This window comes from Streptohalobacillus salinus, from assembly GCF_003201605.1.
Lineage (GTDB): Bacteria > Bacillota > Bacilli > Bacillales > Amphibacillaceae > Streptohalobacillus > Streptohalobacillus salinus.
In genome coordinates, this window is the sequence record NZ_QJJR01000006.1 from 1 (window position 1) to 57,671 (window position 57,671).

A 57,671-nucleotide genomic window follows, 5' to 3' on the forward strand; every position below is an offset into this window, starting at 1 on the left:
GTTTTCTATATTTAAACAGAAAAAATGGTGCCAGTGAATATATTTTAATGGGTCATAACTGACGCATCAAAATCCCTTCACCAACACCAAATATTATACAGCCACAAAACAACGATTAACTCAGCTCAAACATCCCTGCTGAAAGTTGATAATATTTTCCGCGTTGTTCAATTAATTGGTCATGATCTCCGCGCTCAATAATTTCACCCTGCTCCAACACCATAATCGCATTTGCTGAACGTACAGTCGACAGACGGTGCGCAATAATAAAGGATGTTTTTCCCTCCATTAATCGGTCCATCCCTTTTTGGATCAACCCTTCTGTTCGTGTATCGATTGAAGATGTTGCTTCATCAAGAATCAACACAGGTGTTTCCGCAACAGCCGCCCGGGCAATCGCAAGTAATTGCCGTTGGCCTTGAGAAAGGTTATTACCATCTGATTTTAATTCAGTTTGATAACCCTCTGTTAAATGTCCGATGAATGTATCTGCATTGGCAAGTTTTGCTGCTGCAATCACTTCTTCATCGGTCGCATCTAACCGGCCATAACGAATATTTTCCATAACTGTCCCTGTAAACAAGTGTGTATCTTGCAGAACCATCGACAGCGCTCGACGTAAGTCTGGCTTTTTAATGCGATTGATTTCAATCCCATCAACAGTCACTGCTCCACTTGGGATATCATAGAATCGGTTGATAAGATTCGTAATGGTCGTCTTCCCTGCCCCCGTAGAGCCAACAAAAGCAATTTTCTGACCCGGCTTTGCATAGAGTGATATGTCATTTAAAACCGTTTTATCCTTTTCATAACCAAAAGTTACATGATCAAACACGACACTACCGCGTACGTGCACTAACTTACCGTTATCTTTCCAGGCATACTCACCGGTACGCTCATTCACTTCAACCCATGTATCTTCTGCTTTTTTAACAGATACCATTGTAACCGTACCTTCATCAAACTCCGGTTTTTCATCAATCACCTTAAAAATCCGTTCTGCACCCGCGAGTCCTGTTAGAACCGCATTAATCTGTTGGGAAATTTGCATAATTGGTTGTGTAAATGTTCGGGTGAATTGTAGAAAGGCAATGACCGTACCTAATGTTAAGATACTATTGATTGCTAACAGCCCTCCAACCATAGCGGTAATCGAATATAAAATATACGATAAGTTACCCATAATCGGCATGAGTATATTCGCAAAAGTATTTGCACTTGTCGCACTCTGACGTAACCCTTCATTCAATACCTCAAACTCTTCAAGGACTTTCTCTTGACGCGAGAAAACTTTAATGACTTTTTGGCCTTCAATCATTTCTTCAATGTAGCCATTCACACCGCCAAGTTCTTGCTGTTGTTTCACGAAGAAAGCAGCACTTTTACCACCAATTACTTTCACGCTATATAACATAATCGCTAACATGACGACAACAATTAGGGTTAATTCCCAACTAAAGAAAATCATCATACTGAATACACCAACAACAGTCACAAGCGAATTCACAAAGTTAGTCACGCTGTTTGATAGCACTTGTCTTAGCGTATCAATATCGTTCGTAAACAGACTCATTGAATCCCCGTGCGTATGTGTATCATAGTATTTAAGAGGTAATGCTTCTAATTTTTTAAATAAATCAACCCTTATTTTGTAGAGGGTTCTTGTTGATACACCGACCATTAAACGGTTAAACACATACGTCGAAGCTGCACCGACTAAGTAAATAATTGCGACAACACCAATCACCGAAATGAAACCACGCATGAGCGCATCATTTGCATTTTCAGTTAACGGTGCAATGTAATCATCAATGATTGTTTGTAGGAATGAGATACCAATAACATTCGCAAGGGCACTAATTACTATCGTGATAAAGACAGCAAGCAGTATCCACTTATCTTCTTTCATATAAGCGGCAATGCGACCAACCGTTTCTTTTATGCTTGATGGTTTTCCCATCCCTTTTGGACCACCTGCGGGTCCGGTCATCGGTTTTGTTCGTTTAGCCATTGGTATTCACTCCCTTGCTTTGTGATTGATAAATTTCTTTATAGATTGCGTTATTGACAAGTAAGTTCTCGTGAGTATCAAAACCGTTGATGCGACCATCATCTAGCACGATAATCTTATCGGCATCAGAAACAGAGGTGACCCGTTGTGCAATAATCAATGTTGTTACATTTTCTAATTTCTCTTTAAAGACTGTCCGAATTGCTGCATCTGTTGCCGTATCAACTGCACTAGTAGAATCATCTAAGATAACCACTTTCGGTTGCTTTAATAAGGCGCGTGCAATCGTTAACCGTTGTTTTTGTCCACCTGAAACGTTCACGCCACCTTGACCTAGGTCCGTATCATAACCCTTAGGAAATGACATAATAAAGTCATGGGCTTGTGCTTGCTTTGCCGCTTCAATCACTTGCTCATCTGTCGCATCTTCATTTCCCCAGCGCAAGTTATCTTTGATGGTGCCTGAGAATAAAACATTATTTTGAAGTACCATCGCAACATCGTCACGTAATGTTTTTAGTCGGTATCGCTTCACATCATGACCACCGACACGCACTTCCCCATTTAAGACGTCATAAAGTCTTGGGATTAATTGAACCAAGGTTGTTTTAGACGAACCGGTTCCACCAATAATCCCGATGGTTTCGCCCGACTCAATTGTTAAATTAATATCCGATAAGACTAAATTGTCAGCATCATCTGTGTAGCTAAAGTCCACATGATTAAAAACAATCTGTCCATCATTTAAGGTTAATGACGGATCACTTCCCTCATCACTAAGGACCGGTTCTTCATCTAACCCTTCAATGATTCGAGAATAAGATGCGCGTGAAATAATAATCATAATGAAAATCATTGAAATCATCATTAAAGAGATTAAGACTTGCATAATATACATAATAAAACTCGACATTTCACCAATATTAAACGTGCCGCTGATGACCATATTCCCGCCAAACCAAAGAATCGCAACCACACTTGTGTAAATGGTTAACTGCATGATCGGCATATTTAAAATTACGAGTTTTTCTGCGCTTAACTGCGCATCGCGTACGCGCTTTGCATTTTCAACAAAACGTTCCTCTTCATGTTTCTCCCGAACAAATGCTTTAACGACACGAATATTGACGATAAAATCTTGAACTTTTTCATTCAAGCCGTCATATTTTTCTAACATATCTAAGAAACGAGGGAAGGCGTTTTTCCCAATTAAATAGAGTGTTAGTGATAACACAGGAATTGAAATCAAGAATATTAATGACAGACGCGGGTTAATAGAAATTGCCATGATTGTCGCACCAAGCAACATAATTGGTGCCCGAATTGCCATCCGGATAATCATCATAAATGCATTTTGTGTGTTTGTCACATCTGTGGTAAGTCGAGTAACCAATGAGGCTGTCGTGAACTTATCGACATTCGCAAACGAATAGGTTTGAATTTTTTCAAACAATCCGGAACGAATATTTTTAGCAAAGCCCATCCCCGCTATCGCGGCATACTTTCCGCTTAGTGCCCCAAAAATAAGCGCAACAATAGCCATTAAAATCATTAATAGACCCATGCGCACGGTATAACTCATCCCACCTTCACCTTGGATGCCATAATCGACAATTCGCGCCATCAAAAATGGAATCATTAATTCCAAAATCACTTCAAAAATTACCATTATTGGTGTAAGAATGGTCGCCTTTTTATACTCACCTAAAAAGGGTAACAACTTTTTAATCATTTTCTTTCCCCCACTCTACTTTTTACAGACGTCATGATCTTGGTTTAAATTAGCTAAAATCTCTTTGAGATAACCAAGCACAACTTCTTTCTTTTCTTCAGACATTCCTCTAAATAATTTCTTTTCCATTTCTTGTTTGTGTTCAAAGAATTTCTTTAACACATTAAAACTTTGATCAGTTAGATGAATGATTTTATTTCTTGCATCAGTTTCACTTTTTACTCGCTCGATAAATCCTTTTTCTTCTAAACGTTTCAAAAGCCCTGTGACCGTTGGGTTGGTCAAATGAAAATGTTCTTCGATATTTTTTTGGTTTAAGGCATTTTGATGGTGATGCGCATGGCCCAGAAACAAAAGGATATCACCTTGAGAAGCTGTTAAGTTATGTGTTTCAAACAAACTCTTTTTCTCACGTTCGAGTGCAAAGTGCACAAATCGTATGTATAAAATGATATCATCTGGCACTAAGATTCCTCCTTCAAAATAATAGATAGCATGCTATCTATTTACATAGCATGCTATCTATTATTGCCTATACCCAATAACTTGTCAATATATTTCCTCAAGGACTGCCAAGTTTTCTTAGCTTTTTTTTCAGACAGACTTTTCACTTTTTAATGCCACCGTCATCTTCTTAAACCTTACGCTGTTTTAAAAATTTAAACCCTAGATACATTCAATTTTTCATTTGTTTCTTCACCTTTTTCTCACCAGTAATTAGGTGAGGATCAAATCATGTAGTTAGCAATTATACAATACAGGGCACATAGTCATCGTTTATCAAAATAAAGAGTTATGCATAAAAAACGCACAACTCTTCGTTATTGATGAAACATTTGTTATAGTTTTTCTAAATTGTAAATGTGACCGCCTCACCAAGTGCAACAATCTTACTTTCGGCGTGATGGCCAACATCAAATGTACGGCTTAGTGGTGTGTTTATTTCTTGTAGATAAGGGGCAATTAATTGCTCAACCGCTTTCGGGTTGACTTGATCAAGTTCTGAGAATCGTCCTAATATTAACCCATTGATCTCTTGATAGGCACCAAGTTGATTTAATTGTTCGAAAAAAGTCGCAATCCGATTTTCATCGCCACTATTGGACTCAAGTAATAAGACTTTGTTATGTAACGACGGAAAATAAGGTGTTCCTGCTAATTTTAATAGGCAGCGAATATTTCCGCCAACTAGCTCCCCACTTACTTGGTCGAGCGCTTTAGAATGATAGTCAAGCGGAACGAGGCCTTTACCAAACAGCTGCTCTTTAATGCACTCGCGTTCTGTCTCAGTTAACTCTGCCAGCATCAAAATTTGAAATAAGAAAACTGGATGCGCCATCCGTTCCCGGGCTGGGTTCAAAAACACGGTCACATCACTGTAGCCAAAGAAAGGCTTTCGGTACTGTGCACACGTTTCGAAATCAAAATAGGGTAAAACCTGATTGGCTAAATCGCCACCTGACACATCAAAAATCGCTTTAATTTCTTCATCTTGATAGACGTCTTCTAAATGTTTAGCACGTACTTTAGCCGGTGCCGTTTGGCCATTTGCTAAAAAAATATGCGGCGACATTTTGACCGTTAATCCAAAATCTTCAAGGTTGGCAACCACCTTAGCCACCTTCCCGCGTTCTGATTCTTTTCTACCGTTTGAAAGTCCGACAAATGCAACTGTGTCGCCTCTATTCAGCATGTTTAATCGCCCTTTCATCAATAAGTGTCTGCAAGTAATCTAATAAATGCACTTCCATCTTTGCTTGACCAGGGAGGGGAAAGCAATGTTCAACTTGTCTGGCAGCCTCGATGTATTTACGCGCTGCCGGAATATCGTCTTGCCAATACGCGACATATGCTTGTACACGTCGTCCATTTAAATCTTGATCTTTGGATACCTTCTTTTTCACTTCATCGATATAGAGATTGATTGTTCGAAGATCATTCGTCAAAATACCAAAGGTCACCACTTCATAGTAAATAGCTATTTTAAATACTTCTGGGTATTGATTAATGTTTGTGAGGATTTTATCAATACCTTCCTTCATTGCCTCAACATCTAATTGATCCAGCGCTTGATAATAGGAATAAATCATTAAAGTAGGGTTCTCGATTTCTCCCTCAACTTGTAAAGACAATTCACGCGGTCGTACACCCCCGCGTAAAGCTACTGCAAATTTAGTTGTCGCAAAAATTGCTTTTGTCTCTCGATTCGGTCGCAATAATCCAAACATATACGCGCCATCTGTAATCAATTGTTGTTTCGTTTTAAAAGGAAATAAGTTAACAAGCGCGACAATCACACTTAGCGCAATGAATAGAACAAAAAATAATTGCAAATAACCGTCACTAGACAAAGCAAATGGAACTGCGATTAAACCACTAAGAAGATTAAAAAGAATCCCTCCGCCGTAATACCAAATATGACGCTTAGCTACTGGATTGGCTTCTTGATCTGGCAGCATTGCACATAGCCCGCTGTAGCCCTTATTTCTCTCGATATGAAACCGCATTTTCCCGTTTTCTTTTTTAAAAGCTAAAAAGCTAACTCGATACATTAAAAGTTCATAGTTTAACATTTTACCCATCACATAGTGTCCAAATTCATGGACAGTGACCAACAAGAAATAAACGATAACAAAAAGGACGACCGTGACTATGATATCGACGAATGACCAAGTAAAACGGAAGACACCGGATAAAGTGTCACCCATTGTAAAGCCTAATACACCACCAATGATGGCAAAGAATAAATAAAATAAGACCCACCGTTTTTTACTCATCTGTTGTTCTCCTTAGTTATATTGATGTACTTTAGTCTCAGCTAACCACGCTTTCAAGCGCTCACTTTCACGCTTTCCTGCCATAAAGCCAGCATCGTGCAAATCATTCAAACGCTCCGGATCTTTTTCAGTTCGCTTGACTTGTTCATGCCCTTTCGGTCGAATGACAAATACTTTTCTTTCTTTTTCCAATTGATCAATGCGATCAAGCTGTTGGTTATAAACAATGTGACGGTTAATTAGCGCTTCAACAAGTTTGGGGTATTTGCGGTAAACAAATTTTGACGTATATTTTAAACGAAATGGTTTTTTTCGATACCCTTTTGGACGTGTTAGCACGATAACATGACGCTTATAGCCATCCGCAATCGCTTTATCAATCGGGATCGGATCAATAATCCCTCCGTCAAGCAATGTCATTCCATCAATTTCAATGGGAACGCCTACTAATGGCAAGCTACTTGAAGCCTTAACCGCTTCAATGATACGATCCGTTTGATTATGGTTGTTTTCAAAATAAACCGGTTGGCCCGTTTCACAGTCCGTCGTTGGGACGACGAATGTTTCTTTCGCTTGTCCGAATCGCTGAAAATCAAAAGGAACGAGTTCGTTAGCAATATCCTTAAAAAGAAACTCCATGTTAAACATTCCTTTGCCGTTTATCAAATGTTTGACATGCAAATATCTCGGATCATTGGCAAAGTTAACGTTTATGTAACGGCTTCTATCTGGTTGCCTAGAAAGGTAGCTTAACGCATTACATGCCCCAGCAGATACACCAATCACATATGGGAAAAATAAATCGTTCATCATCATTTGGTCAAGCACACCAGAGGTGTATACCCCGCGCATGCCTCCACCTTCGAGTACTAAACTAACATCATCCATCAAACTCCTCCTTAGAAATACTAGTCTTTACCAATTATAGCAAACTCGACAGCGTTTAACCAATAAGCACATTTTTTATTTTTACGCCATTATCATGGTTGCTTTTTATACATTCAAGCTATAAAGAATGCCATTAGAAAAGACACTTCCAATTGTCAGAAGTGTCTTTTCTAAAGTTTACACTACCCTCTATGACCTTATTGTCGTCCAGAACGTTACATCGCCCTTTACGGTTGCATGGCACCGAACAGGACAAGCCAAGCGAGAATTGACTTCGCGACGAGACTTAAAATAATGTAGACTCGCTCCCCGTAGAGGTAATCCTTCCACTTGCCCACTTTCTTATATTGCAAAATCATGTTAACTGGAAACGAATTAAACGCAATAAAGTAAGTAACTAGAATCGCCCAGACAAACCAAGGAACTTGATCAAAATTACCGGTTCCAAACATATAAATAAAAATTGCAATCCAAGGCGCAATGCCGGCAATTGATCCCCAAACAAATGGTCCCCATTGAACATTATCTTTTCCTCTATTGACATTGAGTTGCTCCATAACAAGACCAAATAAGTTCATCGTTGCATTTACAATGAAAATAAGTATTAAGGATGCAATATCGTAAATACCGAATAATGTAGCAATTAACACAATCATGATTGATGAACTAAGGGCGTACTCAAACCAACGAAACTTATTTATGCCTTTTTCCAAATCACGATTATATATCGCATTAGTCTTCTTAGGAATAGCAATGATTGCATGAGCTACGGCTGATATTAATAAAAACATACTTACCATTATCCCAAATGGAAGTTCAAATAGAACATCTGAGGTTACCTCGAGCGAAGCGGTTTCAGGGTTAAACATTAAATAAAATTGCGTGATTTCTGGGGTGAATTCTGAGATAGTCTGTATGACCGTTGTTGCAAGAAACAACATCACAAGCGCCTGGATTAAGTGAAAGCCACCCATAATTAAATTAAAACGACGGAGCTTGTTGTAGCGATTACTTTTCATAATTTTTCCCTCCTTATGTGAATGAATAGTTAGTAATTCCCTACCTCTCATCATATAAACATACATTAACGATTAATTGACAAGCGGTTAACTACTTGATTAATCATATCATTTTTTTCGTTCTCTTCCCGTTCATGAATCACTTCCATTGCACCGTATAAAGCCCAGCTAAGCATCGTTGCTTCGATTCGTACCACCTTTTCTGACTCGTTCTTCGCTCGAAGAACGTCAACAAACGCATCTGTCAATCTCGCCTTTATCGCTTGTTCAATTTGGTCATAAAAAGTCTGCTCATTCTCTGCACAACGATCTGACAAATAACTTTTGACGGAAAGCAGGGTATGTAATACATGTTTCAAAGCTCTTTGATCAACAGTTTCCATTGTCTCAAATGGTTTTAAGACATGCGTCATTAACTGATCTTCTAGTGCAAAAGTAAGTAAAGCGTCCTTATCTCTAAAGTGATAATAAAAGGTTGCACGATTAATTTGTGCCTTCTCTGCGATATCTTTCACACTCATCTTATCGATTGATTTCTCAGCTAATAAATCAAAAAAAGCTTGAATGATCATGCGACGCGTTCTTAAAATGCGGGGATCTAATTTATCGGGCATAGCAATGGTCTCCATTTCATAACACTGTATTTTTAAAAAAGTTAAAATTTCCAAGTCGTTTTATTTGTCTTGAATTAAAGATAATACTATACTATTCATTGTATCGCATAACGGCTTTTTTTAAAAACTTTATGCATAACAATATTTTATCTAAATGGAGGATTTAATTTTATGAATTTATTAGTTGTTAAAGCAAACAACCGCCCATCTACACAAGCTACATCACCAAAAATGTACGATGCATTCATCGAGGAAGTAAACAAAAACGACCAAGTGAACGTTACCGTCTATGATGTTTACGAAGAAAAAATGCCCTACTTAGGCCAAGAAATCTTTGATGCATACGTTAAATTAGAAGGCCACGAACAATTAACTGAAGCGGAAAATCACTTATTTACTGAACAATCAAAAGTTCGTGAATTATTTGAAGCAGCTGATGCCGTTGCCTTTGTTTTTCCGTTATGGAACTTAACAATCCCAGCCAAATTACAAACATTTGTTGATTATGTGTTCTCAGCTGGTTTCACATTTAAATATGATACTGAAGGTAACATGATTCAGCTTATGCCAGAAAAGAAAATCATTCTCCTAAACGCACGTGGTGGTGTATATTCAACACCAGAGATGCAACCAATGGAAATGGCTGTTAACTACATGCGCACGTCATTTGGTGGCGTTATGGGTATGGAAATCATTAATGAAGTTATTATTGAAGGACATAACCAAGATCCGTCTAAAGCAGAAGAAATTATTGCTGAGGGACTAGAAAAAGTAAGAGAAGCAGCTAGAAACTTAAAATAATATTTATAAAGATATTAAACAACCCACACATTGCTACCAATGTGTGGGTTGTTTGATATCTTCAGCCCCATTTTCAACAAAGACGTTCCATTAAACGAGATACTGCTTCCAATTACCCTCCGGCGTTGTGTATTGAATCACACTTTTACCGGTAGCTAAATCGACATCAAGAATCGCCTCAGACTTGGAATGTTTCCAAGCTAAAGAAATGGCATGATCTTCCGTTTCATTAACCGTAAATACACCGTCAAATGCCTCGTGTTCATTGCGAAACTCAATTAATTTCATCAGACGGCTTACAACCGGTTTCTTTAGTGCTGAATTAACGTCCTCAACCGTAAAATTCTCACGATTTATTTCACGTCCATCACCTGTTTCTTTCATCTTTTCTTCATTATTTTTACCAGCTAGTAAACCGACATAATACACTTGTGGAATACCAGGTGTAAAAAATTGAAGCGCGCGTGATGATAAATAGCGCTCATCATCTTCATTCAGTACTGAATAATAAGTACAACGAATTTGGTGAACATCAAAACCGTCTACATCTTTATGGTCGTCTGATTTAATCAAGCTTAAATTCGAACCGCGTGCAATCGTTTCATCAATGAGTGATCTTGCTTCTTTTGTATCAATTAATCCATCCAAATCTGGTTTAACGGGAATACCATCATGACAGTCCAGCATCGTAAATTGCCGTTCTGGTCTTACTTTAAGATATGCTTTAAGTGCTGTTGATTGTTTATTAATCATTGCTTCTAATATGCGGTAAGGTAAAATAAAATCATAAATCCAGAATCCATGTTCACTTAATTTAGTTTGAATGGAATGGTGGGCATGCACTTCAGGAAGTAATTCAATGTCCATCTCATCAGCCAGCGCTTTTATCCAATCTAAAAATTCATAGATATCCGGTTCTACAAAGAAACAGCTTGTGCCTAATTTTTTAATGATATAGCCAACCGCATCTAATCGAACAATACTCACATTATTGGCTTTGAAGTTTAAAAAGAATTCACGAAATAATGCTCTAACCTTTGTTGAATGTATATCAAGATCAATTTGTTCTGAGGGATCTGTTTTTCCAAAAGTCGTCCAAACACTTTCCATTTCACCACTTTCCTCAATTTCAAAAGTGGAGTAGGGCAATTCACGCCGTAAGAACATCTTATCAATATCTTCTTGATTCGGTTTTCCATCTGCCCAAATTTTATCCAAAGTTATAAAGTAATCCGCATACGCCGAATGACGACCTTTTCTCAGAAAATCTTGAAAATAAGGCGATTGCTTAGAAATATGATTAACCATTAAATCTAGTAGGACATCGCGTTGTTCACCGATGCGCCTTATATCATCCCAGTCTCCAAAGTTAGCGTCGATCTTCAAATAATCGATCGGAGCAAAACCGCGATCACCTGATGAAGGAAATGGCGGTAAAATATGCACGCCACCTTTAAATAGCGCATTGAGTTGATGATTTAATAGTTCATTTAATGTTTTTAAATCTCCACCTAACGAATCTGGGTAAGTAATCAGTTGTACTTTATTTTTTAATGTCATTTTTATCCTCCCTTACAATCGTTCTGTCATCATGGTTTGTAATAATGTATAGTGCGGTAAATCAGCAATTGCACCCATATGTGCGAGTTTAAAGGCGCTAGTTAATAAACCAAGTTCAATTGATTCATGAACGGTTTCATCTTGTGTAATACCGGTATAAAACCCCGACCAAAACGCGTCTCCCGCACCCGTTGTATCAACGACAGTTTTCGCTTTTGATTGATAATAATTTTTCTCTCCATTTTGAGAAATAACCGCGCCCTTCGCACCAATGGTCATCATTACGAAAGGACAGCCAAGCGCGTGAAATTTATCGATTTGATTTTCAACAGTGTCAGGTCCAAAGATACGTTCCGCATCATCTTCGGACGGCTTAATGACATCAACTCGACCAATCATATCTTTAATGATTGCGATACCGTCTTCATCATCTTGCCAAAGGCCCGGATGGTAATTTGGATCAAAACCGATTAATGCACCTGCGTCCCTTGCCTCTACAATCACTTCATAAACAAGACGACGAGCATCTCGATTGGACATCGGCCAAGAAGAAAAATGCACAATTTTGGTGTTTTGAATTGCAAGCTTTAATTGGTCAGTCATTAAAAACTGATGATCAGCTCCTCGATAAAAGGTCGGTACTGGTGTCCCTTTACTTTTATTTATCACCACCATACTGGTTGGTAAAGTTGCTCGCTGCATCAAGCTTGTGTCCAACTGTTGTTTTTTAAGATGATCAATGAGGAAGTCACCGAAGCGATCATTGCCAACAGCTGCACATAGCTGTGAGTGTCCACCCAACCGACTTACATTCATTGCTAAGTTAGCTGGAGAGCCACCATAATAAGCATGAAATTGATTATTTTTAGTTAAACCTTCATAACTGTCAGATATCATATCAATTAGTATTTCACCGATAGCTAGTACGTCAATCTTCTTATAGTTAAAATAAAACATATCTTTTGATTGCACATTTTCACCCCCTCCGATTATTCCTCATCATATATACACGTGCCTCAAACGGTTTGAACGTCCAAGGAATTGATTCTTCTTTACTCGGATAATTACTAAGGAGCAACTCTCTTTCTTCTGTTAGAATAGCCGGTTGTTGAATTTTAACAACCTCCTCGGTTAAGTTAACCATCACTACACTAATCGTATCTTCTAGCGTTCTTGAGTATACAAACATGTTTGGATGATTCTCTAAATATAACTGGTAACTGCCATAAGTAAAGACCTCTCGGCTCTTCTTTAGCTTAATCAGTTTTTTATAGAAGTTCAAAATGGAGTTTGAATCTTTCAACTGATCATTAACGTTAATCTCTTTATAATTTGGGTTAACATTTAACCAAGGGTGCACTTTTGAGAATCCTGCGTAAGTATCATCGCTCCATTGCATTGGTGTTCTTGAATTATCACGGCTTGTTAGCCATATTAATTCCATTAATTCAGACGCATCAACGCCTTCTTTGACTTTATTTTTATACATGTTTTTATCTGCGATATCATTGTAATCATCAATCGACGGGAATTTAACATTTGTCATTCCAATTTCTTGGCCTTGATAAATAAACGGTGTACCCTGCATTAAAAAGTAAACAGTAGCCAGTGCTGTTGCGCTCTCGTACCAATAGACTTTATCGTTTCCCCACACCGAAACTTTTCTAGGTTGGTCATGATTTTCAATAAAAAGTGCGTTCCATCCTTTATTTTCTAACGCTTTTTGCCATTTAGATAAAATTTTCTTAAATGCAACCAGGTCAAACTCTGCTTTATTTTTCGGATCCCACAATTCCATGTGTTCAAATTGAAACACCATATTGAATGCCCCATTTTCTTCACCAATCCATTGGTCCAGATCCTGTTCATCCTCGACTTTTACTCCGTTAGCCTCACCAACAGTCATGATATCGTAATTATCAAACGTTTCTTTTTTTAATTCTGATAGATAATCATGTATCCCAGTAACATTCATATGTCGTTCCAGAGAATATACATATTGTTTTTCGGAAGGATTCGGTAAATCGGTAAAATCGGTCTTGTGAATATGACTAATCGCATCTACCCTAAACCCATCAATACCTTTTTCAAGCCACCAATTAATCATGTCATACAATTCGCTTCTGACTTCTCTGTTTTTCCAATTTAAATCAGGTTGCTTTTTCGAAAAGATATGAAAGTAATATTGCTTACTTTCTTTATCATATTCCCAAATAGAACCCCCAAAGATACTTTCCCAATTGTTAGGCTCCTTGCCGTTCTTACCCTCTCTCCAAATGTACCAATCTCGTTTTTCACTATCTTTAGATGACTTAGACTCAATAAACCATGGATGTTCATCACTAGTATGGTTGATCACTAAATCTAAAATTAATTTCATCCCTCTAGCATGAACTTCCTCTAATAACTCATCAAATTCCTTCATTGAACCGAACTCTGGTAAAATAGCTTGATAATCACTAATATCATAGCCATTATCGTCATTAGGCGATTCATACATCGGCGATACCCATATCACGTCAATTCCTAAATCTTTTAGATAGTCTAATTTCGAAATTATTCCTTTAATGTCACCAACGCCATCACCATTTGTATCCTTGAAACTACGTGGATATATCTGATAAACGACGGCTTCTTTCCACCATTGCTTATTCAAATTCAATCTCCCCTTAATCAACATCTTTTAAAAATCATTTATATTCTAGACAATCAGAATTCGTGGCGCGTTTAACTGTTTTACTTAACTGCTCCATCTGAAACGCCTTCAATAATTTGCTTTTGCGCAAAGAAGTAACCCGCTACCACTGGAATAATTGCTAAAGTCAATCCTGCTAAAGCCAAGTGCCATTGTTTCGTATATTGTCCAAAGAAAAAGAACATTCTTAACGGAATAGTTGCTGTTTCTTGGCTCAATACTAAATTAGGTAGTAAAAAATCATTCCAAATCCAAATCGTATTCAAAATCGCAACGGTCACCGAAATTGGTTTAAGTAGCGGAAAAATAATTTTAATGAAAATTTGAAATCGGTTGGCACCATCAATTGTTGCTGCTTCATCTAGTGAAGCAGATATACCAGTCATAGCTCCGTGATAAAGGAATATTGATAGACTGCAACCAAAACCTAAATACATAAAAATCAATCCGACTGGATTCAACATATTTGCTTTACCAAACATAGAAACAAGCGGGATCATTACCGATTGAAAAGGAATCAACATTGCTGCTACAAATACAAGCAATAAGGTTGAGCTTAATCTACTTTTATTTCTTGAGAGTGCATATCCCGCCATTGAAGAAAAGAAAATAATTATTGATATGCTCACAACAGTAATAACTGTTGAGTAGAACAAAGAATTAAGAAAATTCAATTCTGTAAAAGCTTCTTTAAAATTCGCTAAATTGAATGATGATGGGAAGCCAATGACGTCTCTAAAAATATCTACTTTTGATTTAAATGCATTAGATATCATTAAATAAAACGGGACCACCCAAAGCAATGCCAGTATGATGCCGATTACTTCTAAAAAAAATCTTTTTTTAGTTTTTCTCATTATAAATCGACCTCTCTCTTTTTGTTGTAGTACACTTGCGAAAGAGCTATTACTGCAATAATAATAAAGAATATAACAGCTTTAGCTTGTCCATAAGCTAACTGATTTCTAGTATATGCTGTCCGAACGATATCCATTGCTACCATTTGAGTCGATCCAAATGGTCCACCTTCTGTAAGTGATAAATTCTGATCATATATCTTAAACGCATTTGAAAGCGTCAAAAACATACTTACTGTGAAAGCAGGTGCTACTAGAGGAAAAGTGATATGTCTGAAGCGTTGCAAACTTGACGCTCCATCAATATCGGCCGCTTCATTCAATTCATTAGGAATATTTTGAAGATATGCGATATAGATAATCATAATGTAGCCTGACATTTGCCAAATCGTTAAAATTACCAATCCCCAAAATCCAGTATTTGTAGTCGATAGCCACCCTTGAAGTGATGGAATCCCAAGTGACTGACCAATTTCTCCAAATACATTAATAAAAACAAACTGCCATATAAAACCTAATATTAATCCACCGATAAGGTTCGGCATAAAGAAAATAGTTCTCAAAAAATTGCTGGATTTTAATTTTTGTGTAACTAAAATAGCTAAACCTAGACCAATAATATTCAATAAAATAACAGCCACAATAGAAAATAAAGTCGTAAACTTTAATGCATCAATAAAGGTTTCATCCTTGAGGATATTTAGATAGTGCTCAAAACCAACAAATTTAGTAACGGTTAAACCGTTCCAATCAGTAAATGAATAATAGGTACCGATTATTAGTGGGATAAACACAACAATGGCTAGCGCTAAAAGTACAGGTGTTAAAAACAACCAAAATGATAGATCTTTATTCTTCATTTGTCTTCCCCCTCAATCAAGTAATAAATAGAAGAAAGCCAACAAAGCCAATAAAGCTATGTTAGCTTTCATCTTCAATTAGTTACGTCCTTCTTCCCATTTCTCGGTAGCATTTGTTAAAACATCTTCCCACTCTAATCCATCAGCAATATATTCTTGCATGAATTCACCTAATAAATCTCCCCAAGAATTGCTTGGGAACCCATTGAATACCCAACCAATTGTCTCACCAGCTTCAGAATATCTAAAAATTTCTTTGGAAATAGGGTCGTTAATCATGTCTGCACTGTATCCTTCATATGCTGGAATAAAGTTAAACTCTGACGTAACGGTTTCTTTACCTACCTCAGAGGTATTCATCCAATCTAAAAAGTCTTTAGCGGCTTGAACGGTTGCCTCGTCTTTATTTTTATTCACACCCCAATAATTTGGTACACCCACTGGTAACTTTCCTTCTAATCCTTCAACAGGAATAGGAAGAATACCAAGATTTTGAGCTAAGTCTGGATCCATCTGTTCAACAGAAGGATAAATCCAGTTCCCTTGTTGAATCACTGCAACTTGCCCTAGCGAGAAATATTGCTCTACTTGTTGTGAGTAATCAATATTTAACGTCGGTTGAACAGAATATTCCACCTGTAAATCAAGCATTCTTTTCAGCTCATCGCCACGCTCAAAAGTTACTGTGTCAGCATTATACGCCTCAAGAATATTATTATTAAACTCAGGTGCCAAGTAAGCATTAGCTAAGTGTGCACCAATAATCCAACGTTCTTTAGCACCTAGCGCATTTACTGCGACAATACCTAAATCATCTTTTTGACTATCAATTGTGCTAAACGCATTTTCTAAGTCTTCATAGGTCATAATTGATGAAGCATCAACGCCAGCATTCTCAAAAATTTCTTTATTATAGATATAACCATAACCTTCAAGGTTATAAGGTAATCCTAATACAGCATCACCATCTCTTACAGAATCTAGGGTTCCCTCAAAAGCAAGTTGAGCCGATTCAGTGTCTGATAAATCTGCTAAGTAATCTTTGAACTGTTCTGCTTCAGTTGGACCTGCAATACTGAAGATTTCTGGCTCATCGCCCGAAGAAAATCTAGTTTTTAGTGATCCAATATAATCCGAACCTCCACCAACAGCAACGAACTCAATATTTACGTTTGGATTTTCTTCTTCGTAAACTTCTACCATCGCTTCAAATTGATCTTTAATTTCTACTTTACCTTGAAAAACATTAATGGTAATTTGTTCTTCACCTGAAGTATCATCACCATTTGCATTACTTTCACTTGAACCATCGCCACCACAAGCAGCAAGAACTAAAACAGCTAACAACAATACAATAAGACCTTTTAAATGTTTACTCATTTTTTTACCCCCTATTTTTTGTAAGCGTTCACAAATCAATTTAAAAAAATACATTAACACCGCCAGCTTTATTTAAATAGCTGATCATCTCCTTCATTTTTTTGTATTTCTTTAATGATTTAATCTTAGCATCATCATAATTATATGTCAAACGTTTTCATAAATTTTTATTAAAAAAATACAACAAAAAAACCCTACAAATCAACGATTCAAAAATAAAAGTTAAAAAAACGCACTAGATAAACTTAATTAAATAGCTTTATAAAGTCTTATATATGAAAACCTTTAACATATGTTATACTAAAAGAAATATTAAAAAAAAAACGAGGAATGTCACATGGCTGGAATTAAAGATGTCGCAAAAAAAGCTGGTGTATCGGTAACAACCGTTTCACGGGTGATGAATAACCGTGGATACATTGGTGAAGAAACTCGTAAAAAGGTAGAAGAGGCTATAAAAGCGCTGGATTATTCACCAAACCAAATCGCTCGATCATTACTTTCTAATCAATCACATCTAATTGGTTTAATCGTACCCGAGATTAGACACCCCTTCTTTAGCGAAATGATGCACTGGGTAGAGTACTATGCAAGTTTGAAAAATTATAAAATAATCATTTGTAACTCTGTTAATGATAAAGAGAAAGAACAAGGGTATCTACAAATGTTAAAAGAGCACAGAGCTGACGGAGTGATTATGTGCAGCCATACTTTAGATACTGAAGTTTATCAAAATCTTACCATCCCTATTGTCTCTTTTGATCGCATCATCTCTACTAAAATACCTTATGTCGCTAGTGATAATTATCATGGCGGGGAGATTGCCACACATCACCTTATCGAACAAGGCTGTAAGAAGTTATTACATATTTCCGGTCCACTTGACTTTGAGATGCTATCCAATCGGCGCTTTGACGCATTTCAAATGACCGCAAACCGCCATGATATCGAATGGAAAGTTATCGAGGGGGCAAATGTAGATGCGACATTTGAAGAAAATTATCGCTTTATTGAAGAAGAGGTCGGCACCTTACTTTCAGAATTTGATGGCGTCTTTTGTAGTAATGACTTGATGGCTTACGCTTTAGCTATTTATGCATCAAGAAATAACATCCCTGTGCCTGATCATTTGAAAATTATTGGTTATGATTACCATAGTTTTACACGTATGCTTCAAACACCTAAACTCACAACGATTAGGCAACCCATTGAGCTTCTCGCAAAACAGTTAGTGCGATCTCTAATAAAACGCATTGAAAATAACGAAAAAAATATAGATGAACGAACAATTTTTGATATTGAGCTTATCCAAGGAGAGACCACATAAAAAAACCTATTCTTTAAATAGATTCTGGTCAATCTTTATTATTAATGCATGAAGAACTAGTTTTTTGATCTTTTTTATAAACGATGCGATTACGAAAAACATAGCAATACGAATTCACCATTTATTTCCAATCAAAACTAATTCAACATTTATAGAGAAATTGATTCTGATTACCAAATTTAATGGAGGGTGTATGAAAACATTTTTCCGAAAAACAATTGTAATAATTGTAATACTCATTATTATAGAACTCTTACAATATAGCATTACTAATAACTCAACTATTAAAAAGGTTAGTGATTTTTTCGAAGAAAGATCTGATATTCAATATCAGGTACAAGTGCGTGGTATTATTGATGAAATGACATATAAAAAACACATAGAGGGTTCTACGGAAGGCTATATATATACCAATATTGAAGACACTAAAAAAATTGAGAAAGAAATAATTGACGCTGTATCACAAATGGATAGGGTAGCCTCTGACATATCACTTGAAAATAATAAACATTCATTTGAACTAATCTTATATGACTCTGTACAAGACTTTAAGATGCAAACCAAAGGGATTATACCTGAAAATCATAGAGGATTAGCTGTCTATGATGGATTGGTTATTCATATGCCTGCAGAAAATATAACGCAAGATGTATTTTCTCATGAATATTTACACTTTAAAACCCATTCTTTTTCTAAAGAAAACAATCTAGAATTTTATAATTATCCAGTATGGTTTATCGAAGGTATAGCAAAGTTAAGTGAAAACTATTTTGGCATTGAAACTTCTCCTATTTTTTTAGAGAAAGTACATGCATTCAATAAAATGGATAATAAAATGAAATACGGAACATCTTATTTACAAAGTCATATCGGAATACTTAAAATTATTGAATTAAGTGGCTATGATTCAATTAAAAATATAATGTTAGAGACACGCGAAAAAGATTTCTATACAGCGTTTAAGGATGAAGTTGGAATTTCAATAGAAGAGTTAGAAAAAATGCTAACAATACAAAGCAAGATAAACCCGATTGAAAGTGGCAAAGATGCCAATGTTAGATTGAAAGAACTAGAGACCTACACAAAAACTTATCCAAATGATAGTAAGTCTTTACAATTATTAGCTTATTATTATTGGAAAGCAGGATATTATCAGCGTTCTGAAGAAACTTACAATAAATCACTAAAAATAGACCCTAACAACATTATTACCTTGAATCAATTAGCAATGATGTATGAAGATACATCAAAAAATGAAGAAGCAGTTAAAGTGAGGAAGGAAATTCATTCACTAAAAAAAAAATAAGGTCATTTACTTTTTATACAGCTTTAGAAACAGCTTACTAAAAAGAGATATTAATGATACGTTAAAATTCCCTGTTTATTTCAACATCATTCAAATTCAACTTTAGGTGCATTATTCAATAAATCACCATATAGTGTTTGGGTATTAAGAAACTGTTCTCAATCCATAATAAATGGCGAACATACAAATATGGATGTTAACTTTTTTCTATGATCTACATAAGTACTGTGCATAAAGTATTGTCATCCAATACACCATTTTGTTTCTTGTTGACTGCTTGATGCAAGAAGTAAGTTAAAAGGCAAGCTCTCTTAGTAATGAGAAAGCTTGCCTTTTCGTCTGTGGAAATCATTTTATTCTTCTGCAGTTTTCTTACTTAAGAACCATTTCTGACCGAAATAAGTCACAACTAATGCTAAAACAGATACGATTACAATTAAATAGTCTGTTTGGAGTTTCACCCAAACGAATGATGCGAGAATAATCGCATCCAAGATAAAGGCTCCCCATACAATCAGCGGATTAGCTTCTACCTTACCTTTTAATTTATAGGCTAAACCATAGTGAATTACCATATCCATAATGAGATAGAGTATTACCCCCATTGAAGCAATCCGACTTAAATCAAAGAATACCGTTAAGACCATTGCAATTACAACCGTATAGACGAGCGTGTGCTTTTGGATACCACCTGGCATACCAAAATGACTGTGCGGGATTAAGTTCATATTTGTTAACATTGCCAGCATTCGAGAAACCGCGAAAATACTAGCAATAATTCCTGAAATCGTTGCAATAATTGCGATCACAACGGTGAGCCAAACACCTGCATCACCAAGCGCTGGCGCCGCCGCTTCAGCTAGGGCATAGTCTTTGTGTTGAATGATCTGGTCGATTGCTAAGTTACTTGATACGGCCCAAGCGACAACCATGTAAACGGCTAAACTAATGATAATAGAAAAAAAGATGGCACGTCCGATATTTTTCTTCGGTTTTTCAATTTCTTCCCCTTGATTGGTTATGGTCGTAAATCCTTTAAAGGCAAGCACAGTCAACGAAATTGCCGCAATCATACTAACGATCGTCGGCTCATTCGCTGCCACTTCAGATGTCGCTGGTTCAAATGAAAAATCAACAACTATCAGTGCCGCACCTGCGAAGATCAGTAATCCAATGATTTTCAACAACGAAACAATTGAAGTAAATGATTGAATAAAGGCATTACCAGAAATATTTACTAAAAAGGCAAAGATCAGTAAACCTACTCCTAAAATTGGCACCCAGTAGTCTGCAACAGAATCATCAAATAATTGCAGCGTATAGGTACCAAATGTTCTAGCTACCAAACTTTGATTGATGACCATTGAAAAAGCCATTAGTAAAGCTGCAAATGAGGCAATGGTGCCTTTACCATATTCTTTGACCAAGTACATACCAATGCCACCTGCTGAAGGATAGGCCTGTGATAATTTATGGTACGAATAGGCACTAAATCCAGTTACGATCCCACCTGCTAAAAAGATAAACGGAAAGATTTGCCCTGATAACTCAGCTACTTGACCAAGTAACGCAAAGATACCCGCGCTAATCATGACTCCCGTTCCTAAACCAATCGCACCGATTAATTTAATACTATTCTTTTTATATTCACTCATAGTGCTCCCCCCTTAATTTATTCAATATTTCACTCATATAACTCCCTTGCTTCACATAAACAGTACCCTTATTTCAAAAGGTTCAATCATCATTTTGTCGAAAGTTACTTACACCTATCAATAAAGTCGGAATAATCCATTTGTCTACCCATTAAAAAAAGCAACTAATCCCTATGGGACAAGTTACTTTCGTTAGCTTATTGGTTAGTTATTTGTTTGTTTCTGTTCTTTTACGGTTAGGTTCCACTTACCAAAAGAAAATTTAATCAGAAACAAAATACCAAGGGCAACGACACCAATTAACATGTCGAACGTTGCCGTCGAATAGATCAACATCTTTCTCGCAATCGCATAAATCATCACATCAATCACGTTCCTTGGATCATGTTTAATTAGCATAAGCCCTAGTTCCAAACCAATAATCAACATCAATAAGTAGGAGAGTAAGCTTTGAAAATAATCATAGTCCAATAATTTATCTAATGTGCTTGATTGCAGTGTATCAATGATCAATGCGCCAGCACCACCGATTACAGCTAAGATAATCAGCGCAGCTAAAAAGATTTCAATCATCATAATGACTGAGGAGACCCTGTCTGTTAGTTTATTCACTTTTATCCGTTTGTTTGAAAAACGCTCCATATCGCTTTGCCTCCCTTACCTTCGAGAATTCTAATTTTACTACCATTTAATGACGACGTTAAACCGATGGCCACAGCGGGGACAAACCACTTGATTCGTTCCTATCTTGCGATCCAACCGCAAGACCACTGCACAATTCGAACACTTACGGTATCGTTTCGTCGGAAGGTCTTTCATGCGTTGCGTCAGTTTTTTAAAGAATCTTTTGACTTTGTTCACTAGATATAAATACTGTCGATTTTCTTGTTGGCGCTTTTGAATATTTTTTGAAAATATTCGAAAGACCGCTACGATAATTAATAATGTCATTAGCGCTGACATAATGTTCGGATAAAGATACCGACTTAAAAACAAGACGATAAAGTAAGCAATTAAGGTAGCCACATACAATTGATCCGTTCCGTTTCTACCCCGCATAAATGCAATTATTTTTTCCTTCATTTTGATTTCCCTCTCTTTTAAAACGAATGATTGCGTAAGCCTATCATAGCAAATTCTTTACTTTATCACCTAACAAAACCACTTTTGAAACGTTTGATTCCTGTGGATTAAGGGTAAGTCTTAAAATGTTAACAAAAAACTTATCGAAAGCGAGGTTATCAGTATGATTCGTTTCGAACATGTAAAAAAGACATTTCCTGATGGCACCGAAGCCATTAAAGATATTAATTTCGAAGTGAAAGCAGGCGAATTTTTTGTTTTAATCGGACCAAGTGGTTGCGGAAAAACAACAACTCTAAAAACAATTAATCGGTTGATTCCTATTTCTGATGGGACGATTTTCATTCAAAATAAGCGCATCAGCGATTATGATATTAACAGTTTAAGGTGGAATATTGGTTACGTCTTGCAACAAATCGCTCTGTTTCCTCATATGACTATTGAAGAAAATATTGCAATTGTACCAGAATTGAAGAGATGGTCAGAAACAGATATTAAAAAGCGTGTCACTGAACTTTTAGAAATGGTGGGACTTGATCCGGATACATATCGTCACAAATACCCACGTTCACTCTCAGGAGGCGAACAGCAACGTGTCGGTGTTGTTCGTGCCTTAGCTGCCGATCCTGACATTATTTTAATGGATGAACCGTTTAGCGCACTGGACCCGATTACTCGCGAGAAATTACAAGAGGATATCATTAAGCTACAGCATGACATCAAAAAAACGATTGTATTTGTCACGCATGACATTAAAGAAGCTGTTAAATTAGCTGACCGAATTTGTTTGATCCAAGATGGTAAAGTTGTTCAAATCGGTACACCAGAGGCGCTTATTCACGAACCGGCGAATGAATTCGTAAAAACGTTTACAAAAAGCGTCAAGCAACACGACCTTTCACTTGAACAATTACTTGAAAAGGATGCTCCAGTCGTTGACACTCAGTTAGCAATTAACGCACCAATCTATCGCTTCATCAAACTGTTCGCAACAGAACAGACCCTTACAGTAACCAAAAATGATGAACCGCTTGGAAACTTATCCCGCGATGTATTCATGAATCACTTCGCTACGCATATTGAAGAAGGGAGTGCGTAAAACATGAATGAATTTTTTAACACCTTTCAAAATAGACAAGATCAACTCGCAACGGCATTACTCGAACATATTCAACTTTCATTTATTGCACTTTTTTTCGCCGTTATTATTTCAATCCCACTCGGGATCTTCTTAACCCGCAGGAAGCGTATTGCTGAGAGCATCATCGGTGTAACAGCCGTTTTACAAACCATCCCGTCACTTGCGTTACTCGGTCTCTTTATCCCTTTGTTTGGGATCGGTAAAGTACCCGCCGTGATTGCGTTGGTTATTTACGCACTATTACCTATTTTGCGAAACACCTACACCGGAATCAACGAAGTTGATGACGCATTAGTTGAAGCTTCAACAGCCATGGGGATGAATACGATGAAACGCCTTGTGAAAGTCGAGCTTCCCTTAGCAATGCCCGTCATCATGGCCGGCATTCGTACCTCAATGGTGTTAATCGTCGGAACAGCAACACTAGCTGCCTTAATTGGGGCTGGCGGTCTAGGAGATATTATTTTACTTGGTATCGACCGCAACAATACTAATTTAATCTTTATTGGTGCCATTCCAGCAGCACTGCTAGCCATTCTTTTCGACTTTATTTTACGCCGTTTAGAAAAAGCGAATTACAAAACATCGATTATTACGATTGTAGTCATCATGATTCTCTCACTCGGGATTACCTTAGTGCCTCAGTGGTTAGCCAACGATGAAGAAACAATTGTGATTGGTGGTAAACTAAATGCTGAACCCGAGATACTTGTAAATATGTACAAAGCGTTAATCGAACAAGATAGTGACCTTAACGTCCGCATTCGCCCAGGTTTAGGTGGAACATCGTTTGTTTTTAGCGCATTAGAAAATGATGAGATTGATCTCTACCCTGAATTCACAGGCACCGTGCTCGGTGAGCTAATTAGAGAACAAGCCGTTAGTAGCAATGCAGAAGAGGTTTATCAACAAGCCAAAACGGGCATTAAAGAACAGTACGATATGGTCTTACTTGAGCCGATGGCTTATAACAATACCTACGCCCTAGCTGTACCGGAAGCTTTTGCGGAAGAACATAATTTAGAATCCATTTCTGATTTGCATTCCGTTGTTGATTTGATCAATGCCGGTTTCACTTTAGAATTTTCCGATCGTGAAGATGGTTATCTGGGTATTCAAGATGTTTATGATTTGAGCTTTGACTCCGTCCAAACGATGGAACCCAGTCTACGTTACAATGCGATTGAGGGAGGCGATATTAACCTTATCGATGCTTACTCAACCGATAGTAATCTCGACCGCTATGATCTACGTGTCTTAGAAGATGATCGCGAGTTATTCCCACCTTACCAAGGTGCGCCACTTCTAAAACAAAAAACGCTTGATCAATATCCCGAATTAGAAGAGATTTTAAATCAACTGGGCGGGATTGTTTCTGAAGATGAAATTCGTGCCCTTAACTACGAGGTCAATGTAAATGGTGAAGATGCCGGTGAAATTGCTCGAGAATTTTTACGACAAAAAGAATTGCTTAATCAATAGCTGATCACTAAGTCAGCCACACGAACCCTTGCGGATCATGTGGCTGACTTATTTTTGTTATTAACAGGACAATCACTGTACTTAGTTATTAATTAATCAATAACTATCTTAGCCAGAATCGACTTGCTATAATGAAAGAAAAATGATGAGGAGTGAGAAAAATGCACCACTACTTATTTGTACATTTCAAAGAAAAAACAACACCGGACGGCGAGCAAGTTTACTTCGGACTGAGTAAAGATGGCTTCAATTGGGAACCTGTTCATGACGGTCAACCCATTCTTTGGAGCTATCATGGCGATAAAGGGGTGCGTGACTTTACCATCACACGCACAAGAAAGAATACGTTTGTCATTCTAGCCACTGACTTATCACTTAGTTATGGGCTGCGCAATCAGTATCAAAATGACTGGTCAAATATCGTGAAGAACGGCAGCCATATGTTTGCCAAATGGGAATCCGATGATTTAATTCATTGGTCAAAGCAAGCAATGATTACTCTTGGTGATGATACATTCGGATGCATGTGGGCACCTGATATTATTTATGATAGCATCGCCGATAATTACCTGGTCCACTGGTCCTCCCCCCGTCGACATGATAATTTTGAAAAAATGGCCATTTACTACGCTAGAACAAAAGATTTTAAACAGTTTACTGAGCCGAAATTATTATATGAAAAAAGTGACAGCACGGTCATCGATTCAGCCATGTACCAAATCGATGATGTTTTTTATTTATTTGTTAAAAGCTTCAATAATCCCGAAGGGGTCATCTTACTAAAAAGTGCAAACATTACAGGCCCATTTAAACGCGTTGAACGGTTTGATCAAACCATTCAAACGCTACCTTCACCCTTATTTGAAGCACCCACAGGATTTCTTACGAACGACGGCGCTTTTGCCTTATTTCTTGATTATTACGGGGTCAAAGGTAAAGGCCAAGGGTATGTCCCATTTATCAGCGAAGATATCCATCAAGGACGGTTTAAAAAAGCAACCCAGTCGTTCACCTTCCCCTACGGATTTAAACATGGGACCGTTTTATCAATTTCCGCCGATGAATATCATCGGTTAAAAACACACCAATTTGAAGAATAACAGCAATAAGGATAGGCATTCCACCCCTCAGATGATACAATACCAGTATCCGCTAAAGAGATATGAGGTGAACGAACATGAAACAGGGGCGTCGCAGTTATTATTTCTTAATTATTTTTGCACTCGTTAATCTGTTCGGAACGTTAGGGTACACACTATTACTTGATATTAACGTGTTAGATGCTATGTATATGACTGTCATAACCGTTTCCACCGTTGGTTTTGGTGAAGTTGCACCACTTACCCCGTTAGCTAAAGGGTTTACCATTATTCTGATTTTTATTAGTTTAGGGTTCATTGGTTATGCTGGTACGCAACTTGTTAATTTCTTTTTCGAAGGTGAAATTAGAAACATTTGGAGGGATCGCAAATTGAAAGACAAACTTGATCATTTAAAAGACCATGTTATCGTTTGTGGCGCTGGTGAAACAGGTAGACATGTCATCGACTCTCTTCACCAAGAAAATGTTTCCTTTGTTGTCATTGAACAAAATGAAGAAAAGGTTGAATTTGTGAAAGAAGATAAAGTCATTGCATTTGTTGGGGATGCCACAACTGATGAAGCATTGGAACGCGCAGGAATCCGCCGCGCAAAGGGATTGGTTGCTGCACTTTCCACCGACGCTAATAACTTATATACCGTGCTAACCGCCCGGGAAATCAATCCGAATTTAACAATTGTTGCGCGTGCAATTAATCATAACTCTCACGACAAATTGATTCGTGCTGGTGCGAATAAAACCGTCTCTCCCAATGAAATTGGTGGTCACCGCATGGCCTCAATGTTATTAAAACCCTCTGTGATTGCTTTTCTTGATACCATTACACACTCAGGGAAAATTGACTTAAACTTAAATCAAGTAGTTATTAAGGATGGCTCTCACTTAAGTAATAAAACCTTACAAGAAGCGCATATCCCCGAAAAGACCGATTTAATCATTATTGCGATAAAGGAAGAGGGCGAAGATGACATTATCTTTAACCCGAAGAAAGATTATCCACTCAGACCAAATCAAACGTTGATTGTACTGGGTGAAGATGAGGATCTTGATAAACTTAAACACCTTGCAGAAGATAAATAAAACAGCGATGCGTCCAAGTATGAGTAGTTCCGATACTGTGGAGAAAACGAAAAAAACAGTGTAATTATCACACTAAAAATCACTATAATTAACACCTAAAATAACAGTATAAATAGCAACCAAAAACGCTTGGACATTAAAATGTCCAAGCGTTTGTTTTTTATATTGTCTTGTTCAACTAAAGCTCCCTATAGTTCAACAAGGGCTAAATGAATTAGTGTTTAGTTTTTCTGAAATATTTATATAAACTTAATAATCCCACAACTATTAAAACTGTCATAGCAATGGCGAAATAAACCGATTTAAAAGTTTGGCTAAGTGAATCCATACTACTTACCATTGCAGAACCTAAAACAAAAAATAATACTAAAACCAGCAATATTCTATTTTTCATATTTTTTATCACTCCCATAAAAATAAGTATTTTCTTCTTCAACATAACTGCCAGTTAGTTGAACAAACTCATTCAGTTCTTATATATTCATTTTAACATAAATTTTCCATTTCCCTTCAAAAAATGGCTAAATTAGTTTAGAAAGTTATCTTAGGTATATTATATCTTCTAAGTTAAACTGTTTATCTGTAATACCTATCCTTTGTGCGGGCGTTAACTTCTTGCCGTTAGGGGTTTTATACGAAAGACAGAAATTATAGCATGTCCTTAAAATCGTTAAAACATATTGGGCGTATTTCGGATTAAAATTGGCATAAATATAGCTTTTACCATCGCCACTTGCTGTCATTAAGGGTCTTTCTAGGATGGATAGATTCCGACGAATTTGCTGCATAAAACTGTTGGTGGAATTATCCGTTACATTCATTACCATCTTAGCGATATCTTTCGGCTCTAAAGCCGATAAATCCGTTGTGCAATCTACTTGATGGATTCCTTTATCCCTAGAAGCTAATGGGTAGTCTATCGGGTTTTTAGCCCAATCTTTATAAGTATGTGTAGTCGTTTTTACTTCCTTATGGAATTGCTGTGTTTCAAAAACTTCCTTTAGCACAAAATAAGCCAACTTATACAAATTCTGCGTTTCATATCCTATGTGATGACCCCAATCCAACAAATCGTACTTCGCACTCTTATACTCGTTTTCACATTGTTTTTTTGACTTACTTTTATCCGCGATATCCAAGAAATGATGTGCATCAGCTAACTTAATTTCCTTTGAGAAAACTCTAAAAAATGCTGAAATAATGGATGAACCATTATCACTTATCATTCTCCACTCATCAGCCTGTATCATTTGTTTAATCAACCAAAAGTGAGCCATCGTTGTGTAAGTTGGGTTAACGTGCAAACCATCCACATATTGCATTCTTTTCTTGAATGTGTTTAGTTCAGCTTTGTACTAACTTTGCGTTTGATTATCATTCGGCGATGGTTCTTGAGGGTAATAAGAAAAGTCTAAACGATTGTTTTTCTTACTGAAATCATTAAGGTGATCTTCCTTATAAAGAGCTGTATCTAGTTTCAAATCCTCAACAGTCATTTCCCAATCGTATGCGACATCGGCTCTAAATACATATCTTGAAAGTGCATCTGCTGACACTACAACGTAAGTTTGAACTGGGTTATCTTCCAAGCCAGCATACTTCTTTACCCCCTGCCCCTTTTTACGGACGTTGTTTAAGTTGTAGTACAATTTATCTGTATTTATATATACTTCTTTAAATGATTTTTCAGAAAACGCTTTTGTTTCGAACTTTTCTAGAAACTCTAAACAGCATCGGTACAACCATTCTAATTTATTGTAGTAAGTGCTCACACCGATATCTAAACTATCACAAGTTCTACTAATAGCATTTTTGTTTACTAGAAGCTTTGCGAACAAGGGCAAAATATCATTTCTTTTCTGATTATAAGTTGTTGATTGTCGTTTGTTCGGTATAGCGCTTGTCTTTTTCTTACAAACTTTACATTGCCATCGCTGAGCGTTATTCATAGTCATCCCTCTGTTTGGATGAACAGGGTCAGGACTACATACGATCCCTTTTCTACTTCCAGTACCATTCAACTTATATCTGGATGGTCTCCCTTTGACGGTTTCAAATTTTACTTGGTCTTGTCCACATCACTTACAAAAAGGATTTATGCAAAAATTGTATTGAATTTACTGGCAAAAACAGCATATGGTTATAACGATAGGCAAATTTTTTATCAGAAAGCAAGACATACTTTTTTTCTATCTTTGATTTCTTCGTCACTGATAGGGTTATGAACAATGACGATACCATCTTCCTTTTTTACTAGCCTCTGTATTTTAGCTAAGTTTTTGTTCCTCCATTTTCTCTTCTAAACCCATCTTACTAACCATCCCCTTATTGTTTTTTGCACTATTAACCCATTGGATAAACCCCTCATCGTCTAAAAGTTTTTCAAGGTACAATTCAACTACTTCACTTTCCGTGTACTCACAGTATTCAGCATAGTTCTTAATGATTTCTCGGACTTTTTCAGATATTAACCAATCAACTTTTTCTGCCTTCTTATTCTTTGGTTTAATAAACTCCATTACCAAATTCAACCTTTCTAAATTAACAACCCAAATAACAACCGAATTAGAACCCTAATTAACATAGCAAAAAAAACGATTGACAATAGCTATTGTCAATCTGTTATTTAGTATGATATTTCTATTGTGATTTTATACATTAATTATACATAAACGTTAATATAACGGTAATTAAAAGAGCCCAAATCACATAGTGATTCGGGCTTCTATTTGGTATGTTATTTTTTATTTTCTCCACCGAAACGGAACTACTTAGTCCAAGCACCGCTGTTTTTTCGTTTGTTACATGCATGATTGATTTGTTTATAGCGCTTGAAAAGTCACCGCTGTAATACTCACACCCGGTTTAACATCGGCAAAGGTCATTTGGTAATAGCCTTTTGCTAGTGAAACTTTCGGTAGTTTTTGTTCGATGCTTGCATCAGTTGAACCATTCGCTTGTACCGTTGCTACATTCACATCATTCAAGAGAATTGCCGTTGCCACTTGGGATAAATCCTCTCCTTGTGACACATATTCTGCATATAAGCGATACGTTGCCGTCTTCTTAATTTCAATGGTCACTGAGGCGTGTGATTGAATCACCACTCGCCCATGTTCCGGCAGTGGCGTTACTTCCTGCTCGATTGCTGATGTCTCTGGGATAAACCCAACATGGTCACGAAAAACTTGTTTGCGATTAAAGACTGGTGCTTCCATCAAGAACGACAAGATGTTCTGCACAGACCGTTGAAGTTCTGCACGCGTCAGCGTCCCTGTTTTTAGTCCTTTGAGCGTCTGATCATTGCTTTGATTGGTTTCAGCGCCGTAATTATTGACGACCATATACAAATCATTTTGTGCACGAAGCATATGGTCTGTGTAACTAGCCGCTGCTGGACCACCGAAAACAGGATCGTTCATAACTGCCCACCAATCCGTCATAACAATGCCGCGATATCCCCACTCTTTACGTAAAATCGTTGTATTCAAATCATAGTTTGAGGCAGACCAATGGCCATTGATTGGGTTATAAGCGGTCATGATTCCCTTTACTTGTCCATTTTTTACGGCCATTTCAAATCCCTTTAAATAAATCTGTCTTAATGCACGTTCAGAAACAACCGCATCAACCTTATTGCGCGAGGCTTCTTGTGAGTTACAAGCAAAATGCTTCACTGTTGCATGTGCACCACTTGCCATAATGCCTTTAATATTACTTACCGCCATCACCCCTGTTAAAAGCGGATCTTCTGAGAAATACTCAAAATTGCGGCCGTTAAGCGGGTGACGATGAATATTTATCCCCGGTCCCAGTAACATATCAATCTCATTTTGACGTAGCTCTTTTCCTTCAAATCTGTATAACGCTTCGACAAGTTCCGGGTTAAAAGTTGCCGCAAGTAATGTACCAATTGGTACTTGTGTCGCTTTATGTCCGCTGTCCATTCGAATACCTGACGGTCCGTCCGCACAACTCGCTACTGGAATCCCTAAGGAGACGAGACGATCACTCAACCCGCCAAAAGCCGATGCTGTTCCAGGCGTAACAAGTGGACTCACCATCCCTTCACCACGAACAAGGATGGCCAGTTCTTCATCTGTTAGTTGGCCAGTAAAGGTCGCTAAACTCACTTCACCTGCCGCTACTTGTTTTAAGGTATAGCACTGATTTTCTACCTTTTGAATTTCAGCTGGTATACGGGCTGTAATCCGGGATTGGAGATCTACCATTCGGGTCGGGACATCCTCATAAGCGATGCGATACTCGCCATTTGCCTGACGTTCGCCAGGCTTGATGCGCTTAAATGCTTTTACTGGAGCTAACGCTTCTTCTTGCTCAGCAACAAGGCGCGTTGTCTTTAGGGTGAAAGGTTCCCCCTCAACCTCCAGCTCGTACAGTTCACGCACACTCCTACCCAAATAAAATAAGTACCGACCTGCTTCAAGAACATAGGACGATTTATAACCCGTTACACCACTGTCATCGTATGTTGCTAAAGCAGCCAGTGAAACATCGAAGCTAACCGTTGTTTCTGCACCTACTTCAAGTAATTCAGTCTTTTTAAAGCCAATTAACTCCCGCGCTGGTTGACCTAATTGTCCTTGGGGTAAACTTACATAGGCCTGTACAGTTTCTTTCCCTGGGTAACTCCCCGTGTTAGTAACCGTCACTGAAAAGCTAAGGCGGTCTTCATTTGTATCATAACGCAATAATTCGTCACGCCATTCAAACGTCGTGTAAGAAAGTCCGTACCCAAATGGATATTGGACCGCTTGCTTGTTAAAGGTTTCGAAATAACGGTAACCTACATAAATGTCTTCTTGATAAATGTTTTCGGCCTTGCCACCATAGTTAGCGTTTGAAGGATAGTCTTCAAGTCGATGAGCAATCGTATCTGGCAATTTCCCGCTCGGTGTTACTTTCCCTACTAAAACATCACTACACGCACGCCCACCTTCCATGCCGCCATGCCAACTATACAATAATCCTGATACCTTAAACCGCATCATCCAACTGGTATCAATAATATTAGACGTGTTGAGTACAACGATCACGTGCCTGAAGCTCTCACTTACTTGTTTGATCAAACCTTCTTCTCTTTCTGTTAAGTAATAGCTCCCTCGTTCAGCTAAATTATCTTGATCTTCACCAGCAGTGCGGCCAATGACAACGATTGCTTTATCGTTGCGTTTACTTGCTAAATCGATTACTTCCTTATCTACCGGCATTTCTTGTTGGAACCAAGGTTCTGCAGCCCAACCTCCGCCCCCATTATCAAACGGGTGGGCTTTAAGCCAATCCATATACAAGTGATCAACTGTCTCGTCGATCATGAGCATTTGTGTTTCCTTTAAACTATCTTTGAGGTTTGTCGTGTAACTCACATTGACACTTCCTCCTGAACCGGTCCCACTCCGGTAATAATCATATTGAATCCGGCCAAAGATAGCGACTTTTTCACCCTTCTTAAGCGGTAAAACTTGTTGCTCATTTTTTAATAAGACAGCACCTTCAGCTGCAACTTCCCGTGAAAATGCTGCAAATCCTTCTATTGGTACTCCAATTTTGTCCTGCATCTTTCATCCTCCCTACGGTTACATCACTACCTTCACCTTATCAGAAAGCGCTTACGATAACCACCCTACAAATCCGTGACAAAACCCAGTAAAAATCAGTGGAGACACGCCCTGCACATATTAATCCAATGCAAAAAGGCCACTCACTGGTTAGCCTTCCAGCGAGTAACCTTTATTCTTTTGCTAGATTCACTAGTCTTTTAACTGTTTATTTTTGCATGTTGCTTGATAAAATTTATTTCCACCAGAAAGATTTGATACGTTCGTAAACCCGTGATTAAGTAAAATATTTTGGACCGCATTTCCCGTTGTCCCAGAATTACAGTACGTTACTGTCGGTAAATGCTTATCAAGGTCTTTAATTTTATCGCGAATCAAGGCATGAGGTATGTTAATTGCACCATCAACACAAGCTTTATAAAACTGTTCTTCTGCTCGTGTATCAATGATTTGCATTGGGCGCTCGTCTTTTTGGTCTTCGAGCAGTGACTGCGCTGTTTTCACTGGACGGCCCTTATTAATTGCGTTATCCAAAATCATCCCACTATAGTGAACAGGATCTTTCGTCGTTGAAAACGGAGGTGCATAAGCCAAATCAAGATGGAAGAGCTCATCTACAGTAGCACCATACGTAATTAAGGTTGCAAAGATATCAATCCGTTTGTCCACACCCTCGCGTCCAACAATCTGAACACCGAGAAGTTTTCCTGACGTTTGATCAGCAATTGATTTAATACACATTTCCGTACCACCAAAGTAAGCTGGCTTATCTGGTTTAATGTTGTGCGAAATCACCACATCATACCCTTCTCTCCGAGCTTCTCGTTCATTTAAACCGGTGTTTGCAATCGTCAAATCAAATAATTTATAGATGCTCGTTCCAATAATTCCTTTAAAGCGTAAACTTCCACCAGTTAAAGCATCACCTGCAATTCGACCCGTTTTATTGGCCGTTGAACCAAGCGGACGATACACAGCATCTTGAGCTAGTAAGTGGTTTGTTTCAATACAGTCACCACAGGCATAGACATCTGAAAGATTGGTTTCCATTTTATTATCAACTTTAATTGCACCTGTTGTTCCTAGTTCGACCCCGATTGTTTGTGCTAAATCCACATTGGGTTTGACACCTGTTGCCATAATAACCATATCCGCATTCAATACTTCACCAGTGTTTAAAGCTACTTGATGATTATCGACCTTAGTCACCGTTGTTTCTTTCATGATCGTTATCTTTTTCTTGATGAGCAACGCTTCCAAATAATCAGCCATATCACGATCTAAATTCGGCGTAATTTTATCCATCATTTCAACAATTGTCACTTTAATATCTAGTGCCATTAAGTTTTCAAGCATCTCAAAACCAATAAACCCTGTGCCCACGATAACGGCCTCTTTTGGTTGCTCGTGATCAATGAACGCTTTTATGCGACGTGCATTTGCAGGTGTGCGTAATGAAAAGACATGACTTAAATCAACACCTTCAATTGGCGGCAAGCTCGTTTTTGCTCCTGTTGCGATCACGAGTTTATCAAAGGTATCGGTAAATACTTCATCTGTTGCTAAATTTTTAACCGACACTTTTTTTTCTTGATAATTAATCCCCATGACGAGGTGCCCTGTATGGATATCAATATTGTATTTTTTCTTAAAGAACGCCGGGTTACGTGGCGTGAGTTGATCAATTGACTCAACCTCTTCACCGATAAAATATGGAAGCCCACAACCTGAGTATGAGATATCTTGATCTTTTTCATAAATCACTATATCTAGATCATCTTGATTTCGGCGTGCTTTTGCTGCCGCTGATGTCCCTGCCGCCACTGCACCAATTACGATTAATTTCATTATTAACACCCTCCAACTGCTTAATTTTCACCTTGTTTAGCTAGATCTGAATTCTGTTGACTTATCTTCTGTTTTAGACACTTCTACTTCTATATATAAGCATTTACTTATATACTAAGGTGGATTCATTTATTTAGCAAGTCTTTCCTTCTATCTTTACAGAACTTTAACATTTTATGACCCATCGAAAACAAGATCAATCCACTGTTTTATTTCAGTTGGACTAGGGTAAATATTTATACGGGCTAAAATGATAAAGTTAGTTTGCAGCTTACTGTTCACCTATTTTCTACGATCAAAGTTGTGACAAAATTAAATGCGTTAGTAACGGCTTCATTCGTACATCACTGTCTTACTGGTTTAGTTTCTTCACAACATGGTAGAAAACTAACGTAATAAATAATGAATCACTTATTGAAAGGAGTGGTGGTATGCTTTGGACAATTATTAGTATTTTACTGCTCATTTGGATTGTCGGCTTCCTCTTTGATGTCGGTAGCCTTATTCATGTCTTGCTCGTCGTTGCACTAATTGTGTTTATCGCAAGAATGTTGCGAGGAAACAAATAATAGATGCATGCAAAGCACGTTAAAAAGGTTCCTTGAAAAGGAACCTTTTTAATCGTTATTTAAGTTTTTGGCAGCCAATTATTTATTAGTCGTTCATATACTAACAACAATCCTTTGATTGACATTTCTCGCGTTTGAACTCAAGCTCAATCGTGACATGATCAATGCCCTCGTCATGCAAAATCTCACGCACGTGTTTTTTCGTTTCAATTAAATCATCACTCGATTGATTATCATCCACCTCGAGGTGAACCGACATCATAATTCGTTCACCGTCAAGTGTCCATAAGTGAACATGGTGTGTATCCAAAGCTAATTTCTCTTTTAAAATCTGTTGTAACGCATCACGGTCAATACCTTTTGGAGCCCGCTGTAAAAATATAGCTAAGATATCTTTCAAATTCATCACAACATTATAGAGAATATACGCTGTAATTCCTAATGATAAGATCGGATCAAGAATCGGCCAATCAACAAACATTAAAACGATACTCGCAACAAGCAAAACGGCCCAACCGAGGACATCCTCCATCAAATGCCACGATACGACTTTTTCATTAATGGATGATCCTTTTTTCAATCGGATCACCGCTAAACCATTAATGACAATTCCTAAAATAGCTAAGAAAAACATCCCAGTAGCTTCAACCGGTTCTGGATTTAACAATCGGGGAATCGCATGATACAAAATAAGAATTGAACCCACTACAATCACGACACTGTTGATAAACGCACCAAGTAGTGAAAAACGTGCATAGCCAAAAGTAAATGTATCGTCAGGTTTTTTTCCTGCTACCTTTTCTAAAAACCAAGCAATCCCCAACGATAATGAATCCCCTAAGTCGTGTAACGCATCCGAAAGAATTGCCATACTATTGGTCAATAATCCACCGATTATTTCAATAATCGTGAAGGATACATTTAGAAAAAATGCAACTTTAATATTTCCAGTTTGATTATGATGGTCATGCTCATGATTATGTCCCATCTGTCTTCCTCCTTTTTCTCGCATTAGAAAACCTATCACTCGCCGCGATTGTCGTATGACAAGTGGCTCTTCAGCTAAAACAAAGATAGCTGTCTTGCAGCTAAACCTTCTTCATCAATATCAAGCATCTGTTTTAACATTTTGCCATTATCCGAAGCATCCGTGCCAGAATTATTATTAAAAATCACATAAACTTCTTTAGTTACCTTTTCTAGCGCTAAAATTGTCTTCTTTATTTCTTCCAATTCAATTTTATTATAACGGTATAAGTAACGAACTTCACGCCAATTTGTTTCTTTATCTTCAGGACGTGTCCAACCCGCTCGATTCCGTCCATGCAAGCGAATCAGTACTTTATCTTTATGCGTCGATATCGGTACGAACGGCACCGATCCATCACCGACTTGCGGTTCATCTGCTATACTATGATAAAACGTTAATTTTTTTAGGTATTCAATTGTTTCTTCTCGGTGAGCTTTCTTGTACCAACTCTGGTTTCGAAACTCTATCGCCACTGGAAGATTCCCCATTTTTTGTTTTACGTAGCGCAAATATAATAGATGGTCTTTACTTACATCAAACCAAGGGGGAAATTGAAACAATACCATCGCTAATTTACCAGCATCAATAAATGGTTTAAGTGAAACTTTGAATGTTTCAAACATCTCGCTCTTCGATTGATAGTGATCGTCACCACGCGCATGACCGGTCATGCCCTGATAAGCTTTGACAATAAACTTAAAATCAGTCGGGGTTTCATTCACCCACTTCAATGTATTCTTCTCAGGTTGTATCGCATAAAAAGAAGCATCCACCTCGACACAGATAAAATGTGCAGCATATGTTGCCAGCTTGTCCTGAGGTTTCACACCACTTGCATATAGTTTATGATGATCGCCCCAGCCTGTTAAACCAATATGTATCATTATGCGTCACCTCTCACCTCTTTTTAAAGTTCTTAAAAAGGTTATTCCCCTTCTTGATTCGTGTTACACCTATTCATTCAAATGTTCGTTTGATTATATAATCATTCTAATACGCGTTTGAATGTTAGTCAAGCATTTGTTTATTATTGTGCAATGCCCTAAATCTCCTTCCGTTCATTCTCAACAACAAAAAAAGAGACGCAATTGCATCTCTTCACAAAAAATCTTTCACCCAGTTATTTGCTATCGCTTACCAAAAACGAAACGAATGAAAATCAAAGCTGCTACCTGGTAAGAAAATGAAGGTCACCACTTGTTTGCCATAAACCGGATCCAATTGAAAATCTTTTTCCGTTAATCCCTCAGTTTCAGTAAATTCTATAACTTGTTTTTCCTCTGTTGCTCCATCAGAAAATCGAATATGAATGGTGTTTTTGTCAATCGGTGAATGACCTGTTAAACCGATATGCGTGACGCCAGCTTCACCAAAATCAAAATCATTAAAGGTAAGGGATACATTGTTGCCAATTCCTGCAACTCGATCTTCCTGCATGGTAAAGGTATCACCATAAATTGCATCTGCCTCTACCGCTTTATTGATTTGATCTTTACGATTATATGGTATGAATTGCAAGCCTTTGACATGCATTTTATCCTCTGTAACAAAATAGATATCATGAATACCAGTAAGGCGCTTCGCCAATTGATAAGTTTCCGGCTGGTAGACATTCCAGATCGATGCTTTTTGGTAGCTGCCATCACAGACAAGGGTTGCATCTGGGGTCGCAGGTTTACCGTCCCATATTTGCAGACGATATTTCTCGTCATTTAAGGTAAAGATCGGTAACGTGATCTGATTCGAACCCATAGCCCCAAAATCAATATTAGAAAATCCAATCACTGTCTCCCCATCTCTTCCTGTCGCAAAACCGCGTTCATTCCCACTTGAAACTTCACCTATATGATCATCATAAAGACTGCCAGAAATCAGTTGATACGGATCCTTATAAGCAATGCCTAAATCGGTTGCAGTAAAATCAAGCTCTGAAATTAAGCGCACCTTTTTGCTACCATTTCGACTCGTGGCTCGGAGTCGAAAATTCCCGTCACCTCTTGCGGTTACTTTGACCATACCTTCTTCTTCATCAAGTGCTGCTAAAGTTGTTTTTGCGCCTCCATCCGTAACGACCGAAAACTCAATTGCGTGATACGTTGCTTCCGGGGGATAAACATGATAATCGACAGCAACGGTTGGAACGTCTTGATTTAAAACTTTCCCACCTCGAGGAACCAAATCGATTTTTCGAATCGGCACTTCGTCTTCATTTCCTAAAACTAGCGGCATCGGCAGATTGCGTGAGTATACCGACTGTTTTGTAACTGTTCCGCTCGCGCACGCTTCAAGCGTTAATACCTCTGGTCTCATGCCTTTACTTGTTACTTCTACAGTGATTGGTCCAAATTCGTCAGTTGCTTGAATAAGCGCCATTAACTTACCGCTAAACAAGCGTCGACTTAATCCTTTATATGGATCCCTGTCGGTACTGTCTCCGTTATCTAAGCCAACTAGGCGACCAGCACCAGTCACGTTAACCGCTACGCGATTGTTCGCATTTCTTACGTATTCTCCTACTTCATCCCGCATTTGAATAGTGACAAACACAAGGTCCTCATTATTTGCTTCCATCGTCATTTTATTCGCCGATACATCAATTACTTTGGCATCACCAAAGCTGCTCATACGGTCTGTCGCAATAATTGTCTCATTCTCATCATAAGCAACAGCTGTTAATTCGCCTGGTTCAAAGGTGATTGGAATCGTCGGCACAATATTTAAACCTTGAACATGGTCAATGGTTTGATGACTAATTAGCGTACCGTTTAAAAACAACTTAAAGATTGGTGCATTCGTAGCAACTCGTACATCAATGGTTTGACCTGGATTAAAGTCCCAGTACGGAAACAAATGAATCATTGGCGCATCTTTATAGTTGGTCCAACCCGCTTGATAAATAAAATAGGTATCTTTTTTAAAGGTTGCTGTATCTAATTGACCAAAATAAGCGTTTTTCGTATGGTAAGGCGTAGGTTCACCAATGTAATCAAACCCCGTCCAAATGAATTGCCCTAATGAAAACGGTGTATCACGTTCCGTTGTAATACAAAATTCTGGCGAAGTTGCTCCCCAACTTGTTGCGCTATTTCCTAATGCTGAACATTGTTCATCATCATCCGCTAAAATTGATTTATCATAAGGGAAATGATAAACTCCCCTACTTTGTACAACTGATGCCGTTTCACTTCCATAGATTACCCAATCCGGATGCGCAAGATGATGCGCACGGTAGTATTTTTCGGCATAATTATAACCGGCAAGTTTAACTAAGTCAGCGCAAGCTTGTGCATTTTTCCATGGCATAAAATTAGAGCCAATCGTTGGGCGCGCATTTTCTTTTGGATCGTATTGAGCAACGAGTGCCATTAGTTGTTTTGTAACCGCTTGGCCACGTTCGCTCGCATGCGTATCATAAATTTCATTTCCAATACTCCACATTAAAAGACTCACATGGTTTCTATCTCTTTCGATCCAACTCTTCACATCTCGATTCACCCAGTCTTTAAAAAAACGGGCGTAATCATAAGGTGTTTTTTGACGTTCCCACATATCAAACGCTTCAGAAACAACAAAAAATCCCATCTCATCACAGAGTTCCATTACTGCTTTAGCTGGCATGTTATGGGCTGTTCGAATCCCGTTAACCCCCATCTCTTTTAAGAGCTGTAATCGGTAACGCATCGCTTCTTTGTTAAAGCGCGCACCTAGGGCACCTAAATCATGATGCTCACAAACCCCCTGTATTTTCATCTGTTTACCGTTGACGATTAATCCGACTGAGGGGTCCATTACGACATCTTTAAAACCAAACCGCTCCGATTGCTGATCAACTAGCGTGCCCTCAATGACAAGCTTCGTGGTTAATTCATACAAATGCGGCGTTTCTGGTGACCATAGATGTGGCGTTGGCACCACAAGCGACTGTGCAACTACCGCGTCCGTTACCGGCATGATTGCTTCCGCTACGCTTATTCCCGCTTTCGTAATTGTTTGAATCAGTTGACCTTGATGTGGCCGTTTAACCGTTGTCTCTAATTCGACAACCCAATCATCCTTTAATTTGCGTGTGTGCACATAGACCCCATGTGTTGTAATATAATCATCGGCGCGTTCAATTAAATAGACGTCACGATAAATGCCAGCACCAGAGTACCAACGACTGTTTGGCGCTTGGTGTGTTACTTTCAGTTCAATCATATTCTCTCCCACATGAAGGTATGGGCTAATGTCTGCTTCAAAACTTGAATACCCATACTTCCATTCAAATGCAATTTGCCCATTCACGTACAAGACGCTATCCATGTAAACGCCTTCAAAATAGAGACTAACGTTTGGTACTGTCGCATGATAATAATACGGTCGTCGATACCAACCGATACTGTCTTCATATAGTGCTTCTGTTTGGTAGATCAGCCAATCGTGCGGCAATGCTACTGGTTGATAATCTCTAATTTCCGGGGTAGCCTCTAAGTGGGTTTTTGCGAACACCCACCCATCATTAAATAATGTTTTTTTATTCATCACGCTGTACCTCCCATATACTCAATCAAATAATTTTTTCATCGTTTTATGTCCCTTCAACTCTACCAGAAAGCGCTTTAATGATATACATCAAAAAGTAGATGAAAAAACCTATAAAATCTAGTTAAATGCAATTAACAAAAAAGAAACGCATGTTCAGATGAACATGCGAAAATTAAATGTTATTCAAACTAGCGGTCTAACTTTCTAAAATCTTTTCCCTTTTGATAATCTGGACCAGCCTGTTTAAAGTTAATGTAAATCATGCGTCTATGCCCTACTAAAAAGCCCATCACACTTCCTACCATCGCCTCAATAAATTCACACCATCGATGTATTTCGATGATTTTGAACCTAAGACTTCACTATCCACCTTAACCAATCGCATGATACCCGCTCCACCAACAAGAGGCGTTACCCATAAGGGAAATATGGTTGCTACATCACTAGCTTGATTGATTGCAGTACTCAATATTAATGCGGATATCCCGCCACCAATTCCAACTAAAACCGAGAAAAATAACCACTTCAACATATATGTATTCACATATTGCATCATTCGGTCCAACGTCCCCCCTAAACAACACATACCTTTCCTTCTCCTTTTTATTGGTGAATAAACGCAATTCTAGTTCGCTATGTTTTCAAGATAAAATATGCACCCAGCATCAAGATGCTAAGTGCATACCATAACGTAATTTAATTATTCTTTAGTTCAATAAATCAACGGCTGCCCGTTCAATTGGCAACCCTTCTTTGTAACGTGTCATAAACACTTCAAAACCTTCGACATCTGCCGGATGAGGTTTTACCGTTTCTTTTGTTGCTTTTTTAAAGACCGCTTCTGTTAAAAATTCATCTAAACTCCCGTACTGATTTCGCTGGATCATATATTCTGCAAGGACCGCAATTCCCCAAGCACCACCTTCACCCGCAGTATCCATCACAGACACTGGCGTATCAAGGGCTGCTGCCATCATTGCTTGACCGACACCTTTTGTTTTAAAGAGCCCACCATGACCTAGCATCTCTTCTAGCGAAACACCTTCTGCTTTAAGTAAGATATCCATTCCAATTTTCATTGCCCCTAAACTTGAGTAAAGGTGCGTCCGCATAAAATTCGCCAAATTAAAGACACTCTTGGAGCCACGCACAAATAAGGGGCGTCCTTCCTCAAAATGCGTCATATGTTCACCTGACAAATATCCGTAACTAAGTAACCCACCTGCATCTTTATCACCTTCTAATGCTTTTCGGTAAAGGGTACCGTAGAGTGTCTCCATATCGACTTCGATTCCCATCGTTTCTGAATACTCTTTGAATAGAGCTACCCAAGCATTTAAATCTGACGTACAGTTGTTTGAGTGCGCCATCGCGACTAAGTGACCAGACGGCGTTGTGACTAAATCGATCTCCGGATAGACTTTAGATAGTTCTTTTTCTAACACGACCATCGCAAACACACTGGTTCCTGCTGAGACATTTCCTGTTTTTGGTTTCACACTATTGGTCGCAACCATCCCCGTACCAGCATCACCTTCTGGCGGGCAAAGGGGTATCCCTGCTTTTAATAAACCAGATGGATCAAGACGACGTGCCCCTGCTTCCGTTAGTATACCCGCTGCTTCTCCAGCTACTTTCACAGAAGGTAAAATATCATTTAATGACCAAGGATAGTCTTTCGCTTCAACCAGTTGATCAAACTGTTTAATCATTATTTGATTAAAATGCTTTGTATTTAAATCAATCGGGAACATCCCGGATGCTTCTCCAACACCTAATGTTTTTTCACCTGTCAATTGCCAGTGAACATAACCGGCTAACGTTGTTTGAAATTTGATGTCTTTCACATGGGCTTCATCATTTAAAACCGCTTGATATAAATGTGCAATGCTCCAGCGTTGCGGTATTTGATAATTAAAAGCATCCGTTAAGGCATTGGCCGCTTGCTCTTGCAAGTTATTACGCCACGTTCTAAAAGGAACAAGCAATTGATCGTCCGCACCAAAAACCATATAACCATGCATCATCGCACTAAACCCGATACTTCCAATCGTTGTCAGTGGTACATCTACTTTAGCTTTAACAGCTGTAGCAAGCTCAAGATAAGCTTGTTGTATCCCTTTCCAAATCGTTGCTTCATCGTAAGTCCAGAAGCCATCAACCAATTGATTCTCCCAATCAAAAGCACCCTGAGCAATCATTTGCTGATCTTCCCCAATTAAAACTGCTTTTACTCGTGTTGAACCTAACTCAATTCCTAGTGCTGTGTTCCCCTGTTCAATCATCGCTTTTACATTTGTCATGTTTTTGACCTCCATTAACTGTCTGATTATCCTAACATCACCATGCGAGCGGTTACAATATCATGTACGTATATGTATCGATATTTCGAACATCTCGTTATTAAAATAATAACATCTTTCACTTGTAAGTCCAAGTAAAAACAGAAAAAATAAATATAATAACTATACAAAAGCTAACAAAACAGGGGTTAAAGATGAGACATTGACTTATTACATGATCGACTTGGATATAAATCATAAAGGTGCGTACATCTATTTCGTTTTTTTGTGACTCTAATCATTATTTAGTTCAAGCAAATCTATAGCCATCACGACCATGCTAGCGATCAACCGCTAAAATACCTCAATGTTCATCTCTTTTTCGCACGAAACAAGCTATTTACGAAATAGACGGTTACGTCAGGGACACCAGCAAATGTGACAATGCCTTCATCAACTATCTCTACACAAAACGCACAAGTCTACCCATTTATTTACAGCGTTATGTTCATTCCGTTCGCTTCACGATTACCCTCTATTTGATTGTTGCTTCGTACCCAGCCTCACGCACTGCTTCAATTAATTGAGCTGGCGTTACTGCATTGCTATCATATTTAACGGTTGCTTGTTCCTTTTTTAATTGTACCTTTACCTTTTCCGTCCCTGACAAATCGGTGAGGGCTTTTTCAACACTTCCTACACAGTGCATACAGTTCATTCCTTGAATCATTAATTTTGTTTTTTCCATTTTAACAACACTCCTCATTATTTTTATTATGGTGACAGCGACATTGCCCTTTGATGCAATTACACGGAACCACGTCGTATGCTTCTCGTTCTTTTCTTATTAACGCCTGTTTAAGTGAAGCAATGTCTTCGTGACTCAACATCGCCTTTTCAATCAAGACTTGAATGGTCTGGCCAACATCTTTACTGCAAACATTATGAAAGAACTGATCTAAGGTATCATTCACGAGTGCATCTTCTTCTACTTCTGTTGAATAAATGAATTTCCGACCTTCTTTTTTCGTTTGCAGGACTCTTTTGTTGACTAGCCGCCCGATTAAGGTTTTGATCGTTGCTTCTTTCCACCCACGTTTTTTTGACAAGACTTCAATAATTACCTTGCTACTAACTTCTCCCTGGGCCCAAACAACGCGCATCACTTCCCACTCTGCATTGGTAATATGCTGATCCATCTCAATTGCCATCTGGTTCCCTCCTCACTGTTCGTTTACGCTTGTAATCAATAAATCAAGTTTACATCCGTAAACATTTTTTGTCAACCGGTAGGATCTTGCTGTTATCTTTGCTTATTAACACGTATAATAAGAGACAACACACTCACAGCGAATAAAAATTAAGGATGTGTCATTAAAATGAATCATTTTGATCCTATACAATTCCAAGGAAAATTAACACGTAAACGGTATTTTGAGGGTTGGTATTTCAAACAAATTTCCGAGTCAACCGATCAGTCGATCGCCTTCATTCCTGGTGTCAGTTTAAACCCTAATGACCCACATGCATTCGTTCAAGTTATTGTTGCTGCTCCCGTAAAAACATTTTATTTCCGCTACCCCATTGAAGCATTCGCTACTACTAGCTCACCTTTTTCTGTCTCAATCGGTCCGAATACTTTCAGCGAACGACAAATAAGCATCGATTTATCACATAATGGTACACACTTTAAAGGAAAGCTACACTTCAGTAGCTTCCAAACCATCAACCGCTCAACTTTTCAACCAAACATCATGGGGTTTTTCAGCTACCTGCCCGGTATGCGTTGCAAACATGGGGTCCTTAGCATGAACCATTACGTCAATGGAAGCATCAACTACAATCATGTCCTATTAACATTTAAGGATGACAAGGGTTATTTAGAAAAAGATTGGGGCTATTCCTTTCCAGAGCGGTACATTTGGCTACAAGCTAACCATTTTCCAGAAAGAGAAGCATCCGTAATGGCAAGTGTTGCCACTATACCTCTATTAAAAACCTCGTTTATTGGCCATCTGTGTAATTTACAGGTGGGAGGCAAGGAATATCGCTTCGCCACTTATAATCAATCTAAAATCATTGAAGCGAAACAAACGGGTCGTCATGTCTATGTTACCTTGACTCGGGGCCATCTCCGTCTAGAACTAGTCGCGACTCTAACAGAAGCTGGGGCGTTGAAAGCACCGCTGGCAGGTGAAATGGCTGACACGATTAAAGAAGGTTTAGGAGGAAAACTAATGGTAACATTATTGAAGCACGAAGCGATTATCTTTCACAGTGAGAGTGCCTATGCTGGGATTGAAGTCGTCAAATTTTAATAAAAGAGTTACGTTAACAACCCTAAGCATAGATAAACAACCAAAAACGTTTCGTGTGACCTTGTCTCTTTCCAGACAAATAGAACCGAAACGTTTCTTTTATTGATTATCATATCTATTTCTTTCTATAACTGATTAACGTTTATTTGAAAAGGCGAGGCAGGTAGACCGGCATGATTGTAAAGGTTCGCTTCTGAAGGATTATCTTTCCATGCGTAGCGCACCGCATTTACTCTTCCAGTTTTAGGCTTCATTATGCATACAAGTGCTCCTTTAGTTTCAGCCTGAGTCGGGAGCCATTCCCCGTCTACATTTAACTCAAAACCACACAACTGCTCACCATTTACACGTAGTGCACGGTCGACATAATCAAAACTTAATGTCAGTTGATTTGACTGTTCAACCACCCTGTTAATTAACGGTCCCATTGGCGTTAGTGACTGTCCTTTGTGAAAGCGAAAAGCTTGAAGCAAGCGCAATGCTACCGTCCGTTTATCTTGTGGATGGAGATCATTCGCTTCACCTACATCAATGGTTGTTGTCATATAGACATGAGGCATCTCAAGTGCTTGACGTTGTTCATCTCTCAGTAAGGACCAATAACTCTCAACGGTATCATTTCCCGTTCTGAGGTTAGCTAATTGCACATAGAAAAACGGTAACGAACCCTCTTGCCATAAGTCTCGAAAGTCTTCAACCATGGCACGAAACTTTTTATGATAGCCAATTGGTTCATCCGTATTTGATTCCCCTTGATAAAACAGAACCGCATCAATCGGATAGCTTGACAGCGGAGCAATCATCGCGTTGTATAGCCCCACCGGGAAGTTGCGAACAAACGTCGGTGGTAACAAGGCTTCGGTCTTCGTACCCACTTTGTAGTACCATGTGCCGGTCAGGTCAATGATATCATGATTCACTTCAAAATGATAAGGCATATCTTCGACAAAGCCACCGGTTGATTGGTTCACAATCAACCGAATCACCAACTGATTCTCACCTGTCTTCAGAAGTTCTTTCGGTACAGGATAGCGTCTAGGTGGGTATTTATAATCTGTCTTACCAATCGAGACACCGTTAAGAAAAACTTCATCTGCATCTATTAAAGTTCCAAGCTTTAAAAACACATGATTGATTGTTTCCGCCGATACCTCAAAAGTCTTAATGAACCAGACCGCCCCGAAAAAATTATCTAGAGGGGTTTCAGAAAAGGACTGTGGTACATGAAACGGTCGTGCAGAAGCGAAAAGCGCATCCGTCTGCGTATACCAGTGTTCTATCAATCCTAAATCAGTTGCATTTAACGCATGGTACCATTCTGTTTCACGCGTGTTATTTGCTGTTGTGAGTGCAGCTAAATAAGCCTGATCTTTACTTTTTTCTAACGCCTCGATAGGAAGTTCGAGCGCCCTCAACTTCCCTTCAGAAAGCCATGCTTCAATTGGTGTGCCACCAACAGCTGCTTGTATTAATCCAATCGGGATACCTGTCTCTTGGTAGCGTTCTTGCGCAAAAAAATAACCTATCGCGCTAAACTGATAATGCGCAGAGGAAACCGCCTTTTCCCAGCACCCTTCTTCTAACATGGTACGCGGTTCATTAAAATCAAAAACTTGCGGCATTTGAAACTGACGAATAGAGGGTTCATTCACATCAATAAGCAAATCCTTAAATAAATCTAGCGTTCGATTGAGTGGCAATTCCATGTTCGATTGGCCACCCAGTAAAAAGACTTCTCCACTTAGTATATCTTCAATTTCGACGGTCTCATCACCAACAATAGTGAGTCGATAGGGCCCTCCCACTGGAAATGGATCCAGCGTAACAGCGAAGTCTCCCCATTCATCTGCGGTCACTTCGTAACTTTTCATTTCAGTCGTCACGATAACGGGTAGCAATGGCTCGGTTACACCTTGCAATTCAAATGGTGCGTCATGCTTGATTACCATACCGTTTCCGATTATCTTCGATAATTGCATCATTATCACCTCTAGCTAAACCTTAGCACAACTCCCATTCTATTGCCTTTTAGAAAACAAAGCTTTGACAAGAAAAACTAAATATCTTTACCTTAGGTCATGTCATGTCACAGAAAAAGAACTTCCCTAATTGAATTAGGAAAGTTCTAAGGTACAACCATTTTATTTGGTGCCGTTTTTAACCATCTCAGCAATTGAAACGGTCCGTTTGGCTTGGTATTTGACAGATCCTTCAACATCTTCAACCATGTTACCGGATTGGTCGACAGAAACACTCGTACCATACGGGTTACCTCCAGCATTCATTACGACTGGATCAGAATACCCTGGTGTCACAATAATTGCACCCCAGTGCATCATTACTGTATAGAGCGATAGAAGGGTTGCTTCTTGCCCCCCGTGTGGATTTTGAGCGGAAGTCATCGCACTGACGACTTTATTAACTGTTTTTCCTTGCGACCAAATTGGGCCCTGCATATCAATAAACTGTTTCAATTGTGATGGCACCGTACCAAAACGTGTCGGTGCACTAAAGATAATTGCATCTGCCCACTCAATATCATCAGATGTTGCGACAGGAATATCTTTTGTTTGCTCAACCGTTTTACTCCACGTTTCGTTTCCTTCAATCACGCTGTCAGGTGCCAGTTCTTGCACTTTCAACAATCTTACTTCGGCACCATTTTCTTCAGCACCTGCTTTGGCCCATTTTGCGAGTTGTACGTTGGTACCACCCATACTGTAAAAAATAACTGCTACATTTGTTTTTGTCATGTAAAATCTCTCCTTTAGTTTTTTATTATTTTATTAGCTTACTTGAACAGCCCTGTCAACAAATACTTACACCTTTCCGTTTGTTACTTCGGTCGTGTTAAGGAAAATGTTGCGCCACTTTTCATATAGGTTGAGCCAGCTAAACGACTAACCGGTTGTAACCCCGTTAAACTATAATCGGTTTGATTAAGGTATTGATCTTCAACGTGGTACTGAATAATACGTCCAATAATCAAATCTACAGTCTCATCAATTGTAATAATCTGATGCGTTACACACTCCATGCGGATTTTAGCTTCCCTAATGCCATCAACATCAACGTGTGTGCTTCTCACCCGAGTAAGTCCAGCAAACGTAATTTCGCTTTCCGTACACGGTAATGGTTTAGCTGTTTGGTTAATTTTCTCAACGTTTGCCTCATCAACTAAGTGAATCACAAACGCTCCATTCTCAGCAATATTTCTAGCTGTATCTTTCATTTGTTTATCTTTACGTTGAACCGCAAGTGAGACAAGTGGCGGGTCAGATGAAACAACATTAAAATAGCTAAATGGTGCGCCATTTAAAACATCGCCATTTAGCGATGTAACAAACGCAATCGGCCTGGGCACGACCGTGCCGGTTAACAATTTATACTGTTCTCTTTCTGTTAAATGAGCGGGATCAATTTGTACCATCACAGCACCTGCCTTTTTATCTCGATTTCAAGATAAATATACCATACGAACTTTTCTATTACAAGCAAAAGGGCTTCGCTTGTTTACATTCTTCACTTAATTTTTAGTATTTAAACCTCTTTTTAAGTTCTTTTCGTTTGATTTTTTAGTCATGATTTTATTCACTTTCCGCCATTATCTTGACGTTCAAGTGCTTGCCATTTCATTTGCTCGTTCTAATTAATCTCTATCAGGACCGTTCTGTCACTAAATAGTACGTATGAAAGGATTAGTAAACTAAAGGCAATGCTTTACTCTAAACTTTTTCTTGAAAGTAAGTTTTTAATAACATGATAGGCCGAGACGTGGGTTTAACTATACATCTCCCGCAAAAAAATGTAGACTTAATCTAGCAAGATATAAAAATAACAAGACAGAATTGAGGTTTTATTAGTGAAAAATCGCTTGATACGATGGGCTCCCCATCTGCTACTCATTGTTTTAATGTTCATTCTGAACTACATCTATTTACCGGCGTTTACCATTCAGTCGCCTGGATTCAGATTTTTTATCGCTTTCTTCTTCGTTGCCCTACTTATTATTGAAGTCGGGATCGATGTTAGTTTTCAGCGCAAGCAAATAAGCCGCATAAAATACGGTATACTTGCGCTTCCGATTCTCCTTGTTGGTCTCACATTTGTAATTCAATTGTTCAATAGTCCCTTCTTCCGGGCAACCGACTATGCCGAATTAATTGAAGTTGAAGAAAAGGATTTTGAAACAGATTTCTTTCAAATGGATACAGAGCAAATCCCAATGATGGACCGGGATACTGCCGAACGGTTAGGAAGTCGTCGAATTGGATCAATGAGTGAGTTGGTTTCACAATTTGTCCCAGCCAACACTTACACACAAATCAACATTGATAACGCGCCTTTTCGTGTTACCCCACTCGAATATGCTGGTTTTATGCAGTGGTTCAATAACAGAAATGAAGGCATCCCCAATTATTTAAAAGTTGATATGGTTTCTGGGGACGTTGTTGTTGAAGAATTAGAAAACGAAATAAAATATAGTCATTCTGAACGTTTCTCTCGTAATGTAAAGCGCCACTTAAGAAAGAATTATCCGACATTAATGTTTAGAGACCCTTCCTTTGAAGTAGACGATACGGGACATCCGCATTATGTGGCGACAACGTATGAAAATAAATTTTTATTCACTCAACAAGAACCAAGTGGGGTCATCATTCTAGATGCGGTCACTGGTGAAACAAGTGCCTACGCATTAGATGAGATGCCCACGTGGATGGACCGGATCTATTCAGCTGAATTAATTATTCGCCAGCTTAATTATCGCGGACAATACACAAGCGGCTATTTAAATAGTGTGTTTCAAAAACGTGGTGTAACGCGTACCACCGAAGGTTACAACTATTTACCGATGAACGATGATATATATCTGTATACCGGGGTAACTTCAGTTAATCGCGATGCTTCAAATATTGGTTTTTATCTTGTTAACTTACGAACAAAAGAAACAGAATATTACCCTGTTACATCAGCAGATGAATATTCTGCGATGGAATCAGCTGAAGGTAGCTTGCAACAAATGCGTTACACCTCTACCTTCCCACTGCTGATTAATTTAAATGATCGTCCGTTTTATATCTCATCTCTAAAAGATGATTCCGGATTGGTTCGTGCTTATGCCCTCGTCGATGCCCAAGATTATCAAAAGGTCTTAACAAGCGACACTGTTGAAGGGTTAATCGAACAAGTCAACGGCAATACAGAAACACCAATTGAAGTAGAAGAAATTGAAACAGACGAAGCATTAACAACCATCACTGGACAGGTGGAAAACATTTCTCAAGCTGTCCGTTCTGGTGATACCATCTATTACTTTATGATCGACGGCTCAATTTATAAAGCATCGATTGATTTAAGTGATGCCCTACCATTCATTAATCAGGGCGATAACATTGAGGGTGACGTCAATGAAGATAATGATTTCCGCTCAATCACCGTTAATCCCTAAACCAACTATAAAAAGCGCCGTTACTCGAATCACTGAGTAACGGCGCTATTTTTTGTTCATTTCTAGCTGCTATTTTTATTGTAGTCATGCGCTCTTAACTTTTAAGCTTAATCGGCGCTTTCTTTTCCACAGACGATTGAACCGCATCGGTGATGCGTTGCGTTTGAAACGCATCTGAATATGTTGATAAAACCTGCTGATCCTCACCAGAGGTAATCGCGGCAATAAATGCTTCGTCTTCTAGCCAGTATGCATCTAACGTATCCGGAATGATTTGCTTTTCTTTAGCCGTTTCAATTATTAATTCGTCCGGCGTCCAGCGAATAATTGCTTGATCAGTATACATAGTAAATCCAACTGCATCTAAGCCCTCTGGTAAGATACACGTGTTGGTGACATTAGCAACAACACCTGAGGCAAACTGGATATTTAACGTACCAACATCCGCAACGGTAACGTCATCAGCTTGGTTAGCCATCACTCGGTTACCAACATACGCTTGTACCTCAACCACCTCACCAATAAGATATCGCATGAGATCAACAATATGTGTGGTTTGTTCATTAAACTGACCACCTGATAATGCTTGATTGCGCCACCAGCTCACGCCAGGCATCGCTCCCATCCACTGGCCCGTCACCATCCCAACGGTGTGGTCTTTTAAGATGTCTTTGAGGTATTGGATCGACTCACGGTAACGAAAGTGATAGCCAACAGCCGTAACTAACGGTTGGCGGGTAAGTGCGGCAAAGATTTCTTCTGGTTTGTCTATCGTCACACCTAATGGTTTTTCGACAAAAAACGGAATGCGGCGTTTAATTAGTTCCAATTCCATCTCGCCATGCGCCATCGGTGGGACACAAAGATAGACGCCATCTAAGGCTTGTTTGTCTAACATTGTTTCGAAATTTTCATATCCTTTAGCACCGTCGAATTGCTCGGCGAACCGCTCTGCTTTCTGTTGACTTGTTCCACACACCGCAACAACCATCACACCTTCCATGGCTGTTAAAATCTCTGCATGTTTTTGACTGAAGTTTCCCGTTCCTACGATACCAATTTTTACTGTCATCATGCTCCCCCTCCAGATATGTAACTTAGTTAATTAATTTACTTTATTTTAACGCTAATGCTACTCATCCGCAACTATCAGATCATGCGCCTGAATCAACCTCGATCATTCAAAAGCTGTTCGATGCAGGGTTGCGAAGCTCTTAAAGGACCGAGGTTGCTGCCCCGTTAAATCTTCAAAACACGTGGTAACTTTTTTCGCGGTTCCCAAACGGGTCATCAAATAGAGCATCACAGTTACATTTACATAGGCTTTATTTAAACCACGTGTGTTGATGTAGTAGGAACGGTATTTTAAAAAGCCAGGTTTCTTGTAGCGAATCACCCGGCCCGTGACTTCTGATAGGATCTCAGCAATTTGATAATAATTAAGTGCCTCTGGTCCAGTAATCGTGTGCGTGGTGCACTTATAGAGATCTGGGCGATGTAACACCGTCGCAATAGCTAAACCAATATCCGCTGCATCGATAAAGCTCGTTTTACTTCTTCCTGCCGGAACAAAAATTTCATTGTTCTGTTTAATTTCTAAAGCGTGAATACCCGATAAATTCTGCATAAAAAAACCGGGACGTATATGCGCATATGGCAAACCCAAGTGTTCAATATATTTTTCAATCTTATGATGAGGTGGAATCGGGTTGTTCTCAATCCCCATTAAAGATAGAAATGCGAGCAATTTAGGCTTTGTTTCACGTAACGCATCCAAAAACGGGTAAAGATCTTCAGGTTTACCGAGATGAGGCGGGCGCACTAAAAAGATTCGGTCGACACCCTCTAGTGCTTCTTTAAATGTTTCTGGTTTCGTGAAGTCTAAATGAACAATCTGGCAATCCTTTCCGAATCTTTCACTTAATTTCGAAGGGTGTCTACTAGCGACAACAACCTCCTCATCCATGGCTAATAATTCGCTTACTACATACTGCCCCACATTACCAGTGGCTCCGGTGACTAATACTTTCACACGGTCATCTCCTCCAAGGTTTGATTTGCTTGTTGCATAAGTTTTATCAGTTGATAAAAATCCTCTTCACCCATCGCGTCATGAAGGTGCTGGATGGATGCAAGATAGGTATCAAAGGTGGCATCAACAAACTGCTCTCCCTTCTCTGTTGTTAACACACAATCGCTACGCCGATCTGCTTGATTTGCTTCTTTATACAAGTAGCCTGCTTTAATTAATCGCTTTAAAGTTGCTGTTTCCGATGGTTTTGCAATTTTGAAGAACCGGCTAATCATAAGTAGGGAGGACAGGAAGTTCCCTCTATAATTATAGAGAAATTATCCCTTTATTTCTTTGCGTCATCAATTTACTAAAGACCTTCATTAACTGTGGGGAATCCAAAGTCTCCAGAAGTGTCTTAGTTATTCTAAATCTTGAATATTCATCTTATCCAACTGATTTTTCACCTTTATCTTTTTTCTGTTTGCTATATAAATTAACAGTAAGATTAACGTTGGAATATTCGATATTAAAAAAACAAAGAATATATTTAAAACTGATACTTCTTGATTGACCGTAACTTTACTAACTACGTTACCATCAACTATTTCTGTTAGATTAGTCACCGTCGAGCCAAACGGCAGCATAGAAAAGATGATAAATGAGGCGCACACAAAACAGATAAATGGAAGAATGAGCCCTAACCATTTGTTATGCTTCTTTGATAAAGAAATTTGCAGCCACACAACTCCACCAACAATTGATAAAATAACAAACAAATAAATTCCCGAAAAATAAACTATTGCATCCATCGCTTATGATTCCTCCTTCTTTGTTTTTTTATATTCATTTATTAAAATTTTGGCAGTATCAAAGTCAATTTTTTCATCCACGGCAAGCCTTTTTATTAAAGAAATGTAAGGCTCATTTGCAGTCTCTTCGCTAATTTGTATTTTTTGAATTAGTTTATCAAGTCGAAGTCGTACTGTTGGATAGGTAACTCCGTATACCTTAGCAATTTCTTTCAATGATCCTGATGACAATATAAACTTCTTTATGAACGCTATATCTTGATCATCAAGATTTGCCATCCACTCTGGTACAATCTCTGTCTGCATGACAATACCCCTTTCATTATTTTAATAATATTAAAGATAACATTTAACATTATTAAAGTCAATCTTTAGTATATTTGAAATTATATTATTATAGCGTTAATGCCGAAGAAATTCATCTTCATTTCATTAGCTTTTCAATTTACTAAATGCGCACGTTATCCGTGAGGAATCTGAAGTCTTCAATGTTGGATTACTCACGAATTTTGCTCTTGACTTATTGATTTTACCACTTAAAAATTCAAGGCTACTGCATAGCTTTTTTATGAGAAATACATTTCAAAATATGATACTACAGAAAAATGATATCGCTCAGTATTGGGTTCGTTTTCTTCACTTGCTTTCTTGTATTGATGGGTGTCATATTTTAGTCTTTTTATTCAAGTGAAGAACAACTGTATGCGGCGAATCGAGGTCAGTTTTGTGAATGTCTAGAATGATGACTTCTGTTTTATTAATTTGCAGTTTTCTTGGAACAACATTTATAATAATTTCGAAAACACCGATATTTTGTTGACATTACACGAATAAAACACAGGTTTCATCAACGTAAGATGAAACCTGTGTTTTATAAGATTGAAATTATTAGCTGGAAAATTTCTTCAGTACGATTTGACAAAAAATCAAGATTTATCATTTTGTCCACCATCAATATTGAAACCCCCTGAGAACACTGAAATGACGACATTTTTAAGCATTTAGACGACTATTTCTTCGTCAGCAAACAGATCGTCTCCACGTGATGGGTACCAGGGAACATATCAACAGGGACCATTTCCTCGACTTGATAACCTTTGTTAACAAGAACATCTAAATCACGTTTTAAGGTGACAGGATTACAAGAAATATAAACCACTTTCGCTGGTTTCATTGTTACCAAACTACTTAAGAAAGCCGGGCTACTCCCACTTCGTGGTGGATCCATAATCACCGCATCGACGCCTTGCTTTTTATCAGCCATTTTTAACATAAAGTCACCAGCATCATCGTTATGGAAGAAGACATTATCAATATTGTTCCGCTTCGCATTATTAATCGCATCTTTAAATGCATCTTTATTTAATTCCACACCGATAACTTTTTTCACATGCTTACTCGCAATTAAACCAATCGTACCAATGCCACAATAAGCATCAATAATCGTTTCATCCCCACTAAAATCTGCGAGTTCTAAGGCTTTATTGTATAAGACTTCGGTCTGAACAGGATTGACTTGATAAAATGATTTAGGTGATATTCTAAACACTTGGTCACACAGGGTATCTTCAATGAATCCCCGTCCGTAAAGGACCTGCTCGCGTTCACCTAAAACCATACTCGTTTTTTTAGTGTTGACGTTCATTACAACTGTATTGATTTCTGGATGCTTTTTAATGAGCGCTTTGACAAAGTTTTTTCGTGACGGGAATACTTGTGAACCAAGCACTAAGACAACCATGATTTGATTGCTTTTAAACCCTGTCCGAATTAAAACATGGCGCAACAACCCTCGCTTGGTATCCTCATCATAAGGACGCATTTTAAATGAGCGCAACATTTCTCTAATCGAAACAATAATTTTGTCAGCGCGCTGGTCGTGTAGTAAACAGGAGTCAACTGGCACCACATTGTGTGTGCCGGCTTGATAAATACCTGAAATAATTTTACCACGCCGATCCGATTGAAACGTTGCATGAATCTTATTGCGGTAATAGTATGGGTCGTCCATCGGAATAAGTGGTGAAACCTTCCCGAAATCTTTTAATAAGTTAATTACTTGTGTTTCTTTTTGGCTAATTTGTGTTTCATAAGGTAAATGCTGAATTTGACATCCACCACAAATATCTACCACCGGGCATTTTATTTGTGGATACGTTTTCGTTTCGTTTGTTTTCATAATAACTCCTTTATCGCTTGGCTTTGTGGTCAACAAGTCCTCGACTCACAATGAGGTAAATCACAACAGAAATGATTACTGTAAGTATATCAGTTATTGGCTGAGTGTAAATGATGCCACTAAGTCCGGCGTAAGCATCCAACAGATAAAGCAACGGAATAAATACTAGTCCGTGTCTTGAGATGGACAGAATCAATGAAGGAATGACTTTCCCTAACCCTTGAAGAACGTTGATGAAAATAAACATAATCCCAACGATTGGACCCGAAATAATTAACGCACGTAACATTTCGGTCCCGTAGGTCACGACTTCTTCACTATCGATAAACGACTGGACAATCATATCAGCAAAGATCCAGTAAATGAAGGTAAGCACACTACCAAGCACAACGGCTGTAATGACCGAAAACTTAATGATCCCCCTCAGACGATCAAAGTGCTTGGCTCCGTAACTATAGCCAATCAGCGGTTGTATCCCTTGTCCTAGTCCAATTTGAACGAAGATCATAATTAAGTTTGCACGAATGGCAACACCCATCGCAGCAAGCTGTACATCACCATAACTCATTAAGAAGTTATTTAAAAAGACGTTCGCTACTGATAACATAAAATTATTCAATGACGCCGGAATACCGATCGCTAATACCCCGAACATCACACCATCAGCGATTTGAAAGTCTTTAAACCGAATCGATAAAATTGAACGTCCCGACACCAAATAAACGATGAAATACAACGCCCCAAATAAGTTACCAATAACAGTAGCGATCGCTGCTCCTGTTACCCCCATATCAAAGCCTAAAATTAAGATTGGGTCTAAAATAATGTTTGTAATCGTGCCAAGTAACATCCCCTTCATCGCCAGGGTCGACTTCCCTTCGGCACGGACAATGTTACTAAATGTATGGGAGACAATAATAAATGGCGCCCCAATGGCTAAGTAGGTCAAATATGAACGTGTGTGATCAATCGTATCCGGGCTAACTCCAATTACTTTTAATAAAGTAGGCATGAATGTCCAAAAGACGACTGTCATCAATAAACCAAGTACAATTGCTGCATAAAAAGCAAAGGCAGATACTTTTTGAGCATAGCCTTCGCGACCTTCGCCTAACGACCTAGAAATCAGTGACGTTCCACCAATACCAAGTAAAACGCCCGCACCAATGAATAAAGAGAAAACGGGCATCGCTAAGGTTACCGCTGCTACTTGTAGTTCATCGCCGGTTTGACCGATAAAAAATGTATCCGCGATGTTATAAATAAAGACAACCATCATACTGATGATGGCTGGAATCGAATTTTTTGCAACTGCTTTCGGAATTGACATGGTTTCAAATAACGCTTTATCGTACTGCATAGTATCCCTCTTCCTATTCTTATCATAGGTTGGCATAAAAATAGCCTCGCCTCCGCACTTAGGTTTGGAAATGAGGTATGTATGGCACCAATTTAAAAAACATTAACTTTAAGCATTATCTTACTTTTATATGTAAAAGTCAACTGTATTGCCCACGCAACAGACCACCGTCAACTTTAACTTTCACTCATCAAAAGCATGTCGCTTTTTTCACTTTTCTAGCCGTAATATCAACATTTCTTTGAACAGTTCAAAAAAAAGCTTCACAAACGTTTATATTTCTAGTATATTTATTAGTATTTCGTGTAAATTGTAGACAAATGTCCGCGTGGCAAACACA

49 protein-coding genes are annotated in these 57,671 nt (G+C 38.4%); 10 read left to right on the forward strand and 39 right to left on the reverse strand.

Features of this window, described 5'->3' with window-relative positions; genetic code table 11:
• Positions 1–115 precede the first annotated feature (115 nt).
• The 8 genes from DES38_RS06535 to DES38_RS06570 form a co-directional block, all read right to left on the reverse strand.
• A complete protein-coding gene (locus DES38_RS06535) occupies positions 116–2,011 on the reverse strand; it encodes an ABC transporter ATP-binding protein (RefSeq protein WP_110251308.1) in 1,896 nt (631 codons plus the stop codon).
• Positions 2,004–3,743 (reverse strand): ABC transporter ATP-binding protein, encoded by a 1,740-nt coding sequence (locus DES38_RS06540; RefSeq protein ID WP_110251309.1) that lies wholly within the window; start codon positions 3,741–3,743, stop codon positions 2,004–2,006. The genes DES38_RS06535 and DES38_RS06540 overlap by 8 nt, the downstream gene beginning before the upstream one ends.
• Before the next feature lie 15 nt (positions 3,744–3,758).
• Positions 3,759–4,208: a MarR family winged helix-turn-helix transcriptional regulator gene (locus DES38_RS06545; RefSeq protein WP_110251310.1), complete on the reverse strand. Its 450-nt coding sequence runs from the start codon at positions 4,206–4,208 to the stop codon at positions 3,759–3,761.
• A gap of 385 nt (positions 4,209–4,593) precedes the next feature.
• Positions 4,594–5,436: an LD-carboxypeptidase gene (locus DES38_RS06550; protein ID WP_170114355.1), complete on the reverse strand. Its 843-nt coding sequence runs from the start codon at positions 5,434–5,436 to the stop codon at positions 4,594–4,596.
• Positions 5,426–6,520 (reverse strand): M50 family metallopeptidase, encoded by a 1,095-nt coding sequence (locus DES38_RS06555; RefSeq protein ID WP_110251312.1) that lies wholly within the window; start codon positions 6,518–6,520, stop codon positions 5,426–5,428. The genes DES38_RS06550 and DES38_RS06555 overlap by 11 nt, the downstream gene beginning before the upstream one ends.
• 12 nt (positions 6,521–6,532) lie before the next feature.
• The gene (locus DES38_RS06560; protein ID WP_110251313.1) at positions 6,533–7,408 is read right to left on the reverse strand and encodes a patatin-like phospholipase family protein; all 876 of its coding nucleotides are present in this window, start codon (positions 7,406–7,408) and stop codon (positions 6,533–6,535) included.
• Between the two features lie 227 nt (positions 7,409–7,635).
• Positions 7,636–8,427: a heliorhodopsin HeR gene (heR, locus tag DES38_RS06565; protein ID WP_110251314.1), complete on the reverse strand. Its 792-nt coding sequence runs from the start codon at positions 8,425–8,427 to the stop codon at positions 7,636–7,638.
• A gap of 65 nt (positions 8,428–8,492) precedes the next feature.
• Positions 8,493–9,041: a TetR/AcrR family transcriptional regulator gene (locus DES38_RS06570; RefSeq protein WP_170114356.1), complete on the reverse strand. Its 549-nt coding sequence runs from the start codon at positions 9,039–9,041 to the stop codon at positions 8,493–8,495.
• A 171-nt stretch (positions 9,042–9,212) separates the two neighbouring features.
• Between DES38_RS06570 and DES38_RS06575 the strand changes: the two genes are divergently transcribed.
• Complete coding sequence (locus DES38_RS06575) at positions 9,213–9,842, forward strand: FMN-dependent NADH-azoreductase (RefSeq protein WP_110251316.1); 630 nt, start codon at positions 9,213–9,215, stop codon at positions 9,840–9,842.
• A gap of 90 nt (positions 9,843–9,932) precedes the next feature.
• Here the strand turns inward: DES38_RS06575 and gtfA are convergent, their stop codons facing one another.
• From gtfA to DES38_RS06605, 6 genes are all read right to left on the reverse strand, one after another.
• Positions 9,933–11,402, reverse strand: coding sequence for a sucrose phosphorylase (gene gtfA, locus DES38_RS06580; protein WP_110251317.1), 1,470 nt, complete (start codon positions 11,400–11,402; stop codon positions 9,933–9,935).
• A 12-nt stretch (positions 11,403–11,414) separates the two neighbouring features.
• The gene (locus DES38_RS06585; RefSeq protein ID WP_245881977.1) at positions 11,415–12,374 is read right to left on the reverse strand and encodes a carbohydrate kinase family protein; all 960 of its coding nucleotides are present in this window, start codon (positions 12,372–12,374) and stop codon (positions 11,415–11,417) included.
• A 4-nt stretch (positions 12,375–12,378) separates the two neighbouring features.
• Positions 12,379–14,058 carry an alpha-glucosidase gene (locus DES38_RS06590; protein ID WP_110251318.1) on the reverse strand — a complete coding sequence of 560 codons (1,680 nt, stop codon included), beginning with the start codon at positions 14,056–14,058 and terminating at the stop codon, positions 12,379–12,381.
• Positions 14,059–14,138: 80 nt separating this feature from the next.
• On the reverse strand, positions 14,139–14,954 hold the full coding sequence (locus DES38_RS06595) for a carbohydrate ABC transporter permease (protein ID WP_110251319.1): 816 nt from the start codon (positions 14,952–14,954) through the stop codon (positions 14,139–14,141).
• Complete coding sequence (locus DES38_RS06600) at positions 14,954–15,814, reverse strand: carbohydrate ABC transporter permease (RefSeq protein WP_110251320.1); 861 nt, start codon at positions 15,812–15,814, stop codon at positions 14,954–14,956. Before DES38_RS06600 ends, DES38_RS06595 begins: the two co-directional genes overlap by 1 nt.
• A gap of 78 nt (positions 15,815–15,892) precedes the next feature.
• Positions 15,893–17,194: an ABC transporter substrate-binding protein gene (locus tag DES38_RS06605; protein ID WP_110251321.1), complete on the reverse strand. Its 1,302-nt coding sequence runs from the start codon at positions 17,192–17,194 to the stop codon at positions 15,893–15,895.
• A gap of 337 nt (positions 17,195–17,531) precedes the next feature.
• Between DES38_RS06605 and DES38_RS06610 the strand changes: the two genes are divergently transcribed.
• Positions 17,532–18,521 carry a LacI family DNA-binding transcriptional regulator gene (locus tag DES38_RS06610; protein WP_110251322.1) on the forward strand — a complete coding sequence of 330 codons (990 nt, stop codon included), beginning with the start codon at positions 17,532–17,534 and terminating at the stop codon, positions 18,519–18,521.
• Positions 18,522–18,714: 193 nt separating this feature from the next.
• Positions 18,715–19,827, forward strand: coding sequence for a tetratricopeptide repeat protein (locus DES38_RS06615; protein ID WP_110251323.1), 1,113 nt, complete (start codon positions 18,715–18,717; stop codon positions 19,825–19,827).
• Between the two features lie 353 nt (positions 19,828–20,180).
• On the opposite strand, the gene DES38_RS06620 is transcribed toward DES38_RS06615, so the two are convergent.
• The 3 genes from DES38_RS06620 to DES38_RS06630 form a co-directional block, all read right to left on the reverse strand.
• On the reverse strand, positions 20,181–21,482 hold the full coding sequence (locus DES38_RS06620; protein ID WP_110251324.1) for an APC family permease: 1,302 nt from the start codon (positions 21,480–21,482) through the stop codon (positions 20,181–20,183).
• Positions 21,483–21,686: 204 nt separating this feature from the next.
• Complete coding sequence (locus tag DES38_RS06625; RefSeq protein WP_110251325.1) at positions 21,687–22,124, reverse strand: hypothetical protein; 438 nt, start codon at positions 22,122–22,124, stop codon at positions 21,687–21,689.
• Positions 22,125–22,163: 39 nt separating this feature from the next.
• A complete protein-coding gene (locus DES38_RS06630; protein WP_110251326.1) occupies positions 22,164–22,565 on the reverse strand; it encodes a hypothetical protein in 402 nt (133 codons plus the stop codon).
• A gap of 163 nt (positions 22,566–22,728) precedes the next feature.
• On the opposite strand from DES38_RS06630, the gene DES38_RS06635 reads away from it, so the two are divergent.
• From DES38_RS06635 to DES38_RS06650, 4 genes are all read left to right on the forward strand, one after another.
• Positions 22,729–23,664: an ABC transporter ATP-binding protein gene (locus tag DES38_RS06635; RefSeq protein ID WP_110251327.1), complete on the forward strand. Its 936-nt coding sequence runs from the start codon at positions 22,729–22,731 to the stop codon at positions 23,662–23,664.
• A gap of 3 nt (positions 23,665–23,667) precedes the next feature.
• A complete protein-coding gene (locus DES38_RS06640) occupies positions 23,668–25,188 on the forward strand; it encodes an ABC transporter permease/substrate-binding protein (protein WP_110251328.1) in 1,521 nt (506 codons plus the stop codon).
• 161 nt (positions 25,189–25,349) lie between these two features.
• A complete protein-coding gene (locus tag DES38_RS06645) occupies positions 25,350–26,288 on the forward strand; it encodes a glycoside hydrolase family 43 protein (RefSeq protein ID WP_110251329.1) in 939 nt (312 codons plus the stop codon).
• Positions 26,289–26,365: 77 nt separating this feature from the next.
• Entirely contained in the window at positions 26,366–27,370 is a 1,005-nt protein-coding gene (locus DES38_RS06650) for a potassium channel family protein (protein WP_110251330.1), read from the forward strand.
• 539 nt (positions 27,371–27,909) lie between these two features.
• Here DES38_RS06650 and DES38_RS12100 read toward each other — a convergent pair.
• The 5 genes from DES38_RS12100 to DES38_RS06675 all read right to left on the reverse strand — a co-directional run bounded on the left by DES38_RS12100 (position 27,910) and on the right by DES38_RS06675 (position 34,797).
• Positions 27,910–28,683 carry a hypothetical protein gene (locus DES38_RS12100; protein ID WP_245881978.1) on the reverse strand — a complete coding sequence of 258 codons (774 nt, stop codon included), beginning with the start codon at positions 28,681–28,683 and terminating at the stop codon, positions 27,910–27,912.
• A gap of 42 nt (positions 28,684–28,725) precedes the next feature.
• Complete coding sequence (locus DES38_RS12105; protein WP_245881979.1) at positions 28,726–29,319, reverse strand: hypothetical protein; 594 nt, start codon at positions 29,317–29,319, stop codon at positions 28,726–28,728.
• A 318-nt stretch (positions 29,320–29,637) separates the two neighbouring features.
• Positions 29,638–29,889, reverse strand: a complete 252-nt coding sequence (locus tag DES38_RS06665) for a hypothetical protein (RefSeq protein WP_110251332.1) — start codon at positions 29,887–29,889, stop codon at positions 29,638–29,640.
• Between the two features lie 303 nt (positions 29,890–30,192).
• A complete protein-coding gene (locus DES38_RS06670; protein WP_110251333.1) occupies positions 30,193–32,949 on the reverse strand; it encodes a glycoside hydrolase family 3 protein in 2,757 nt (918 codons plus the stop codon).
• Positions 32,950–33,141: 192 nt separating this feature from the next.
• Complete coding sequence (locus DES38_RS06675; protein ID WP_110251334.1) at positions 33,142–34,797, reverse strand: FAD-dependent oxidoreductase; 1,656 nt, start codon at positions 34,795–34,797, stop codon at positions 33,142–33,144.
• A gap of 431 nt (positions 34,798–35,228) precedes the next feature.
• Here DES38_RS06675 and DES38_RS06680 point away from each other — a divergent pair, with 431 nt between their 5' ends.
• The gene (locus DES38_RS06680) at positions 35,229–35,366 is read left to right on the forward strand and encodes a lmo0937 family membrane protein (protein ID WP_110251335.1); all 138 of its coding nucleotides are present in this window, start codon (positions 35,229–35,231) and stop codon (positions 35,364–35,366) included.
• A 100-nt stretch (positions 35,367–35,466) separates the two neighbouring features.
• Here DES38_RS06680 and DES38_RS06685 read toward each other — a convergent pair whose 3' ends face one another.
• The 7 genes from DES38_RS06685 to DES38_RS06715 form a co-directional block, all read right to left on the reverse strand.
• Positions 35,467–36,354, reverse strand: coding sequence for a cation diffusion facilitator family transporter (locus tag DES38_RS06685; RefSeq protein WP_110251336.1), 888 nt, complete (start codon positions 36,352–36,354; stop codon positions 35,467–35,469).
• Between the two features lie 74 nt (positions 36,355–36,428).
• Positions 36,429–37,280 (reverse strand): DUF72 domain-containing protein, encoded by an 852-nt coding sequence (locus DES38_RS06690; protein ID WP_110251337.1) that lies wholly within the window; start codon positions 37,278–37,280, stop codon positions 36,429–36,431.
• A gap of 250 nt (positions 37,281–37,530) precedes the next feature.
• Positions 37,531–40,917 carry a glycoside hydrolase family 2 TIM barrel-domain containing protein gene (locus DES38_RS06695; protein WP_110251338.1) on the reverse strand — a complete coding sequence of 1,129 codons (3,387 nt, stop codon included), beginning with the start codon at positions 40,915–40,917 and terminating at the stop codon, positions 37,531–37,533.
• A 301-nt stretch (positions 40,918–41,218) separates the two neighbouring features.
• Entirely contained in the window at positions 41,219–41,506 is a 288-nt protein-coding gene (locus DES38_RS06700) for a hypothetical protein (RefSeq protein ID WP_110251339.1), read from the reverse strand.
• A 121-nt stretch (positions 41,507–41,627) separates the two neighbouring features.
• A complete protein-coding gene (locus tag DES38_RS06705) occupies positions 41,628–43,223 on the reverse strand; it encodes a xylulokinase (RefSeq protein ID WP_211305838.1) in 1,596 nt (531 codons plus the stop codon).
• 514 nt (positions 43,224–43,737) lie between these two features.
• The gene (locus tag DES38_RS06710; protein ID WP_110251341.1) at positions 43,738–43,950 is read right to left on the reverse strand and encodes a copper ion binding protein; all 213 of its coding nucleotides are present in this window, start codon (positions 43,948–43,950) and stop codon (positions 43,738–43,740) included.
• A 1-nt stretch (position 43,951) separates the two neighbouring features.
• Positions 43,952–44,413, reverse strand: coding sequence for a CopY/TcrY family copper transport repressor (locus DES38_RS06715; RefSeq protein ID WP_110251342.1), 462 nt, complete (start codon positions 44,411–44,413; stop codon positions 43,952–43,954).
• Between the two features lie 168 nt (positions 44,414–44,581).
• Between DES38_RS06715 and DES38_RS06720 the strand changes: the two genes are divergently transcribed.
• A complete protein-coding gene (locus DES38_RS06720; protein WP_110251343.1) occupies positions 44,582–45,520 on the forward strand; it encodes a tocopherol cyclase family protein in 939 nt (312 codons plus the stop codon).
• A gap of 125 nt (positions 45,521–45,645) precedes the next feature.
• Here DES38_RS06720 and DES38_RS06725 read toward each other — a convergent pair whose 3' ends face one another.
• The 3 genes from DES38_RS06725 to DES38_RS06735 form a co-directional block, all read right to left on the reverse strand.
• On the reverse strand, positions 45,646–47,502 hold the full coding sequence (locus tag DES38_RS06725; protein WP_110251344.1) for a sialate O-acetylesterase: 1,857 nt from the start codon (positions 47,500–47,502) through the stop codon (positions 45,646–45,648).
• 159 nt (positions 47,503–47,661) lie between these two features.
• Positions 47,662–48,273 (reverse strand): NAD(P)H:quinone oxidoreductase, encoded by a 612-nt coding sequence (gene wrbA / locus DES38_RS06730; RefSeq protein ID WP_110251345.1) that lies wholly within the window; start codon positions 48,271–48,273, stop codon positions 47,662–47,664.
• A gap of 83 nt (positions 48,274–48,356) precedes the next feature.
• On the reverse strand, positions 48,357–48,950 hold the full coding sequence (locus DES38_RS06735) for a flavin reductase family protein (protein ID WP_110251346.1): 594 nt from the start codon (positions 48,948–48,950) through the stop codon (positions 48,357–48,359).
• Positions 48,951–49,382: 432 nt separating this feature from the next.
• Here DES38_RS06735 and DES38_RS06740 point away from each other — a divergent pair, with 432 nt between their 5' ends.
• Positions 49,383–50,969: a hypothetical protein gene (locus DES38_RS06740; RefSeq protein ID WP_110251347.1), complete on the forward strand. Its 1,587-nt coding sequence runs from the start codon at positions 49,383–49,385 to the stop codon at positions 50,967–50,969.
• A 94-nt stretch (positions 50,970–51,063) separates the two neighbouring features.
• Here DES38_RS06740 and DES38_RS06745 read toward each other — a convergent pair whose 3' ends face one another.
• The 7 genes from DES38_RS06745 to DES38_RS06775 all read right to left on the reverse strand — a co-directional run bounded on the left by DES38_RS06745 (position 51,064) and on the right by DES38_RS06775 (position 57,331).
• Positions 51,064–52,044 carry a Gfo/Idh/MocA family protein gene (locus DES38_RS06745; RefSeq protein ID WP_342767362.1) on the reverse strand — a complete coding sequence of 327 codons (981 nt, stop codon included), beginning with the start codon at positions 52,042–52,044 and terminating at the stop codon, positions 51,064–51,066.
• 102 nt (positions 52,045–52,146) lie between these two features.
• Entirely contained in the window at positions 52,147–53,001 is an 855-nt protein-coding gene (locus tag DES38_RS06750; RefSeq protein ID WP_110251349.1) for an SDR family oxidoreductase, read from the reverse strand.
• Positions 52,998–53,276, reverse strand: coding sequence for a MarR family winged helix-turn-helix transcriptional regulator (locus DES38_RS06755; RefSeq protein ID WP_110251350.1), 279 nt, complete (start codon positions 53,274–53,276; stop codon positions 52,998–53,000). Before DES38_RS06755 ends, DES38_RS06750 begins: the two co-directional genes overlap by 4 nt.
• A 126-nt stretch (positions 53,277–53,402) precedes the next feature.
• Positions 53,403–53,792: a hypothetical protein gene (locus tag DES38_RS06760; protein WP_110251351.1), complete on the reverse strand. Its 390-nt coding sequence runs from the start codon at positions 53,790–53,792 to the stop codon at positions 53,403–53,405.
• 3 nt (positions 53,793–53,795) lie between these two features.
• Positions 53,796–54,098 carry a DUF2089 family protein gene (locus tag DES38_RS06765; RefSeq protein WP_110251352.1) on the reverse strand — a complete coding sequence of 101 codons (303 nt, stop codon included), beginning with the start codon at positions 54,096–54,098 and terminating at the stop codon, positions 53,796–53,798.
• A 703-nt stretch (positions 54,099–54,801) separates the two neighbouring features.
• Positions 54,802–55,971 (reverse strand): 23S rRNA (uracil(1939)-C(5))-methyltransferase RlmD, encoded by a 1,170-nt coding sequence (gene rlmD, locus DES38_RS06770; protein WP_110251353.1) that lies wholly within the window; start codon positions 55,969–55,971, stop codon positions 54,802–54,804.
• 10 nt (positions 55,972–55,981) lie between these two features.
• Positions 55,982–57,331 carry an MATE family efflux transporter gene (locus DES38_RS06775; RefSeq protein WP_110251354.1) on the reverse strand — a complete coding sequence of 450 codons (1,350 nt, stop codon included), beginning with the start codon at positions 57,329–57,331 and terminating at the stop codon, positions 55,982–55,984.
• Between the last annotated feature and the right edge of the window lie 340 nt (positions 57,332–57,671).

Bases quoted from the DNA above. Each gene is read 5' to 3' on its own strand.
- DES38_RS06715 (WP_110251342.1), bottom strand. From the start codon at position 44,413: ATGGCAATTGAGATGGATCAGCATATTACCAATGCAGAGTGGGAAGTG.
- DES38_RS06745 (WP_342767362.1), bottom strand. From the start codon at position 52,044: ATGATGACAGTAAAAATTGGTATCGTAGGAACGGGAAACTTCAGTCAA.
- DES38_RS06640 (WP_110251328.1), top strand. From the start codon at position 23,668: ATGAATGAATTTTTTAACACCTTTCAAAATAGACAAGATCAACTCGCA.
- DES38_RS06605 (WP_110251321.1), bottom strand. From the start codon at position 17,194: ATGAGTAAACATTTAAAAGGTCTTATTGTATTGTTGTTAGCTGTTTTA.
- DES38_RS06720 (WP_110251343.1), top strand. From the start codon at position 44,582: ATGAATCATTTTGATCCTATACAATTCCAAGGAAAATTAACACGTAAA.
- DES38_RS06555 (WP_110251312.1), bottom strand. From the start codon at position 6,520: ATGAGTAAAAAACGGTGGGTCTTATTTTATTTATTCTTTGCCATCATT.
- DES38_RS06735 (WP_110251346.1), bottom strand. From the start codon at position 48,950: ATGGTACAAATTGATCCCGCTCATTTAACAGAAAGAGAACAGTATAAA.
- DES38_RS06680 (WP_110251335.1), top strand. From the start codon at position 35,229: ATGCTTTGGACAATTATTAGTATTTTACTGCTCATTTGGATTGTCGGC.
- DES38_RS06575 (WP_110251316.1), top strand. From the start codon at position 9,213: ATGAATTTATTAGTTGTTAAAGCAAACAACCGCCCATCTACACAAGCT.
- DES38_RS06630 (WP_110251326.1), bottom strand. From the start codon at position 22,565: ATGAAGGAAAAAATAATTGCATTTATGCGGGGTAGAAACGGAACGGAT.
- DES38_RS06540 (WP_110251309.1), bottom strand. From the start codon at position 3,743: ATGATTAAAAAGTTGTTACCCTTTTTAGGTGAGTATAAAAAGGCGACC.
- DES38_RS06700 (WP_110251339.1), bottom strand. From the start codon at position 41,506: ATGTGTTGTTTAGGGGGGACGTTGGACCGAATGATGCAATATGTGAAT.
- DES38_RS06625 (WP_110251325.1), bottom strand. From the start codon at position 22,124: ATGGAGCGTTTTTCAAACAAACGGATAAAAGTGAATAAACTAACAGAC.
- rlmD (WP_110251353.1), bottom strand. From the start codon at position 55,971: ATGAAAACAAACGAAACGAAAACGTATCCACAAATAAAATGCCCGGTG.
- DES38_RS06645 (WP_110251329.1), top strand. From the start codon at position 25,350: ATGCACCACTACTTATTTGTACATTTCAAAGAAAAAACAACACCGGAC.
- DES38_RS06765 (WP_110251352.1), bottom strand. From the start codon at position 54,098: ATGCAGACAGAGATTGTACCAGAGTGGATGGCAAATCTTGATGATCAA.
- DES38_RS06695 (WP_110251338.1), bottom strand. From the start codon at position 40,917: ATGAATAAAAAAACATTATTTAATGATGGGTGGGTGTTCGCAAAAACC.
- DES38_RS06705 (WP_211305838.1), bottom strand. From the start codon at position 43,223: ATGACAAATGTAAAAGCGATGATTGAACAGGGGAACACAGCACTAGGA.
- DES38_RS06665 (WP_110251332.1), bottom strand. From the start codon at position 29,889: ATGGAGTTTATTAAACCAAAGAATAAGAAGGCAGAAAAAGTTGATTGG.
- DES38_RS06620 (WP_110251324.1), bottom strand. From the start codon at position 21,482: ATGAGTGAATATAAAAAGAATAGTATTAAATTAATCGGTGCGATTGGT.
- DES38_RS06535 (WP_110251308.1), bottom strand. From the start codon at position 2,011: ATGGCTAAACGAACAAAACCGATGACCGGACCCGCAGGTGGTCCAAAA.
- DES38_RS06560 (WP_110251313.1), bottom strand. From the start codon at position 7,408: ATGGATGATGTTAGTTTAGTACTCGAAGGTGGAGGCATGCGCGGGGTA.
- DES38_RS06690 (WP_110251337.1), bottom strand. From the start codon at position 37,280: ATGATACATATTGGTTTAACAGGCTGGGGCGATCATCATAAACTATAT.
- DES38_RS06755 (WP_110251350.1), bottom strand. From the start codon at position 53,276: ATGATTAGCCGGTTCTTCAAAATTGCAAAACCATCGGAAACAGCAACT.
- DES38_RS06550 (WP_170114355.1), bottom strand. From the start codon at position 5,436: ATGCTGAATAGAGGCGACACAGTTGCATTTGTCGGACTTTCAAACGGT.
- DES38_RS06685 (WP_110251336.1), bottom strand. From the start codon at position 36,354: ATGGGACATAATCATGAGCATGACCATCATAATCAAACTGGAAATATT.
- DES38_RS06600 (WP_110251320.1), bottom strand. From the start codon at position 15,814: ATGAAGAATAAAGATCTATCATTTTGGTTGTTTTTAACACCTGTACTT.
- wrbA (WP_110251345.1), bottom strand. From the start codon at position 48,273: ATGACAAAAACAAATGTAGCAGTTATTTTTTACAGTATGGGTGGTACC.
- DES38_RS06570 (WP_170114356.1), bottom strand. From the start codon at position 9,041: ATGCCCGATAAATTAGATCCCCGCATTTTAAGAACGCGTCGCATGATC.
- DES38_RS06775 (WP_110251354.1), bottom strand. From the start codon at position 57,331: ATGCAGTACGATAAAGCGTTATTTGAAACCATGTCAATTCCGAAAGCA.
- DES38_RS06610 (WP_110251322.1), top strand. From the start codon at position 17,532: ATGGCTGGAATTAAAGATGTCGCAAAAAAAGCTGGTGTATCGGTAACA.
- DES38_RS06760 (WP_110251351.1), bottom strand. From the start codon at position 53,792: ATGGATGCAATAGTTTATTTTTCGGGAATTTATTTGTTTGTTATTTTA.
- gtfA (WP_110251317.1), bottom strand. From the start codon at position 11,402: ATGACATTAAAAAATAAAGTACAACTGATTACTTACCCAGATTCGTTA.
- DES38_RS06675 (WP_110251334.1), bottom strand. From the start codon at position 34,797: ATGAAATTAATCGTAATTGGTGCAGTGGCGGCAGGGACATCAGCGGCA.
- DES38_RS06635 (WP_110251327.1), top strand. From the start codon at position 22,729: ATGATTCGTTTCGAACATGTAAAAAAGACATTTCCTGATGGCACCGAA.
- DES38_RS06650 (WP_110251330.1), top strand. From the start codon at position 26,366: ATGAAACAGGGGCGTCGCAGTTATTATTTCTTAATTATTTTTGCACTC.
- DES38_RS06710 (WP_110251341.1), bottom strand. From the start codon at position 43,950: ATGGAAAAAACAAAATTAATGATTCAAGGAATGAACTGTATGCACTGT.
- DES38_RS06670 (WP_110251333.1), bottom strand. From the start codon at position 32,949: ATGCAGGACAAAATTGGAGTACCAATAGAAGGATTTGCAGCATTTTCA.
- DES38_RS06595 (WP_110251319.1), bottom strand. From the start codon at position 14,954: ATGAGAAAAACTAAAAAAAGATTTTTTTTAGAAGTAATCGGCATCATA.
- heR (WP_110251314.1), bottom strand. From the start codon at position 8,427: ATGAAAAGTAATCGCTACAACAAGCTCCGTCGTTTTAATTTAATTATG.
- DES38_RS06725 (WP_110251344.1), bottom strand. From the start codon at position 47,502: ATGATGCAATTATCGAAGATAATCGGAAACGGTATGGTAATCAAGCAT.
- DES38_RS06615 (WP_110251323.1), top strand. From the start codon at position 18,715: ATGAAAACATTTTTCCGAAAAACAATTGTAATAATTGTAATACTCATT.
- DES38_RS12105 (WP_245881979.1), bottom strand. From the start codon at position 29,319: ATGAATAACGCTCAGCGATGGCAATGTAAAGTTTGTAAGAAAAAGACA.